This window comes from Limosilactobacillus ingluviei str. Autruche 4 (genome assembly GCF_000312405.1).
Taxonomy (GTDB): Bacteria; Bacillota; Bacilli; order Lactobacillales; family Lactobacillaceae; genus Limosilactobacillus; species Limosilactobacillus ingluviei.
This window is the reverse complement of sequence record NZ_HE997176.1, coordinates 26,548-69,132: the sequence shown is the minus strand read 5'-3', so window position 1 is coordinate 69,132 and position 42,585 is coordinate 26,548. Positions and strand designations below refer to the sequence as shown.

Below are 42,585 nucleotides of genomic sequence, written 5' to 3'. Positions count from 1 at the left end.
ACGGATGACCGGTTTAAAGCATTTCTATAAGCCTTAATTAATCAGCCACCGCAGTCCAATTGCTTTCGCGTGGCCGATTCCATAACAAAAGATTGGCCGCACGGTTGTAAACCTGTTTGTCTACAACCGTCCGGGCGTAGACACTATGGCCAATAATAACTAAATCGTTGATCTACCAATCTTTTCGTCATAAGGCTTGCTCCTTTGTATTTAGTAGCTCCTAATTCACAACATTAAATTTATCTCGTCAACCTCTAATTCAATTCTAATTAAATATCATAAATTATGCCAAAATCGTCTTTTTGGTTGCTTGCTATTTCAATTAAAAAGTGGCACAATGGCATACGACAAAATAAAGAAGGCCCGTGAGCCTTCATTTTGGAGGAATTAAATATGGAACAGACAAGCAACAAACTGTTGACGCAGGCAAATAACGAAAAGTGGGTCATGGCCTCTACGGCGGCCGGTTTCTCATTGGAAAACATGGACATTATGTTTTTATCGTTTACCCTGGCGCCGATCATCGCGGATCTGCACCTTTCTGGTACGGCGGCAGGTTGGATCGGCTCGATTACCAACTTAGGGATGCTCGCGGGCGGTGCGGTCTTTGGTCTGCTCGGTGATCGCATCGGTCGTGTTAAGACATTCTCTTACACGATCTTTATTTTTGCCTTCGCCACCGCCGCGATGTTCTTTGCCCACTCGCTGAGCGCCATTTATGTCCTGCGGTTTCTCGCTGGGATCGGAGCCGGTGGTGAATACGGGGTTGGGATGGCCCTAATTGCCGAAAACTTTGCCGCCAACCGGATTGGCCGCTTAACGTCAGTTGCCGCCATCGGGGGCCAAATCGGGGCGATTTTCGCTGCTTTGGCCGCGGCCGTAATCATCCCCCACTTTGGTTGGAACGCCCTGTTCTTGTTGGGCATCATCCCGGTAGTCTTAACCTACTTTATTCGGCAACACGTCAGTGAAAGTTCCGAATTCATTACGGCTCACGCGCAAGCGCAAGCCAAGCACGAAAAAATCGCCGTCAGTCGCCTCTTTGCAACCCCTCGCTTAGCGGTGCAAACCCTGGGCTTAATGGTAATGGCCATTGTTCAAATTGCTGGTTACTTCGGCTTGATGAACTGGTTGCCATCAATTGCTCAAAAGCAACAAGGCTTGTCGGTTTCCGGTTCCTCCCTCTGGATGATCGCTACCATCATTGGGATGAGCCTGGGGATGGTCGTCTTTGGGACCATCATGGATCAAAAGGGCCCGCGGTGGGCTTTTGGGATTTTTCTCCCTGGATCGGCCCTGGTGATGTTTGCGATCTTAATGGCGCACACCTCACTGCAATTAATCTTGGCTGGCGCACTGATCGGTTTCTTCTCAAACGGGATGTTCGGCGGTTACGGTGCCGTCATCAGTCGCCTCTACCCTACGGAAATCCGGTCAACGGCCAATAGCATGATCATGAACACCGGGCGGGCCATCGGGGGCTTCTCCTCGGTCGTGATCGGCTTTTTGATGGATCACGCCACCCTCTTGACTACGATGGGCTGCTTAGCTGTGCTCTACTTGCTTAGCTTTGCCATCATGCTGAGCTTACCGGGCATCCGCCACTTACAAGCCAACTAAACTTCAAGCAAAAATAAAAAATGAGCACCTCCGCGCTGGGAAGTGCTCATTTTTTTATTCCGCCGCATTTACCACGTAGCGTGGCGCCTTACCGGCTAAAACCGCTAACGCATTGTTCGTCACGATTTTGGCCATATCATCCCGGGCTTCAACCGTCGCATTCCCCACGTGTGGCGTCAAAATCACGTTGGTCAATTGCTTAAAGCCCTCTGCTACCAAGGGTTCTTTTTCGTAGACATCCAACGCTGCCCCGGCCAATTCGCCGGTTTGTAACGCCGTCAAGAGGGCGGCTTCGTCAAGCACTGGTCCCCGGGCACAGTTGATCAACAAGGCTGACTTTTTCATCCGTTTAAACGCTGCCGCTCCCAGCAGATGGTGTGTGGCGGGCGTCAGCGGGCAGTGCAAACTAACTACATCGCTGACTTGTAAAAGTTCTTCTAGTGAAACGTATTGGGCATGATAGTGGGCTTCGGTGGCCGGGTCAACTCGATGCCGCTGAGTATAGACAATCTTCATGTCAAACGCCTGCATCCGCTGGGCCACATTCTTTCCAATGTCCCCCAAGCCGACGATCCCCAAGGTCTTGCCCGCTAACTGGTGCCCCAAGAAGAAGAGCGGGGCCCAACCGTCAAAACCCTGGGTCCGCATTAATTGATCCCCTTCAACCATCCGGTGCGCCAAGGCGACCATCAACCCACAGGCTACTTCGGCCGTCGAAACCGATGAAACAAACGGGGTGTTGGTCACATCGATCCCCCGGGCCCGCGCGGCTTGGACATCAATGTTATTGAATCCCGCCCCAAAGTTGGCAATCAACTTTAGTTTCGGGGCCGCCGCAATCACTTCTTCATCAACCTGGGTCGACAGCGGCGTAATCAACACCTCAATTTCCGCTACGTGTGCCAGCAATTCGGCTTTCGTAATCAATCCCGGCCCCGCAAAGCTTTCATAAGTGATGCCCGCTTGTTCTAACAATTCCGTCGCTACAGCTGGTAACGGCGCCGTAAGGTATACCTGCGTCATAATGCTCGCTTCCTTTTCTTTTTCATCAACAACTAGCGTTACTTTTATTATATTGGAAACGGTTTCGCTTGTTAATGGTTAAATTAACTGGCAACAAAAAAGACCGGGAAAACCTCCCCGGTCGCAGCCCTGGTTGCTAGGGTTTCCGCAATTTCGCCGTCAGCAGCTGACCAAATTCCGTCATCATCGAGGTCGTCAAGGCCGGGCGCCAAGCTAAGACATAGCGTTGCGTCAACGCCACCGTTTCGGACCCCTGCAAGGCGACCCGAGCAATTTGAGGGGCGGCCGGCCGCCAGGTCCCCACTTGGTCGACTAACAAATAGCCTTGGTTGGCCGCCACCAAAATCTGCGCCTCCGTGAGGCTGTTGACAAAGCGAAATTCACTCAACACGCCGATTTGTTCCCGGTAGTAACGGGCTTCTTCAACCGCCCGCTGCTCGGTCGCAATCACGATACAGGGCAGCTGCGAAAGGTGCGCCAAGCTCACGGTTGGTAATTGGGCCAGCGGGCTGATTTGGGCCACCTCAACAAAACGCCGGGCCGCCAAAACCGGCTGCACCTGAAAGTCAGTCGGTACATCGCCGCGCTCGCCCACCAGGGCCAAATCTAACGTTTCGTTCGCTAAATTTTGCAATAAGTCCGCGTGACTTTGCGCCCGCACCGTCAGTTGCAACTGTGGATACAACTGACTAAAGGCACTCACCACGGCGCTTAACTCTACCCCATCATAATTTTGGGGATAGCCTAACGCCAGCTCACTGACCTCTTCTTTGCCAACGTTGATCGTTGCTTGCTGAAGCTCATCGGCAGCTGCTAACAGCCCCGGCCCGTGCCGATACAGATAATTACCAGCACTGGTCAGCGAGAAGCTGCGGTTATGGCGCCGCAACAATTTAACCCCCAACTCTTGTTCCAACGCCCGAATCTGTTGGGAAACGGCCGATTGAGAAATGAAGGCTGCATCCGCGGCTTTAGTAAAGCTCTTATTATCAACAACTTTTATAAAATAATCTAGCTGTCGCAACAACATCTCCGACTCCTCCATTTCTCATCCATTACATCCTTTGCCCATAGTATAGCTGATTTAGCGGAAAAAGCATAATTTTACGGTGAGTTCTTATACAAAAATCGTTTTTCTGTGATAAAAATTAAGAATAATAAACACAATCGATTATTTTGTTGGCGGTTTCACAGTTTTTTTAGGCAGCGCCAGTTTGCCCGGCACAAAATAAAAAAGACTGGTCCCCGGGGTTCACCAGTCCCTTTGCCGTCATTAATCATCCAAGCGCCGCATCGCTTGCCGAGTCACTTGGGCCAGTTGCTCAACTAATTGTTTGCCGCTGGCCATGCTAGGATTATGATCCGTATAAATGGCAATCGTGTAGTCATTTGCGCCTGGGCCATCGATATAGCCAATACTGTTGATAATCCACTGGTCCTTGCCATAGGGCAGCCACCCGTTCTTTAACGCAAACGAGTCGCTGCCCGCCGAAATACCCCACTGCTGATCGGTAGCCACATGGGCCATTAAATACCGCAAGTAGGCCCGGGATTGATCGTTCAATTGATCCGAACTAAAGTAAATCTGATTCAATAAGCGGACTTGGTCAGCCGGAGTCGTCGTTGAGAGCCCCCACGCCTTATGAGCCGTCGAATGGGTCATCCCAAAGGCCGCAAAAGTGGCTTGCAAGCCCGCCTGGCCGCCTAAATAATCTTCAAACAGCAAATTGGTAGCGGCATTATCCGAATTTTCAATCATCCGGGTGGCCAAGGCCTTTTCTTGCGCCGTTAAGTGCCCCTTTTCCTGGCGCAAAATGCCAGCTAAAATCGCTACCTTGACGGTACTGGCCATGTGAAATTGGTGGTGGGCGGCGTTGGTGCGACTATAGAGCTGGCCCGTTTGCGCTGAATACAGCGCAATACTTACCCGTTCACTGCGCCCCGCCAGTTGGGTTCGCCAAGCTGTTTGCAAGCCATAATGCACCCGGGGGCCGATAAATAAATTTTCCATGGCCTCCAGCGGATTAGAAGTGGTGGGGGCGGACCGTTGCGTGGTGATGCCCCCAATCAATAACAACGCAGTCAGCAAAAAGCCACCGCTCAGTCCCCACCGCCAGCGACGTTGGCGGCGGCGCTGCGCTTGGCGTTGGCGTCGTTGCATCGGTTTGTCCCCCTTTTAAATCTGAATTGATTTATCTTAACACATTTTCTGAGTAAAATAATTTTTCCGTGCTTGGTGCCGTTTTCAAGACGTTCTATAATAGAAGTTAAAAAGGAGGAGATAACCATGGCTAAGTGGCAGCAACTTTGGCAAACATTCAAAGCCGGCTGTAAAGAAAATTTCTTTGCCTACCTGGCCTTCTTCGCTCAAGAAGATGAATTTATCCATGCTCACCAACGGCCCAAATCAAAGCAGCAACCGCGCGATTAATTCCCGCGGCGTCATCGTCCGGGGATTTTGATCCCAAGCAGCTTCAGCAGGGTGGTAGTGATCAGCAAAGTCAAAGTACCCGTCCAACAAGGCGCGGCCGCTTGAGGTTAATAACACCCGCTGATCCTTATAGCTGACCAAACACAAATGGGCGGCCAATAGTGGAGCTAATTGCGCGGCCACGGGCTGTGCTACGGCTTGCCCCTGATAAAAAAAGTAGTCTGCCAACCAGTGCAGTTCACCGCCAGTCTGGTTGGCTTTTTCCACGAACGCCAGCGCCACAAAGGTCGCATATTCCACCGCTAACCCTTGGGCCGGTTGGGCCATGCGAGCTTGAATCGCACGCACCAAGGCCCTGCGCCCCGGATAACGACGTAAATTAAACGACCAGGGATCGGCCGCCGTTTGATCATGAAAGGCCAGCCGCACCACGTAAAGACGCGCTTGCTTCACGAGGGCCAAATACGTACTCTCGCTTTGCTTGGAATGGTGCTCGTGGATCAGCCAGACATCGGCTGGGGCGATTAAGTGCGCCCGCACGGCCGCGACTTCTTTTTGCCAATCACCTACCGTTACCGTCATTGCTTACCTTCTCCTTAATTTTTGTTCCGTCAGGGGGGTGCCCTGACGGATGGTTGTTTCCAGTTTACGCGGAAAATGGGGGGATTACCATGGATTTAAAACAATTTCGTAATACCAACGCTGACTTTCAAATTGCAACAGCCCCGACCAGTTTTGACACTGGCCTGGATCAAGCCGGGACCAAGGCTGAACTAGCCAAAACGATGGCCAAGATCAAACAAGAACAACGCAAACTCTTTGCTGATCGCCGTTACGGTATCATTGTCGTCTTGCAAGCGATGGACGCGGCTGGGAAGGACAGTTTGATCAGCCATGTCTTTTCACAAGTCAATCCCGGCGGGCTGCGGGTAGCCAACTTCAAACGCCCTTCGTCAACCGACTTGGCCCACGATTTTTTGTGGCGCATCAACGCCCAATTGCCGGAACGCGGTGAGATCGGGATCTTAAACCGGTCTCACTACGAAGACGTTTTGGTCTCCCAAGTGCACCCCGAATTGATCGTCAATGCCCACTTACCAGGAATCTACGATCTAGCAGACGTGACCCCGGCCTTCTTTGCCCAGCGGCGTGATGACATCAACCACTACGAAAGTTACCTGACCCACAGCGGCTTTGTGATTTTAAAGTTCTTCCTCCACGTTTCCAAGGCCGAACAAAAGAACCGCTTCTTAGCCCGGATCGAACGCCCCGAAAAGAACTGGAAGTTTGAACGTGCCGATATTGCCGAACGCCGCTTTTGGGATGCTTACCAACAAGCCTACCAAGACACCATCCAGGCTACGTCCAGCAAGGAAAATCCATGGTACATCATCCCGGCTGATGATAAATGGACCAGTCGCTTATTAGTCGCCAAAATCATGGTCAAGCGCCTCAAGCAACTCAACTTGCAATTCCCGGTTACCCCCGCGGACCAAGAACAATTGATGCAAGATGCCCTAAAAATTTTAGCTAAAGAATAGCGCCAGCGACCAGGAAGAACCCGCTTTTTTCCTGGTCGCTTGTTTTTTTCCGCTGGGGCGGGTAAAATCAAGCCATTGATTTTCATCAAATTTTAATTTAAAGGAGATTCGCGATGCCGCGCTCAGCTTTTAACGTTGCTTGGCATGCCTCCCTCCCCGTTTTGTTTGGCTACTTAATCTTAGGACTAGGCTATGGCTTATATATGCATAACCTGGGCTTTGCCTGGTGGTACCCGCCCTTAATGGCTGCTACCATTTACGGGGGATCCGTGGAATTTGTGATTGCCACCATGCTGACGCAACACTTCAACCCCCTCACCGTCTTATTAATCACCTTTGTCGTTGGTTTTCGCCAGTTTTTCTACGCGGTCAGTATGTTGAACCGTTACGACAGCGGTGACTGGCGACAATGGCTGCGCATTTATGGTCTTTCTGATGAAACCTTCGCGGTCAACTACACCCTGCACGTCCCAACTGGGGTCAACCGGCAAACCGTCTATACGTGGGTGACGGTGCTTGACTATGGTTATTGGATCAGTGGCGCCTTATTCGGCGGGTGCTTGGGCCAAGCCCTCGCCTTGCAAATTCCCGGGCTTGAATTTGTTATGACCGCCCTGTTTATCGTCCTGTGCTTGGACCAGTGGCAACGGGAAAGCGATCACCTCAGTACCTTAAGCGGGCTGGTCTTAACCGCTTTGACCCTGTGGTTGGTCGGGAAAACCTACTTTTTGCTGGTCACCTTGTTATTATTAGTTCTTGAATATAGTTGGTTAGATTGGAGGCGTCGGCAGTCATGATCCTTTGGCAACGTTTAGCGACCATCGGCCTTGCCGCCATGGCCAATTTTTTAACCCGGGTGTTGCCCTTTTGGCTGTTCAAACGGCCCGGCAGCCAAACGCCCCCGTTTATTCAGGGCCTCGGGGATTTTTTGCCCGGGGCGATTATGGCAATGTTGGTGATCTACTGCTTGCGTGACGTTAATTGGACCGGGCCCAGTCACGGCCTGCCGGAACTAGCGGCCGCTTTCATTACTGCCGGGGTCCATTTAAAGTGGCACCAAACCTTCCTGTCATTACTTTTGGGTACTGGTAGTTATATGCTCTTCATAAACTGGCCGTTTTAATTTTTTAACGCTAAAAGGGCGCCCAATCACCTTCGATCGGGCGCCCTTTTAGCTGGGGTCGACTGCTGATTAAAGTCTTAGCTGAAACGGCTGCGAATACCGTGGGAGAATGAAACAATAATCAGTGCGACTAACCCCAAAATTGCAATTACATTACTCATCGTTGACATCATATTGAACACTCCTTTTTTTCTTTTAATCGTCGGGCGCTAGGCCCCGTTCTTGTTTACAAGCTTATCGTAACAGCCTTTTGCGGCTTTGACCACTAATAATCTGCTGATGTTTTGATGAGGAAAATCCCCGCTCCGCCCGGGATTTTTAAGGCAATTCTGAGCAATTGTCCTGGTTTTAAAGTCTAGCTCTACTCGTCAACGTTAAACCCGCAGTCTAATCCCCTTTGCCTCCCCCGCGAAATTAATTATCTTTCGTCAGATTGGTCGAACCATTCAAATTTCTAAGAATCACGGCCATAATCTTCTTAGAATCGCAAGTTGAAGCGTCAAAAATTTTTTACCCGGACCCTTGGCAAAAATAAAAAAGCCGGGGAAATTTCCCTCGGCTGCTAAGTGATTAAAACTGCCACCAATGGTGCTTGGCAACGCTGGTCGTGGCCCAAGCGGGCAAAGTAAAGTCGGGCATCCCCGCCAACTGCAAGGTAATCGTCCCCACCCGTTGGCCGGCCTTGACGGGAGCCCGAACCTGGCGGTGCGCAATCGTATCTTGATCACTGCGCACCTTCAGCTTAGCTGGCCAATGCTTGGCAGTGGCCAGTTGCTTGGGCACCCATACCACCGTTGATTTAATTTTAACCCCCGTCTGGTGCCGGTGGTGACCATGCGCCACTTTTACCGTTTGGACTTGGGCACTCAATTGTTGGACCTTGGTTAAGGTCACCGGAGTCGCGCGGTTCATTACAATATCCAGCATTTTTTGGGTTTGGGTAAACTGGTTGTTAAACTCACCGGGGGCATGCAAAACAACGGTAATGATTCGCCGGTTGGCAAAGGTTCCCGACCCGACAAAACAGTTACCGGCCTTATCGGTTAAGCCGGTCTTGAGCCCGTCGATTTCGCCGCCCTTCGCCGCCACACCATTTTCTGGCAGCATAGCGTTAATATTGATCATTTGCTCCTCTTGGCCGTCGGTGACCCGGAAGTTGACAAATTTTTGACTGGTCAGTTTAGTAACGTCGGGGTAGTGATTTAACAAGTAAGCCGCAATTTTCGCCATATCTTGCGCCGAAAAAAGGTTTTCGGCATCCTTGTCGACCCCTTTTAGACCGTAGCGGCCCAGCTCGCCGTTCGACAGGCCAATCATATTGTAAATTTTAGCGTCCGTCACCCCCGCGCGGTGAGCCATCTTTTGCATCTTCTGATTAAAAGCCTGGGTGCTCCCCGCCGAGGCTAAGGCCAAGGCTTCGGCACTCCCATCGGCCGAAACAATCATCATTGATTCCACTAAGGCCTTAACGGTGTAACTTTCCCCTTCGTTTAATTGGACGTTGGAAAAACGCCAGTCATTGGCCAACTTCGCCACCGCGTGGTCAATTTTGATTTTTTGCTCCCAATCCAAGCGGTGGTGGGCAATATCATCTTCAATTACTAATAAGGTTAAAATCTTGGTCACCGAAGCCACTGGATAACGCTTAGTGGCATTTTGGGCGTACAAGACCTGCCCGGTTTGCTGATCAATCATAACCGCCGCGCGGGCATCCACCCGCGTCGCCGCTGCCCCTTGCACCGGAGCGCTCACGAAGCTGCCTAACAAGACCGCCAGCATCACCACGCCTGACCAGTGGTGCCGGAGCCAATTAACACTTTGTTTCCACATAAAAATCCCCATTCATGGTTTGCATTTTTGTCACAATAGGTAACATTGTACAAGATTTCGCCATGCCCGGGGGATTTTTTAACAAATTGTAGGAATTTAGTAACCAGGCCTTAATTATTGCCCGGGAAAAGGTTGGGCCGTCGTATGCGGTACCGTCGTCGTCGGGGCCTGGTGCTGGGCTTTAAAGGTCGCAATTGAATCATCGCGAACTTGCAGCGCCCGTTGCTTTAGCTCGCTGTCACTGCCGGGGGCATAGATTGAAAATTCCCCCGTCAAACGCATTTCCGTCAGCTCCAGTTCTCCCGGAATGATAAACTCGCTCTTCAGTAGGCTGACCAAGTACTTGGCGGAGTCGCTCAAGTCTTCGAGTTTCCCAAAGCTGTCACGAAAATGCTTCATCTTGGCCGCTTTTTCCGCGTGCCATTGGAAATACTCGTTGAATTGTTCAACGACGTGCATCAGCTTGCGCCGGTATTCACGCCGAAACTCCGGGATCCCCCGCAGGTCTTCGGCCACGTATTTTTTCAAAGCCACGAATTCCAAATTAAAGCCACTGTTGGGCGCCATTTGAATCCCGTTGGCCGCTTGGTCCGCTAATTGGGGGGTGATATGAAATTGAATCAATTGTGCATCCATTATTTTTCCGCCTTTTCTGTCTTTTCTTCAGCCTATCATTTTTTTGCGCTGCCGACCAGTCAAAACCAACCCAGTAATTGAATCAGCCACTTCAACCAGCTGAGCCAACTGAGCGCTAAGAGGACTGCCCCGACAACATCACTGGGGTAGTGGGCCCGTAAGGTCAAACGGGAATATGCCACCAGCCCCCACCATAGCAATAAGCTGCCGGCCAACCACCACGCTGGCCCATATAATTGCCAGAGCATTACCGTCATGACCGTTGTTCCCAGCACATGGCCAGAGGGAAAACTATAGCCATCATCATGGGCCAAATGTTGTACCGGACGTGGGCGCTTCAGGGTATGCTTAATGATAATTCCAATCACATTGGCTCCGCCCAGGCCGGCTAACACGCCCAACGCCCCCAGCCACCCACGGGTGGACCACTGGACCACCGCCAGTAAGAAGCACCAGCCCACCATCAACTTAGGCTGGGTTACCCAGGCGACACCCCGCCAAAACCAGCCCTGGTTGGCGGTAACGAAGTAGGCATGCCAACGTTCATCCCAGACTTGCACCTTGGTCACGCGACGCAATAAAAAGATCAGCCCCGCTAACGCCCCACTGCTGAGGAGGGCCACAATCAGTTGGTTAAGCATCTTCTTCCCCCGTTAATAAGCGCAAGAGTTGGTCATCCAGTGGTGTATCCAGGGCCAAATTGACCGCCAAACGCGTCAAATCCCCGTCGACCACCTTCGTCAAACTATCAGCTTGGTAATGACAAGTCCCAAGGTAATAGTAGCTCTGTTGATCGAGGGCATTGGAACGTTGGACAAACAAGTGGAGGCGGTCTTGGCCGCTAAGCAACCGTTGGACGTTTTTCGCGGTCGGTTTGATGTCCTTGCCATTCAAAAAGAAGCGTAACGCCCCGTGACCAATAAACTCATTTTGATAAGCCAATGCCTTTTTGATTCCCTGTCGCTTCTGATAGGAGACAAAGAAGATCCCCTCATGCAACTGTGACTCGGCATTGGTAAAGTAATAGCCGCTCACAATCTGGGCATTTAAATTCTTCGGGTTGTTAATTAAACGCACCGCATCCTTGCGGGTATACTTTTGCCCCCGGGTAAATAACTGGTCCGGGCGGTAGGCCTGGGCCAAGGCCAACCCCGTTTTCACCGTGTCGGCCACTAGCGCGCGAAACTGGGGCGTAGTCTGTAAAGCCGCCCGCATTTGGGGTCCCCACTGGTAGTGATTTCCCACGAACTCCACCACTGGTTGACTGCCGTAATCGGCCTGGGTCGGTCGCGCTCGCTTAGCAAAATACGACAAGTCCAAGACCTTGTGAACCGAGCGCAAGGTCAGCGGATCACTCACGCACCCGTGGGCTTGCAGCTGGGCTTGAAAGGCTTGGGCGGTGACCACCGGCTGATTAAGCAACTGGGCTAATAACAACAACTCGTGGCGCCGCTTGCCATTCAGCAATTCCGCGCTGCAAAAATTCAAGACCCGGTGTTGGTAATCAGTTAATGTCACGGGTTCACCCATTTTGGCCAAGAATTGGGCATAGTTGCGCACCGGACCGGTACTGGTCACGACCAAGGGATCGGCCACCCCATAACGCTGAAAGTCACTTAAGGCTGGGCGCCGCCCCAAACGTGCCTTTAAATCCATGTACAGGGGCCGTAACCGGCTCAGCGCCGTTAAATGGGCTTGACTCAGGGTTGCCAGCACCCGCTCCTGGGCGACCGGTTCAAATTCAATCGTCGACTGCCCCACCAACGTTTGCCCCTGGACAGTGGCCCGGGCAGCATCCGCCGAAGCCGTCGCCGCCCCGGTCAAGGCTAGGGGCAACAGGTAATTGTGCTTAAAATTCCCGATAAAATCAATCACCACCAGGTAATCTTTCCCCGGTGACTTGCGCAACCCCCGCCCCAACTGCTGTTGGTAAACGATTGGTGACGCGGTGTTGCGCAAGAAGACAACCTGATTAACGCACGGAATGTCGATTCCTTCATTAAAGATATCGACGGTAACCAAGTATTCTAACTGCCCCGCGGTGAGTTGCGCCACTAATTGTTCGCGGCGCGCAATTCCGTCGGTCCCACTTAGCGCCGCGGCCGGGTGCCCATGCCGGCATAAAGCGGCTGCCAGTTCCGTTGCTTCCAAGACACTGGCACAAAAAATCAAGCCGTGCACCTGGTCACCACTGTAACCATAATAAGCCGTTTGGGCCAATAAATAGGCCACTCGTTCATCTGACGTCAACAACGCGACCGCTTTGGCATCCGCCCGGTGCGCTGAACCCGTCGCAAACTGCGCTTGGTACTTCGTCACCCGTTGGTTGTCCGCCGCGAGCGTAAATTGGTAATCAGCAATCCCCACGTAGTGAAAGGGCACCAGCATTTCAGCCGCTAAGGCCTCCGGCAGGCGAATTTCATAAGCGACTTGATGATCAAACAGGTCAAAGACGCTCACTTCGTCCGTCCGTTCCGGGGTCGCCGTCAACCCCAGACAAAAGGTGGGGTGAAAGTAATCCAGCAAGGCTTGGTACGTCGCTGCCCCGGCGTGGTGAACCTCATCGATGATCAGATAATCAAATTCTGCCGGTTCAAACGCGGCCAAATTTTTTTGCAGGGTTTGGACGGTCGCAAACAGGTACTTGGCGCCCCAGTCGTGCCGATTGCCAGTCAGCAAACCATAATCGCGTTCGGCACCCACCAGAACCTTTTGAAAACTGCGCCGCGCCTTTTGCAAAATCTGCTCCCGGTGAGCCACAAACAACAACCGTTGGGGCCGCGCCGCTTGCACCGCAAAGGCCGCCAGATACGTCTTGCCCGTCCCGGTGGCAGAAATGACTAAGCCACGCCGGGCCCCGGTGCCACGCAGTTGCTCAATTGCCGCCAACGCCGCTGCTTGCATCCGGTTTGGCCGAATCACCGGCGTCGGGGCGGCCGCCAGTGGCTGAGCTTGCGGCGCCTGATAGTTAGCCTGATACGCGGCCAGCCACGCCGCAGTTAATGGTTGCGCTTGGGCCCATTGGCGCGCAAAGAGCTGCTGAAATTGCCCAGTAAAGGCCCCAGCGGCCCGGGAATCCAACTGCAACATCCACTCTTGGTTGCGCCCCAACATCGCCCCGGCCGTTAAATTCGCACTGCCCACCAAAAACGTTGCGTAAGCCCCGTGATCAAACCAGTAACCCTTCTGGTGAAAGCCCGCCCCGGCGGCGACTCTGACCTCAAGGTTAGGCAATTTCAATAGTTCCGCAAAGACTTTCGGGGTGTTGAAATTTAGGTACGTCGCCGTTAACAACTGGCCCTTCACTCCCTTGGCTGCCAATTGCCGCAACAGTGGTTTCAAATTTGATACCATCGCGTCACTGATAAAGGCGACACTAAAACAAAAGCGTCGGCAGGTCAATAAGTGGTGGCGCAGGGTCAGCCAAGTCGGTGTGCCTTGATTGTCCAATAGACGCGGGCCAAAGTTGACACTGGCCTGGCCATGACTTTGGTCCACCAGACTATTTACTAATGCCGCTTGTAGCTCCGTTGTTTGCCAATCCGTCATCCTGATTCCCCCTGAATTCAATTCACTTTTCCCATTATACCGAAAAGGCAGGACCCCCGCCGGAGATCCTGCCTGTGATTTAAAATTGTTTTCGTTCGCCGGGTCCACTGGCGAAGGGCCCCAGGCTGGGAGGAAGCCTGGGGTCCGAAGGAAGGCGGTCTAATTATAGCAAGTGAATGCCGACCTTATCGCATTCTTCCCGCATGCTTTCTGGCCACAGGCTGGCTTGCACTTCACCAACGTGGGCCTTGCCTAACAGCAACATGCACAGCCGGGATTGCCCAATCCCCCCACCGATCGTGTATGGCAGTTCCCCCGCCAACAGGGCGCGGTGGAATGGCAATTTCGCCCGCTCTTCAGCGCCGGCTTTCTTTAATTGTTCCGCCAGCGATTTTTCGGATACCCGGATCCCCATACTGGAAACTTCCAACTTGCAGCCCAGGGGTTCATACCAGAAAATAATGTCACCGTTCAACGCCCAATCATCGTAGTCGGGGGCGCGCCCGTCGTGACGTTCACCGGAACGTTGCAACTTGTCACCGATCTTCATAACAAAGACACAGCCCAATTCCTTAGCGATCTTGTCTTCCCGTTCCATTGGCGTCAATTCTGGCCAGCGGTCTTCTAGTTCTTGGGTCGTCACAAAGTGAATTTCATCTGGCAAGTGGTGCACAGCTTGCGGGTACTTGTACCACACCTCGTGTTCCATGTGCTTGATGACCTTGAAGATTTGCTTAACAGTAGCCTTTAAGGTCGCTTCCGTCCGTTCTTCTTTGGCGATCACCTTTTCCCAGTCCCACTGGTCAACGTAGATCGAGTGGAAGTTGTCCATGTCTTCGTCCTTGCGAATGGCGTTCATGTTTGTGTACAGCCCTTCGTGCATCCCGAAGCCATACTTTTTCAAAGCCAGGCGCTTCCACTTGGCCAGGGAGTGGACGATCTCGATCCGTTCATCGCCTAAGTCTTTGGCGGTAAAGTGGACTGGCGTTTCAACCCCGTTTAAATCGTCGTTGAGCCCGCTGGAGTGGCGCACAAACATCGGGGCTGACATCCGTTGCAAGTTTAATTCCGCCGATAATTCATCTTGGAACGTTTCCCGGATGTAGCGGATGGCTTCTTCGGTTTCGCGAATCGTCAGCTTTGAGTCATAATCTTTTGGTAAAATCAACGTCATAAGAAGGTCCTCCTTAATTAACTCACGTGCAACTTGGTTTTAAGAAATGAAAAGAAGCCCTTCATCCCCTGAATTCCAAGGGACGAAAGGCTTCTTTCCGCGGTACCACCCTAGTTGCTTGGGGGTCTGACCCAAGCCACCTCAAATAAGAGTACTAACATACTCTGCCGGGGGTAACGTTCCGGTAACGGCTGCGCCTACTTCGCTTTGCGTTTGGGGCAGCAACATCCGAAAGGGTTTTTCACCAGTCCAGGGTCGCTTGGGTTCCCACTAACCCCAAGTCACTGCACGAATGCGGCTGGCTACTCGTCTTTCTCATTGTTTTTTAAATTTGTTGATTATATTCTAACCAACTTTTGGGGAATTGCAAGCCCCGGTCCCGAAAAAATTTGAACTTTTTCTGCGCACCAGCTAACAAATTGGTTACGATTGGCGAAAAAACTACCATTTCGCAAGGGCTTCTTTTAAGATCAAAGGGAACGAAAGAAAGGATTTTATCATGCAGAAAAAAACACTGGTAGCCATCTTGATTGGCGGCTTAGCCCTCATCGCTTTAGCCGGCCTGACCGTCTTTTTAGTCAACCGGCCCAGCCAAACGCCGACGCGGGAAAGTCACCCGGCCGATATGACGGTCAAGCAATTCATCAAGCAAATCGCTCCGGCGGCCCAAGCAGAACAAAAAAAATACCACATTCCTGCCAGCATCGTGATTGCTCAAGCTGGCCTGGAATCGGATTGGGGCCGGGCTAAGTTGGCCTATAAATACAATAACCTCTTTGGGATGAAGGCTTCCGGCCACCAGGCCAAGGTCCGGTTAGCGACCAAAGAAACGCTCAACGGGCATACTAAGACCGTCAAACAGGATTTTGCCGTTTATGATTCCTGGGCAGACTCGATTCAAGCCCACGCCAAACTGATTTTAAACGGCACGGTTGATAACCACGACCGCTTCAAAGGCGTCACCACCGCCAAGGATTACCAAACGGCTGCCTGGGAGTTACAAAAAAACGGCTACGCGACCGACCCCGCCTACGCCAATAAGCTCATTTATGCCATCCAAAAGTTCAAGCTTGATCGCTACGACCATTTTGCTAACTAATTTTTCAATCGTCACCCAGCGTAATTGGTGCTATCCTAGAAGCAGCAAAATTATCACGGAGGCAGTTTAAATGGCAATTCCAATCTTAGTTCCCGCCAGCACGGCCGATCTCCCCGCCATTATGACGATTATTGACCAGGCGAAAGCCGCTTTAAGGGCCGCCGGATCCCCGCAGTGGCAAACCGGCTACCCGAATCAAGCCACGATTGAAACCGACCTAGCGGCAGAACAGGGGTGGGTCTTACGGCTGGAGCAAACTGTGGTCGGGTACCTGGCCCTCGTGGTCGGCGACGAACCAACTTACCAGCACATCGATGGCGCTTGGGCGGATACGACCGCACCATATGCGACCTTGCACCGGGTCGCCTTGAGCGACCAATACCGGGGCCAAGGACTGGGCAAATTCATGCTCAGTACCGCTATCTCAGTTGGCGCGGCGCAAGGAATTCGGAATTTCCGCATTGATACCTACCAACTCAACCAGCCGGTCCAGACCCTCGTCAAGGCAGCGGGCTTTAGCCACCGCGGCACGATTTACGTTAATGAACCCAACCATCCGGAACGTTTGGCCTTCGAATTAAATCTTTAATAAAAAATCACGCTAGCCACCTGGGCAAAGCGTGATTTTTCGTTTAGCTTTGGTTACGCCACTTGGCCGCCAACATAATCAAAACCGTGGCCAACGCCCCGTAGAGCGCCGCAATGTAGCCGACTTTCGTCAGATCCAAGAACCGAACCGTTTCCGCAGCCGTCAACGATCCCAGTGAAATCCCGATGTTAGCAAAGATCGAGTTTAACGACGAAGCCAGATCCAAGGCTTGCGGGTACTCTTTTTCGGCGATGTTTAAAAACATCAGCTGGGTCGAGGCCCCATACCCCGCCAAAGCCACGCAAACCAAAGCGATGATGGCAACCGTCGCCCACGGCCAAGCAAACGACGGGGCCATTAAGGCTAAGAGGATCGTCATCGCCACGTACATCCCCGGCAGCCGCTTAACACCACCGTTGTCAGCCAAAAAGCCCCCAAACTTGTTACCGATAATAAAGAAGATCCCCATCATCAATAAGAGCCAGTTTAACCAGGTATCATTGAAGCCCAAGACGGTGGTCAATAACGGCCGAATGTAAGTATAGAAGGTGTAGTCGGCTGCACAGACTGCCACGATAAAGGTAATCCCCACCAAAATCCGGCGATCAGCAAACAGGGCAAACTGATCTTTCAAATGTCCCTTAACCTGAGGGGTGTCTTTGGGTACCAACCAGACCAACAGGCCCATTACGATCACCGTCAACCAGGTAATCATCCAAAAGCTGTCATGCCAAGTGAGATGCTGACTGACCAAGGTCCCAATCGGCACCCCAATCACGGAAGCAATACTAAAACCGGCAAAGATCCACGAGACCAACCCCGCCCGCTTCGCTGGGGGCGCGACAAAGGCTGCAATCACCAATACCAAGGAGATAATTGCGCCGGCCACCGTCGCCGTCAACATCCGCGATAAAATCAAAGCCCAATACCCCTTGGCCAGGGCCGTCCAGGTATTGCCGATTAAAAAGACGACCATCAACGCCAGCAGCACCTTATGCCGGGGCCACCGCCCCGCCACCGACGTAATAATTGGCGTACTTAAGGCGTAGACAAAAGCAAAAATCGTCACCACGTAACCCAGCGAGGCCAACGAGACATGGTATTCGTGGGCCACATCGGGCAAAACCCCGACAATCACGTACTCATTACAGCCCAACATAAAGGCGACTAAGACAAAAACAATCGCACGCAATTGCTCTTTTCGCATTGTACGTTCCTCCGTTTCTTTATGGTCCCGCGGCCAAATTAAAAACCAGGCGCCAACCTGGTTTGCTCCGCCGCCACGGGCGCGTTAAATTCTATCCAATCTACTCTACCGGGTTCTGAAGTGACATGCAAGCCTTTAAACTTGACAATTTTCTTTGCAATCGCAATCATAACCATAAAATACGCTAACTGGAGGAAACGAAAATGCAAAAATTTTGGTGGCGTTGGTTGCTCGTGCTGGTGGCCCTGGCCGGGGCCGTAGTGGCAGCGAACCACAATCGCACGCAACAAGGAACGCAAGCCGCCCACTTTGTTAATTCCACCACCCCAACCCTCTTTTTTCATGGCTGGGGCTCGTCATACCACGCCGAACAGCAAATGGCCAATTACGCCCTCAGCCGTGGGGTCACCACGACGATCGTCCGCGCCGATGTCGCCAAGGATGGCCAAGTCACCTGGTACGGTCGCTTAACCCCTGGCGCGCGCAATCCAATCATCGAAGTTAACCTGCAAAATAACAAAAGCGTCAAATCAGGCGCCGGTTCGCTCGTGGACGCCTACGCCAACAGTAGCCAGTACGTTCTGGCCGTGATGCGGGCGGTCAAAGCCAAGTATGGCTTTACCAAAGTGAACGTGGTTGCCCACTCGATGGGGAACCTCCAAGTGTACTATTATTTGAAGGCCCACGGACAAGATCGCTCCCTGCCCCAAATCCAAAAGCTTGTTGACCTAGCCGGGCATTGGAACGGCCTGGTAATGGAGCCGGGGGCAACCACGGTAACCTTAGCGGGCAATGGGCGGCCCTCCATAATGTTGCCACAATACCAGGGCTTGCTGAGCTTACGGCAAACCTTTCCCCGTCAAATTGACGTGCTCAACGTTTATGGCAATTCAAAGAATAACACCGATGGGACCGTACCGAACGTTTCCTCGCGTTCTTTACGCTGGTTAGTAGCCGGCCGCGCCCATTCCTACCAGGAAGAAGTCATCAAGGGCCCCGGCGGCCAACACAGCCAACTGCACGAAAACAAGGCCGTCGACCGGCTCCTGGTCCGTTTTTTATGGCAAAAATAACCTTCTTGATGGTTTTTGAATATTACACAGATCACGTGGGAAATAACCGCAAGCCTAGTGGATAAGTACGAACGAAGAACGACGCGTACCGCGCCAACCTTCGTCCTAGCTTATCCATCCGGCTTGCCGAGCAGGTTATTTCCCACTCTCATTTTATTTCCCAGGAAATTATTTTTCTTCTGCCAACGCCGCGATTAGTTTCGTTGCCACCGCTTGGGCCGAAAACGGATTTTGTCCGGTAATCAAGCGACCGTCTTGCACAGCAAAGGTCGCATACGGCCGCCGTTTGACGAAGTGGCCACCTCGCCGGGTTACTTCAACTTGGTTTAAAAACGGCACCTGCCAACGCTTACCGGCCAGCACTTCTTCACCGGTGGTGAACCCGGTGACCTGGCGATTGACCAGCAAATACTCCCCATTTGGCCGCCGCAAATTCAAGAGTCCGGCAATTCCGTGGCAAACTGCGGTGACATAGCCGCCCTGCTGGTAAATCACTTCCGCCAACTGTCGCAGCCCCGCATCCGCCGGAAAGTCCCACATCACCCCGTGCCCACCGGCATAGTAAATCGCGATGTAATCCTGCGGTCGCACTGCCGCTGGTGGCAGGGTTTGGGCTAAGGCCGCCCGCTGAAAGGCTGGTTGGCGATACAGGGCCAAGCTGGCCGCATCGGCATACTTCATGCTTCGGGGATCCAGGGGGACATAACCACCCTTCGGGCTAACGTAATCAACTTGATACCCCACCGCTTGGACTGCTAACACAAATTCTGTGGTTTCTCCCAGCCACAGCCCAGTCGCTTCTGCCCGCTGGCCATAGCTGGTTTGATTGGTTTCCACAACTAAGATCTTTTTCATTTATCACCTCCACGGTATTAACGCCTTCAATCCTTGTTCACGTAAAGCATAGCCTAAAATCGGCCAAGCCGTCTGCGGCCGCGTAATGGCTTGCCCCGCTGCCAAACTGGCCATTTGTTGTTCATAGTAAGCCAAACCAATTAATGACCCTACCTTGCGATCTAATCGGTGCCACCCCGTCGAAAAATGGGAAACCTGCACTGGCCGAAGAGTACCGGCTTGGAGCTGGTGTGGCAAATCTGGCACTAATACCAACGGGCGAGCAAGCCCGACCAAATCAGTATCCCCGCTGGCCACTGCTTCTTCAATCCCTTCCCGGGTCCGAAAGCCCCCGTAACCATAATTGGCACGTCGACGGCGGCCTTTGCCTGGCGCGCGTAGTCAATAAAAGTGGCGCCCTGGCCATCCTCCATCATCTTGGGATGCTCGTATAAGCCACCTGAAATTTCAATTAAATCGATCCCACGATTGGCCAGTTCCTTCATCACCGCCAACGAATCCGCCGCCGTCTTAGCCGTCGCCATCAAGTCGAAGAAAAAGGATCGCAAGTCCTTAGGGATTGCCGCGGCCATCTACGGGATCAACCTGCGCTTCCGCAAGGTCTTTATCTCCGGGTTGGCTGGCTCAGCCGTCGGTGGTCTGATCACCGGGTTAATGCACGGCTCGATGTACGGCTTTACCGGGTCGCTGATCGGTTTCTCTTCCTTCTTTAATCCGGCGTACCCAACCGACTTAAATTCCTTCTACGCTTTCCTCTTCTCCAGTCTGGCGGCGATCATTGTCTCCTTTATCGTCGCTTGGGTCTGGGGCTATAACGATCAAATGGAAATGGGCAAGAAGGTCACCAAGAAACAAACGCCTAAATAACTTTCAGTTCAATTACCACTTAACCGCTGCTCAGCACGCCTCTCCCCGCTGCTGGGCGGCGGTTTTTGCTATCCCAGCTATAAAACGATAAAATGAGAGGCTTTTAATCCCACCGATGGAAGCCCTCCCACATGAATTGACGAATTTCTTTTGTTGACGCGGATCCGCGGACTTGCTAAACTAGATTAAGAATTTATGAGAGAGTTTTAACCCTACATAGCATTTATTTTGGTTTAGTTCAAAAGGAGGAGATACTTATGAGTTTTTGGCAAACCATTACCCGTAAGGAAGACCCGAATGTATACCAGGACAAGGACAGTCACCTGATCCGCACGCTGCGGGTCCGCGACTTCCTGGCCCTGGGGGTCGGGACAATTGTTTCAACGTCGATTTTTACCCTGCCGGGGGAAGTGGCCGCGATGCACACTGGGCCAGCGGTGGCGATTTCGTTCCTGCTCGCGGCGATCGTGGCCGGGCTGGTCGCCTTTGCTTACGCGGAAATGTCGGCCGCCATGCCGTTTGCTGGATCAGCATACTCATGGATTAACGTCGTCTTCGGTGAATTCTTCGGCTGGATCGCCGGTTGGGCCCTCTTGGCTGAGTACTTCATCGCCCTGGCCTTCGTGGGTTCCGGACTGTCAGCCAACCTGCGAGCCTTGCTGGCCCCAATGGGCTTGAAACTGCCGGCTTCGCTTTCTAACGCCTTTGGCACCGACGGTGGGATCATCGACTTGATTTCCTTAGTTGTTATCGGCCTAGTAGCCTTCTTGGTCGCCAAGGGGGTTTCGCAAGCCGCCCGGGTGGAAAACATCCTCGTTATCCTCAAAGTCGGTGCGATCCTGCTATTTATCTTCGTAGGGTTAACCGCCATTAAAGCGGCCAACTTCACCCCCTTTATTCCGAAGTACCACCCAACGGCCAACGGGCCATTTGGGGGCTGGCAAGGGATTTACGCCGGGGTTTCGATGATCTTCCTGTCTTACATCGGTTTTGACTCGATTGCCGCGAACTCCGCGGAAGCCAAGGACCCGCAAAAGACGATGCCCCGCGGGATCTTGGGATCGCTGCTGATCGCCGTGGTCCTCTTTGTGGCCGTCGCCCTGGTCTTAATTGGGATGGTCCCGTACATGAAGTACGCTAACTCCGCCGAACCAGTTGGGCTGGCCTTACGGAGTGCCGGTCACCCCGTGGTCGCTTCGGTCGTTCAAACGATTGCTGTCTTCGGGATGTTTACCGCTTTGATTGGGATGACGATGGCTGGCTCCCGGCTGATCTACTCCTTCGGGCGGGATGGGATGCTACCTAAGTTCTTGGGTGGATTGGACAAGGAAAACCGGCCCAACCGGGCTTTGTGGACACTGGCGATCATCGCGATCTTAATCGGGGCCCTCTTCCCATTTGCCTTCTTGTCCCAACTGATCTCAGCCGGGACTTTGATTGCCTTCATGTTTGTCTCCCTCGGGATTTACGCCTTGCGTAAGCGTGAAGGTAAGGACATTCCAGAACCAGCCTTTAAAATGCCATTCTATCCGGTCCTGCCCGCGTTGGGCTTTGTAGCTTCTCTGATCGTTTTCTGGGGATTAGACATCCAAGCTAAGCTTTACGCCGGTGGTTGGTTCGTCCTCGGGGTTATTATCTACTTTGCTTACGGAATTCGTCACTCTTACTTAGCCAAGAAGGGGGCTGACGTAAATGGAGACAACCAATAAACAACTGCTCGCCGCTGAAGATACGGCCCTGGCCACTAGTGCCCGGATCAAGTACTACGATATTGTGATTGACCACGGTCATGGCGCCGTTTTGACCGACGTCGAGGGCCACCAATACCTTGATTTACTGGCCAGCGCCAGCTCAACCAACACCGGCCATACCCACCCCAAAATCGTGCAGGCCATTCAGCACCAAGCGGCCAAATTGATTCAATACACGCCCGCTTACTTTGCCAACACCAGCGCCGCGAAGCTTGCGCCCAAATTGGCCAGTTTGGCGCCGATCAGCGGCCCAGTGGAAATTTCATGGGGTAATTCCGGTTCGGATGCCAATGATGCGATCATTAAGTTTGCCCGCGCGGCGACCGGCCGGCAGTACGTGGTTTCCTTTACCGGGGCCTACCACGGCTCGACGTATGGCTCCATGAGTGCTTCGGCCGTCAGTTTGAATATGACCCGCAAAATGGGGCCGCTTTTGCCCGGGATGGTCAAGGTCCCCTTCCCCTCCCCGTGGCTGAAAGAAGCCGGCGAAAGTGAGGAGCACTTCGTTGACCGCTTCTTTGCCGCCTTCAAACTCCCCTTTGAAACTTACTTGCCGGCCGATGAAGTCGCCGTGATCCTAGTTGAACCAATCCAAGGGGACGGCGGGATCGCGATGATGCCCCCGGCCTTCATGACCAAAATTTATCAGTTTGCCAAGGCCCACGGGATCCTATTTGCCATTGACGAAATCAACCAAGGTTTGGGGCGGACCGGCAAATGGTGGTCAATCCAACACTTCCCCGGCATTGAACCGGACTTAATGTCCGTCGGTAAATCCTTGGCTTCGGGCTTGCCGCTCAGTGCCGTTATTGGGCGCCGCGCGGTCATGGAAGCCCTCGGGGCGCCGGCCCACCTCTTTACGACCGCTGGCAACCCGGTCACGACCGCGGCGGCCTTGGCTACACTAAACGTGATTGAAGAAGAAGACCTGGTCGCTCGTTCCGCCCGGTTGGGGGAAGAGGCGCGCCAATTCTTTACTGCCGCCCAAGCCAAGTATGACTTTATTGGTGACGTGCGCATGTATGGCCTGAACGGTGGGATTGACATTGTTGATCCCCAAACCGGTCAACCAGACCCTACCGCCACCACCAAACTGATCTACCGGGTCTTTGAACTTGGCGCGCTGATTATCAGCCTGCGGGGTAATATTCTCCGCTTCCAGCCTCCGTTAGTCATTACTGAGGATCAACTGGCGCAAGCGTTTGCGATCTTTACGCAAGCCTTTGATGAATTAGCCGCCAACAAACTGGCCTTACCGGCCGGCGCTGATCAAATTGGTTGGCAAGCGAAAAATTAACTAACGAAAAATCCCTCAGCAAGCCCGTCAAGCTTGCTGAGGGATTTTTATAGTGTACCAAGTGGTGCTTGCGGGGCGCTGTACCAGTAGCCCTGCCGATAAGGAATTTGAAGGCGTTGGGCTAAGGTATCCTGCGTTCCGTCTTGAACCTTTGCCAAGACTAAAGTCACCCCCAAACGCTTAGCATGACGCTGCCAGTCACCCAAAGTTAAATCAAGCCAATGATCTGCTGACTTTTTAAATGCTCCCGCCGCAAACTTTAAGTAGTCCACCTCAGTCAGCAGTGGCCGGAGGCTTTGATAGGTCCGCTTGGTCGCATCAATATCTTCGATGCTAATGGCCACGCCGCTCATTTTTAACCGTTGCAACTGCCGCTTAAAGCGCCACTTTTGCCAAGGCGTCAGCACATGAATCGCTACGGCATCAATTTCTAACACCAACTGGCGCTGAGGTCCAATGATACTTTGGGACCACTGGACAAATTGAAGGGCGCGAAAATCAGCGACTTGAGCAACTGTCAAATTCAGAGCAATGATCTTGACTGTTGGCTTCAAACAAGCTTGCAGGCGTTGCAATTGAGCTACCATTTGGGTTAATGGAAAGGTCGCCACGCGCTGGGGCAACTGCCAACGCTGACTCGACTGATCAAAGCTTCGCAATAATAATTCATAGCCTACCATCGTCTGCGCCTGGTCATAAATCGCTTGAACATGATAACGATACTGGACATTATGATCATCACCAATATCAATGCCTTGGCGTTGGCGATAGTACCACCAGCCCACCCCACAACAACTTAGGGCTAACAAGGTCAACAGCAGCCAAATTTTAAAGAGCTCCCACGCTAATTCAGTCATCATTAACCACCTTTCGGGTCGGACTGACCCAAGTTCCCTTCCCATAACCCGCGATTGTTTTCACCGCCCGGGGAAAGGTCGTCACAATTGTCAAGGGATTTACCAGCCAGGTAAAAAGCAAGTACCACGGCGCAAAAAACAAATAACGACGTTTGGCGCCGTGTAAATCTAAGATCAGGGCGGCCAAAACTTGCAACAAGCCCGCCGCTAACTGACACGTCACAAAGATCAAGCTCATCACAATCCCGTGCCAGACCCGTTCATAATTACCATTCCAAGCAAAGGACAGCATCGTCAGTCCAAACCACAAACTGGTTAACCAAAAGAAAAAGGCCCAAACAATCGAAAAAGTGGTGTCCCACATGATCGACCAAACGTGACGATACCGCCACGGATGGGCCAATAAGCGTGGCAGATTGGTCAGCCAGACTTCCGTCCCACCTTGCGCCCAACGTTTTCGTTGCCGATATAGATCACGAAAACTTTCCGGGACGTTCATATGAAAGACGATATCGGGCGCAAATTTAGGCGTCAGATTCAAAAAGGTCTGATCCCAAGCGATACTGATGTCTTCAGTCGCCCGATCCTGCCGAAAGCCCCCAGCCGCCAAAAGAAAGTCGCGCCGTTACATGGTATTAGCCCCACTGTAAGCGTACATCGTATTGTTGATCGCCGTTTGACTGCGCTTGATAATCCCTACAATACTAGCGAATTCCACTGTTTGCGACTTCCCCCACAAAGTTGTCCGGTTATAAACGTCCATGTTGGCGGTAATTGCCGCATAATTCAAACCGGCGGGACTGGTGAAGTACTGCATATATTTAGTCAAAGCATCGGGTTCCGGCAGAGTATCAGCATCGTTGCTCAAAATATATTCCCCACGGGCAAAAAAGGTCCCAATATTAAAAGCATGGGCTTTCCCTTGATTGGCCGTAATGGTAATCACCCGTAATTGGGCAAACTGAGCTTGCAACCGGGCCAATAGTTGGGGCGTCTGATCGGTACTGCCGTCATCTAAGACCAGCACCTCGTAATTGGGATAATCCAACTCCGTAAGCAAATACCTCAGGGTCCTTTCAATTACCACTTCTTCGTTATGAGCTGGCACCATGATCGTCACCATTGGTGTTTTTACTAGCGACTGACCAGGTCTTAACTCATCTTTTTGGCGAAACCAGCGGTAGGCCACAGCGCCCCAGAACCAATACATCGCTCCTAGAATGGGATAAAGGCATAGAATTAAACTGCAGAGCGCCACCAAACGGCTCCAACCTGGCGACACACCCAGAATTTCATTCATGAATTGTGAAGTCATTTTCCACCTCTCTAAGCCAATCGGCAAGCTGTTGATTCGTCAAATTTTGGTTTGGTTGGACCCGATAAACCCGCGCCCGGTGCCTTTGCGTTGCCGGACCAAAACGCAAGGCCATCTTGGCTTCCAAGTAGTGCTGCTGGCGTTGCCGTTTTAATGGGTTAAGCATCGGCCATTTTTCAACCAACCCTTGGCGCCGCCGGTTTTGCAGGTACGCACTGCTAAGGCAAAATACCGCCATCACCCCAAACATGAAGGGCAAAAAGACCACCAAAAATTTCAATTCAACAAAACCCTCGTGGTAGTGCCAAAAGTAATGCCCCCACCGGCCCTTGGTAAGCGCGGCTAGTGCCGTCGCACCGGTAATGACCCCGGGGACTAAAAATAACAGCCAGGCCAACAAGGTCCAAACCGTTTGCCAAATGGTGCGTCCCCAGTGGCCCCGGGCAAAATAATCATCTACGTAGTGTTGTTCCGGTCGCATTCATAAACTCCCTTTCCTTACACCTCAATTGACATTTGAGTGAACGAAAAAAACAATGCCACCGGCGAAGGAAACATTGGTTTTCAAGAATTAATTTGTAGTGTAACATACGAAATTCACCAGTGCGAATCGTAATAAGGAGATCAGCAATTTTGGAGAAAACGATTCCCTGTGATTACTTTTCTAATGATATCCCATTAAATCCGCCTATTTTTTAATAAAAATCAGGTTTGTAGGCGTTGACAAAGCTGGTTGATAACAAAAGCCAGCCACCGCAAATTTTTTTACCCCGGCGAGCGTAGTCACCTGATGTTCAGCTAAATAACGCACCATGTTGCCCCGGGCTTGTTTGGCCTGGGTCGCCTTTTGCTTGAATTTGCCGGCGTGCACTTCCCCGAACAGACAAGTAACCAATTGCCGCGCTGGCGTCAGGTAGGGCGTAATCGCCTTGGCATACTCGACTGAAGCCAGGTTTAAGACCAGGTCACTTTCCCGGTAGACTTCCGCAGCCAGCCGCTCGCCCCAGTACTGGTATAGATTGGCCGTCCCGGCCACCTGAGCGGCATCGCTGAGCCCCAGCCGGTATGGCACAATCCCATCCAAGGGCTTTAAGACCCCGTAAAAACCCGACAGAATCCGCAGGTGCTGCTGGACATAATTCCAGGCGGCATCATCGAAGACCCCCGGTCCCATCGCTTGGTATTGCAGCCCCGTAAAGGCCAGCAGGGCCGGGGTGAGGTCCTTTTTCAAGTCCATCGTCGCCAAGCGCGTCACATTTTGTTGAACCAGCCGGTCGCTGCACTGCCAGATTGCTTTTAATTCCGCCACGGACCGTTGCTTCAAATCCGCCAGGATCGTTTCCGCCTGGGGCAAAAAGACTGGTAAAGCTTGGTAAGGCAAAGCATCCGGGTCGCTTCGCATTTGGCGGGCCGGTGAAATGATAATTTGCATAGCACTTTCTCCCAACGTTTTCTCTAGCCTACCACATTCAAACCGCAGCGCAAAGCATCCCCGCTTCAGCCAAAGGGAGCGAGAAAATTAGGCGCGGGTTTGCGGCCGGTGGGCCTGAAAATGATAGTTCACTAAGGCCGCTACCAAGACCACCAGGGCAAAGCCCAAGGTCAGCAGAAAATCAACTCGGCCCCCTGCGTAGGTCCGGGCCGCCATCGTGCCCGTCCCCTGGTTTTCAAACAACGCCATCAATGACGCCAAGAAGACGACCCCGGTCGCCCCAGCTAGTTGTTGGAGCATGTTAAACAAAGAACTGACGTCCGCGGTATTTTGCAGTGCAACATGGGTGGATGCATTCGAAATCGTATTGGCAAAGGCCATGTTAAAACCGGCCCGCAACACGACAAACAGCAAGGTCATCTTTAGCACCGTCAATTGGGCTTGACCAAAGAAAAAGCCGGCGGCTCCCAAAGTAAGCAAGCAACTGCCCCCGATGACCGGAACCGCAAAGCCCACCCGGTCGGCTAAGGCCCCCGCTAACGGTGACATCACTGCCCCCACCAGGGTCCCAGGCAAGAGAATCGCCCCAGAGATAAAGGCCGAAGCGTGCAAGGTGTACTGGGCGTAGATCGGAATCACCAGCGACAACCCAATATTGATAAATTGCAAGCAGAAGTAGGTCAGCCCATCCAGACTAACGGCCAAGTGTTGGAAAATCCGTAAATCAACCAGCGGCGTCGCGCCCCGAAAGTTCAGGTAAATAAAGAAGCCGTAGAGGGCTAACGCCAGGACCAGCAACCAATAAAAGAGCCCGGTGAAACCAAAGCGGCCAATCATCGACAAGGCGTAGATCCAAGTAAACATGGCCAACGCCAGCGCCAAGAAGCTGGCTAAGTTAAAGTGCGCGGGCTGCTTTGCCGGGGTCGCAGTAATAAAGCGCTGGCCCAACCAGAGGCTGATTAGAGCCACGGGCAGCACAAACCAAAAGATCGCCCGCCAGGACCACACCGTTGCCAACCAGCCCCCGTAGGTTGGTCCCAAGGCCGGCGCAAAGGAGATCACCATCCCGGCGACCCCGGTCATCGCGCCCAGCTTTTCCCGCGGCACCAAGGTGAAGATCAAGTGGAAAAACATCGGGGTACTCAAACCGGTCGCCATCGCTTGCAACAAGCGACTGACCATCAAGACCGGAAAATTCATAGCCAGAGCAGACCCGACGTCGCCCACGATAAAGAGCAGGGCCGCCACTAACTGCAGGCGCTTGGCGGGGAAGCGTTTCAACAAATAGGCCGTCGTCCCCATCATAATCGTTACCATCAAGAGGTACCCGGCCGTCAGCCACTGGGTGATATCCAATGAAATTTGAAAGACCTGCGCCAATTCCGGGTAGGTCACGTTTAAGGCGGTTTCCGCTAGGATCCCAATTAAGGTCAGCAGGGCGACCGCAAGGAGGGCCAGGTAGTCGCCTCCACGCATTCTTGCTTTGCTCATCGTTTCTCTTCCTTTCCATGCTCTGTATGTAAAAAAGGCCCTGGCGTGCGCCACAGCCTTACAAAAACCTTATCTACTTTACTCGTTTCTCACCCTAAAAACAAGTCCCTTTTCATTACTGATCCGACGGCGGGCTCGGCTGCGGATCGTGCGTGGCGTGCCAGCGCTGAATGGCCTGCAACCGTTGCTTAACCTGCGCTTCCATCCCCATCGTAGTGGGGTAGTAGTAGCGGTGGCCCACCAATTGGTCTGGCATCGTCTGCATGCTCGTCAACCTATCTTTGGCCTCGTGGGCGTACTGGTAGCCAGCCCCGTAGTGCAAATCCTTCATTAATTTGGTCGGGGCGTTGCGGATCACCAACGGGACCGGTTGATTTTGCGTGGCTTTAATATCCTTGGCAACCTTGAGCGTCGCTTGGTACACCGCGTTAGACTTGGGAGCCAAGCTCAAATAGATTGCCGCTTCCGTCAGGTGAACATTGCACTCCGGCATCCCCAAAAATTGGCAGGCCTGGTAAACGTTGATCGCCAAATTCAAGGCATTCGGATCGGCTAGACCGATATCTTCACTGGCAAAGCGGACCAACCGCCGGGCCAAGTAAAGCGGATCCTCACCCCCCGCCAACATGCGGTTGACCCAGTAAACCGCCGCATCCGCATCCGAATTGCGCATCGCCTTGTGGACGGCCGAAATTAAATTGTAGTGTTCATCACCGGTTTTATCGTAACGCAGCGGTTTGCCGGCTAAGAGCTGATCGAGCAAGCCGGCGTCAACGGTCACCTGGCCGTTGTCCTGGCGGTCACTATTTTCCACCAGCATTTCCAAGGTGTTTAAAGCAATCCGGGCATCCCCGTTGGCAAAGGCGGCAATTTGCTTCAGGAGGGCCGGCGCGATTTCGACCGGAAAGCTAAAGCCCCGCTTCAGGGCCTGGGTCAGCAAAGTTTCAATGTCCAATGCCGTCAACTCTTTGAGGACAAAGACCCGGCAGCGCGACAGCAGGGCCGCATTAATTTCAAAGGACGGGTTCTCCGTGGTCGCCCCAATCAAAATAATGGCGCCGTTTTCCACAAAGGGCAAAAAAGCATCCTGCTGGGCCTTATTGAAACGGTGAAATTCGTCCACGAAGACGACCGTGCGCTGGCCAAAATCCCGGTTGGCCTGTGCCTGTTGCATCAACGCCTTGATGTCTTTAATAGAGGACGTCACCGCACTGTAAGTAACAAATTCCGCCTGGGTCCGCTGGGCAATGATCTTGGCCAGGGTGGTTTTGCCGACCCCCGGCGGCCCCCAAAAGATCATTGAAGACAGTTGGTCTTTATCAATTAATTCGCGCAAAATCTTGCCGGGGCCGACTAGGTGTTGTTGCCCGACAAATTCGCTCAAGTTGCGCGGCCGCACCCGATCAGCCAGCGGTGTTTGCCCTGGATTGGCAAAGAGTGATTCTTGTTGCATACCGTTCCCCCCTTTATCTTTCATTTTACCACCCCCTATGAAATTTACGTTAATCTGGCCCGGACCATGCGGCATTTTGACAGATCAATGTTGTAATCTTCCTGTTGCTGTTATCTAAATCTGAACTCATGATCTGAAAGCTGTTAAACCAGGATTAAGAATTAACCAAAATCTTTTACCAACTGTCAAAAAAGCCACCGATCCGTTCGATCGATGACTTAATATTTTTAAGACTGTTTCCACCGCGTTCTGCTTACCCCGAAGCAGATACTAAGCAAGGCCAAACCAATTTCCAAAAGAATTGATTCACTCGCCGTCCCAGTTTGTGGCAACTGAGCTTGATTCGTATCACGAACCGGTGTCTGGTCGGTTATCGTGATTGAGGTTGCGTGCGGAGTAGAATTTGGTTGATTCATTGTGATTACAGTTGCTGGAGCCAGCGGAAGCCATTTTGTTGGTTGTTCAGCTGGCAAAGCTGGCTTAACCGTCTTCGCTACATTGTTACTGTAGTCCGTCCACGGAATCACCGTCTTTGCTACATTGTTACTGTAATCCGTCCACGGGATCACTGTCTTTGCCGGATTGTTACTGTAGTCCGTCCACGGGATCACCGTCTTTGCCGGATTGTTACTGTAGTCCGTCCACGGGATCACCGTCTTTGCCGGATTGTTACTGTAGTCCGTCCACGGAATTACTGTCTTTGCCGGGTTGTTACTGTAGTCCGTCCACGGGATCACCGTCTTTGCCGGATTGTTACTGTAGTCCGTCCACGGGATCACCGTCTTTGCCGGATTGTTACTGTAGTCCGTCCACGGGATCACCGTCTTTGCCGGGTTGTTGCTGTAGTCCGTCCACGGGATCACCGTCTTTGCCGGATTGTTACTGTAGTCCGTCCACGGAATTGACGTCCGCTTTTTCTCGTTCTTGATCATCAGGGTTTGACCGGGTTGGTCTTCTAAGACCTCAACGGTCCAAACCTGCCCTTGAACCTTAGCAAAATCAATCCAATCCGGTGCGCTGATTTCACGCACTTCATATTTTCCTGGCAACATTCGTTGACGAGTAATAATCCCGTTTTGCTCAGTTGTTGCCTCAAACGTTTCGCCGGTCGCAACATTCTTAATCCTAAAGGTTACTCCCGCTAGCGCTTGTGGTCCCTTATCAGTTGGGTAGTACTTAAAAATCTTCAGTTCCCCCGGGAGCATCCCCGTAATGTCAGCTCCAAAACTGATATTTTGAACCGTTTTTTGGTACGTAAAGTTTTGAACTTCTTGCCCTTGCAACTGGTACGCCCCCGCTAAAGAATTAGTAAAGTTTAGGGCGTTTAAATCCTGAATTTCTGTCTTGTAACGGAACGTTATCCGACGACCAGAAAATTCATCTTGACTAAAGACGGCCGTAATCGTATTTCCGTTCAGTTGGATTGATGAGTGCGGGTAGCGTGCTTGGAAAGCTGCCAAATTAATTGGCTCATCATTATCAATCCAAAACGTCAATCGCTCCGGATCCAACCGCAAGCCGGCTGGAATCACGTCATGCAGTTTAATCGGTGCGGCCAAGTAGGCCCGGTACTCGTTTAAACGAACATCCCAGTCAACCCAGTTTTTACCGTTCCAAGGAACTGCGCGACCATTTTTATTACCATACCACGTTTGGTCGTGCGTAAGCGCGCCGGGATTATCCGATGATTGCGGTACCCCTTTGACTGCTAAGAATTCAACATAGGGACCGACTACTAATTTAGCCATCCCGTCTTGCTGACTCCGGGTGTAGAGCTTGGCATTAAAGAAAAAAGTTCCCTGGACCCCACTCATGAATTGCTCAACGTTATCGTTAAAGGTCAATTGGCCGCCCGTTTCCGTTACCGTAAAGTCCCCGATGTGCACACCGTGATGAGTTAACGCAGTCTGCCCAGAAAAGGCCACTAAGTACGGAGTTACTTCGTTATCCGTTGACCAGGCCAGATCAATGTGATCGCCACTGTGAATGGGCCCTTTGGCATCATTGAATGATCCTTCAATCTTCACTTCTGCCCCTTGGCTATACATGCCATTAGCATCCTTATTTCCTTGGACTGTCAGGCTCGCAATGTGACCACTGATCTCACGTTCCGATGCTGGGGAAGCTGCCGGCGGATGGGTTACCTCATTTGTCGGCGCGGTTGAGTCTGCAGTTGTTGAGGCAACGGTGTGATTCGTTGATGTACTCAGCATTGAAGTTGGGCCCATTGAATCAACCACGTCAGCCTGAACCCGTTGGCCGCCCCACAGGGTCAGGGTTACCATTACGGCCCCTAACCACAGCAGCAGCCCCCGGACTGTTCCTAGGCCTTGGTGTTTCAAACTTCAAATCCTCCTTTAATATTCAATTGTCAAAATTCCTTGTGCGCTCTTTTACAAGCACGACCACAACTATAGTTGAAATAAGATTACTGATCAATGAGTAAGTAAAATGCTTTATCAAAAATATGTTGTCAATCGATTTTTATTTTACTATTCAAATAAAAATCTATTTTTAGCAATCATTTCTTAAGTATGTTGTTTTAGTGAACTATTTACGAATAATAAGTTAACATTCATCAAAAAGCACGCGCCTGGATCAAGGGCGCGTGCTTAAAAGGAGGGTGTAGATTTTTCTAATTTGGAAAGAGAGATTTTAGTGTGATTAAGGTTAGTCTACTGGCACGACCCAACCGTGCTTGTCTTCGGCATCGCCGACTTGAACGGCGAAGAGGGCGTTGTAGAGCTTGGTCGTCACAGGGCCGACTTCGGTTTCAGAGTAGAAGACGTGCTTCTTGCCGTCCCAATCAGTTAAGGAACCGACTGGGGAGATCACGGCCGCCGTCCCCATTGCCCCGGCTTCGGCCAGGTCATCAAGATCCGCTAAGGTCAACCGCTTTTCAACCGGGTTCAAGCCTAAGTCTTCGGCAACTTGCAGCAGGGAACGCTTGGTGATGGAAGGCAGGATTGAGTCCGACTTTGGCGTTACGAATTGTCCATCCTTGGTAACCCCAAAGAAGTTGGCACCAGAGAATTCGTCAACATACTTGTGTTCCTTCGGGTCTAAGTAAAGAGCGTCAGCATAGCCGGCCTTCTTCGCTTCCATTTCTGGTAACAGACTGGCCGCGTAGTTGCCGGAGGTCTTCGCCCGACCCGTCCCAGCTGGGGCGGCCCGGTCATACTTGGACAGGACATACGGCATTGGCGTCAAGCCCTTGACGTAAGCGCCAACTGGGGTGGCATAGATCCGGAAGACAAAGTGTTCCGATGGCGTCACCCCAACTAATGGCTGGGTCCCGATCATGTACGGCCGCAAGTACAGGGTCCCACCGGTCCCGTACGGTGGTACGAAATCTTCGTTAGCCTTAACAACCGCCTTAACTGCGGCTAAGAACTTGTCGACTGGATAGTGGGGCATCATTAGCCGGTCGGCCGAGTCGTTCAGCCGCTTGGCGTTTTCTTCTGGCCGGAACAACTGCACTTTGCCGTCCTTGGTCCGGTAAGCCTTTAACCCTTCAAAAACTTCTTGGCCGTAGTGCAGCACTTGGGCCGCTTCATTTAAGACCAGGTTGGATTCAGACGTCAAACCGCCACCGAGCCATTCCCCATCATAATATTCTTCTTGCCAGGAATAGGGCAGGTCTCGATAACCAAAGCCCAACTTGTTCCAATCTAATTCAGATGCTTTTGCCTTTGCCATAGTGCTCATCCTTTCTAAAAAAACATTTCCTATGTATTTTCAATCCTTCATTAAACAAAAAGTCGCCCTGTCATTAGGACGACTTTCACCGTGGTACCACCTAGCTTCACCCCATTCCTGGAGCCTCTAAGCCCGGTAAGGGTGGATAACCCCGGTTCACTCAAGACTGATCTTCACGCCCCTAACCTCCACCCGTCACATTCCCCCGGGCTTTTCTGAGCAGGTTTCGGGACGCTACTCGTTCTCTCATCGTGCCGATCACTGTTTAACTTCGATTGATTGTCACTATCATAATGAGAAAACTCTCATTTGTCAACCACCAAAATTAAAGTTTTGCCAGCTTTTCTCATCTAAATTAATTTTGACTTTTTCATGCAGATGCATGTAAAATGGCAAGCGGAATTTAAATGCATCTGCATGGAATGGAGGAAATTTTTTGTATCAATTAAAACCTCGCCAACGGACCGTTATTGCGGCCATTATGTTGGTAGCGTCCTTTATCAGTTTAATGAGCCAGACGATGGTGGTCACTGCCCTGCCGGTGGTTGAAGCTCAGCTCCACCAGCCCCTGGCCGTCGTTCAGTGGCTGACGACGGGCTACACCTTAGTGATTGGGATCATCACCCCCTTATCAGCTAATCTGTACGAAAAATACAACAACCGCCAGTTCTTCCTGGCAATCATCGCCCTCTTTTTAGGGGGAACAATGGTTGGCTGTCTGGCCACTAACTTCTGGACCCTGCTAGGTGCCCGCTTGATTCAGGCCGCAGCGGGGGGCCTGTTGGTTTCCTTACAAATGACGACGTTGGTCACGATTTTCCCACCGGAAAAACGGGGCACGATCATGGGCTTATCATCGTTGGTGGTTTCCTTTGGGCCAGCGATCGGGCCGACCCTGGCTGGGGTGATCTTAAACCTCTGGGGCTGGCGGTCGATTTTTTGGGTCGTCTTGCCCTTCATGGCGCTCATCTGGCTGATTGGCTTCTTTGCCCTGCCGGCTTATACGACCCCGCAGGCCGTCAAAATTGATGCTTGGTCGATCCCCTTGCTCTTGATCGGGCCCGGCTTGACCTTAGCCAGCTTTACCGTATTGACGACCCAAATTCTGATCGGCAGTCTGATGTTGATTGCTGGGCTGGTGGTATCATTGCTCTTTTACCGGCGGCAACAAGTACTCACCCGCCCCCTGCTCGACTTTCACGTTTTTAATTACCGCCCCTTTACGATGACGCTAGCGATTGCTTCCTTGCTGTTTATGATCCTGCTAAGTACCGAGCAGATGGTTTCGGTCTTTGCCCAAAATTCACTCCACCAATCGAGCGCGCTGACCGGGTTGATCCTCTTACCCGGCGCGGTAGTCAATACCTTAGTTGGCGCTGTGGTGGGCCGCTTGTATGACCGCCACGGTATCAAAGCGTTGGTCTGGACGGGCTTGAGCCTATGTTTAATCACCACCATCCCCACCCTCTGCTTTACCGCCCACACCCCGCTGTGGTGGCTAACGGTCCTGTACGCCGGCCGGATGATGGCGATCGGGATCGCCTTTTCCCCGCTGATGTCCGAATCATATCTTGGAATGGCCGCCAAGGACATCAGTCAAGCGACCGCCATGAACAACGCGCTCCGGCAAATGACCGGAGCGCTGGCGGTCACCCTGGTGGTCGTCGTCAGCAGTCTGCCGGCCAGCTCGGTCACCGGGATGCGTTGGGCGATGGGCGTTACTTTCCTCTTTAATCTTGTGGCAATCGGGCTGTTTGCCCAGTACTTGAAGGGGGGCCATCCGCATGACAAATGATCTGATCCGGGCTACGGCGATCATCAATACCACAATCCGCCACCAACTTGACGCCGCCCTACGCCCGCTGGGGCTCTCCGAGGTCAACTACTACTATTTATTAGTGGTTGCCGAACAACCAGGGATTAACCAAGCTGATCTGACGGCCCGCATCGTCCGCGACCAATCGACCGTCACCCGGCAAGTCGACCGCTTGGTCAAGCAAGGCTGGCTCACCAAGCGCCAGGCTCCCACGGATGCGCGCCAGTCAGCCCTCTTTTTAACTCCTCAAGCCCAAGCGATCCTCCCGCAGCTCTGGGCGATCAATCAGACCGTCAACGAAACGGCGCTGGCCAGCTTAACGCCGGCCGAACAAACCACCCTCTTGAACCTGCTGAGCAAGACCTTCGACGGCCTCAGCCAGGATTACCACTGATAATTAAAAGGCTCCCGGGCAATTGCCCAGGGGCCTTTTAGTGTGTTGAAGTTAATTAATCATTAACGCTGGCGCTGGCCGTGGTATCAATTTCGGGCAGCGGCGCATCATCATCAACGGACGCCGAGGCGCCGGCATCCACGCTTGGCGTGGCACTTGGCGCGGGAGTCGACGGAGCGGGTTGTTCATCCGCACTGACCGAAGCTGACGCCCCCGTATCAGCAGCCGAAACGCTTGGGGCCGGACTTGGCGTAGCATCTGCTTTGACCGATGCGGAGGCCCCGGTATCGACTTGGTTAGCCGGATCGTCGACCAGCTTTTGGCCGGTCATCGCCAGGTACTTTTCGACAATTGGCCAGAAGTCGAGCACAATTTCGTTGACCCCGCGGAAGTTGCCGGCTTCATCGTGCATCGCTTGGTAGTTGTTGACCACCCACTTGACGTTCTTCTTATCCACCGGTTCCGCCAGTTGGAAGAGGTCCTGCTTGCCGGTCCGCAGGGTGTGAATGACTTGCTTGACGTGGTCGTGGACGTTGCGGATGTCGGGGTGAACTTCACTGAGCGGCAAGCCGGTTTGGTCCGGCCGGCGCTTAGCCCACATCTTAGTCGCCGGGTTCTTATGGTTATAGTAGATAAACTGGTTGTTCTCATCGACGTAGGTTAATTCAGCCGGGATTGATTTGAGTAGCCAGTTGATTTGGTCGACCGTCAGCACCCCAGAGTCGAGTTGGACGTAGTCACTGCCGACAGCGGCATGGGTCTTGGCTGCCGCTTTTTGGACCCACTTCGGATCATCCATCTCGACCCCTTCGATCGTCGTATCGGTCTTGCCGCTGGCGGTCAGGTCCTCATTTTTCCACGCGTCGGGTGCTTCGGGGCCCTTTAAGGCCTTCAGGACGGTCACCCACTTGGTGAATTGAACCAGCAGGTCGTTGAGCCGCTTGACGGTCGCTTGATCCTTGAGGTTGTCTTGCTCATCAAAGGCTTCCCGCACGTTGCCGAGCAAGAATTCATTTCCTGGCATCACCAAAGCGTTGACCCCCGGGGCCTCTAAGATTTCACGCAGGTCTAACTGGGCCCGTGATGACCCTTGGGTAAAGTAGGACGCCCCGATTACCAAGACCGGCTTATCGGCCAAGGGGTGGATCTTGTAGGAAAGCCATTCGATCGTGCTCTTTAAGGCCGCCGTCGTGGTATGGTTGTGTTCCGGCGTCGCCATGATGACCCCGTCGGCATTTTCAATCCGGTGCTTTAAGTATTGGACCGCCATACTGTTGGTTTGGTCATCGTCTTCATTAAACATCGGTACGTCCTTGATGCTTAAGACTTCAATGTCGGCCACGTTGTTAAAGCGGTTGGCCATGTACAGCATTAATTTGCGGTTGTATGAATCTGCGGCGATTGAGCCGACAATTCCAACTAACTTCATCTGCTTATTCCCCCTGGGTTGCCATATTCTTTAAATCCAGTTTGCGAATATCGTTCATCGCGTGTTCTCGGTTGTAAACGAGGTTCTTGTTGACGTCAACGAAGGTTTCAAAATCATTAAACAAGCCGTCGAGTCGGTCGACCAGCTCTTCTTCCTTCAAATTGCCATCCTCATCAAAGGCCTGCAAGGAGTGCCCCACCATGTATTCCGAGCTCGGCATGATCCGAGCGCTTAATTCAGGGGAGTCGAGCATTTGCCGCAACATCATTTGAGCCCGCGACGTCCCCAACATTCCGTACGAGGCCCCGGTGATCATCACCGGCTTGTCAGCCAGCGGATGGACCCCGTAGGACAGCCAGCTCAGCGCATTCATCAAAACGGCGGGCACCCCGTGGTCGTATTCTGGCGTTGAAATAATCACCCCGTCAGCCGCGGCCAACTTAGCCACCATCTGTTCCACCCCGGCGGGCAAACTCCGGTCGGGCGTCTTATAAAAGACCGGCAGGCCGCCAATCTCCATAATTTCAATCGCGGCTTGATCCGCAAAGTGGTGTTGGATAAACTGCAAGAGCCGCCGGTTGGTCGAGCCCGCCCGGTTGGTCCCCGGAATGGCAATGTACTTTTTCATGTGGCACATCCTTTCAAAAAACACTTCTGGTTGGCTCTATTTTGCAATATTGTGAAGCGGTTTGCAAGACTTTTATTTAATTTTGGAATATTTATACCGAGATTAAATTTATTTATATCCGCACCGCTACCGTTGTCCCACCTTGCTTTAAGCCTTGTTACGGCTGAAAATTAAGGGCCCGCTCCAGCGTCATTGTTAAAGTTTAATAGGCAAAACCTGATTTATTGTTCACAATCTTAAACAAGCAAAACCGCTGGCGCCCACCACCAGCGGTTTAATCCCATTATTTCGTCAGGTAGGACAAGGGTTTGTCAACTTCCACCTTGGTCCCTTGGTACTGGTCGGCAATCCACTTTTGGATCTTTGGCTCATGGTAGAGTTTGACCAGCTTGCGGTATGCGGCCTTATGGGCGTTGGCCTTCGCCGTTGCTAAGACGTTAACGTTGTCCTTGGTACTTTGATCGACCTTTTCGTGGTAGATCGAATCCTTCAAGACGTTCAAATGCCCTTCTAAGGCAATCGTGTTCCCGATCAAGACGGCGTCCACCGAGTTGAGCACCCGCGGTCCAGTCGTGTCATCAATTTCTTCGAACTTAAAGTGGTGCGGATTCGTCGCGATTTCATTGGTCCCGCTGGTCGGGCCAAAGCTCTTTTTCAGGGTAAGCAAGCCAGCACTGGCCAGCAGCTTCAACCCCCGTGCCGTGTTGGCCGGGTTGTTGGCCAAGGCAATCGTCGCTCCATCCGGTAGGTCCTTTACGCGGTGGTATTTCTTAGAGTAAATTCCCATTGGTTCCAGGTAGGTCGTCCCTAAGGCCGCCAGCTTTTGCTTGCTTTCGTGATTGAAGTTTTGCAGGTAGGCCCAGGATTGAAAGGCGTTAACGTCAATTTCGCCGCTAGCCGTCCCGCGGTTGAGTTGGACCGGATCGGTAAAGGACTTGACCTTAATCTTGAGGCCGGCCTCCTTGGCAGCTGGACTGGCCGCGATGTGTTGCCAGGCCTTAACGTCCGCCCCAAGTGAACCAATCGTAATTGTCTCTTCATCATGATTTTGCCCATTGGTGACCCAATGCAAGCCCAGGCCGACGGCGACAATCGCCGCGAGCCCCAGTAAAAACCACCATTTGCCTTGTTTGTGTTTTGCCATATGTCTTCCCTCCGTTTGCTGGTGCGCCGAGCCCTGAAAAAAGAAAACGTCCCACTTTCATTGCACTTGCAATAAAAGCGGGACGCCGCAGCGTGGTACCACCCGAATTTAGCCCCCAAGGACCCTTAGTAGTGACTGATCATCACCCGGTCCGTTATCGAAGACCACCCGTGCCCAGCTTGTCGCCTTGCTGGCATCACGCTCCCAGACCATCTTCAGTTCCTTCTCGCCGCCAGCTTCCACCACCCCTGGCTCGCTTAATGCTTTCCGGAACTTACTCATCTTTTCTCAGCGTTTTCTCATTGAATTGTCATAATCATATCGAACCCCCGCCCGCTTGTCAATCCCTTTGAGCTTACTTTTTCTCAGTCTTGACCCCAGCCGGAAAAGCCCTATAATTTAAGGGAAAATCTGAATAAAGCAGGTGGAAAACTGTGACCCAACCAAAACTGCTGCTCCTTTCGACGGGGGGCACGATTGCCTCTGTTGCTTCGCAAACCGGGTTGACGCCCGGGGAATCCGGGGAAGATTTGCTGCAAACCCTGCAAAACCTCCCCTACCAGATTGACGTAGCCGACATTTTGGCCCTTGATTCGTCCAACATTCAGCCCGAAGAATGGCGCTTGATGGCCGAAAAAGTCTACCAAGCCCGCCAAACTTACGCGGGAATCGTGATTTCCCACGGGACCGACACCATGGCCTACACGGCGTCGATGCTGACCTTCATGTTGCCCAACCTGGACATTCCGGTCGTCTTAACCGGGAGTCAGGTCCCGATGAACGTCCTTTTGAGCGACGCCCCCCGCAATCTAACCTTGGCCTTTACGGCTGCGGCCAGTTGTGCCCCGGGAGTCTACTTGGCCTTTGACGGCAAGGTAATGCGGGGCTGCCGGACCGTCAAGGTCAAAACGACCGCCTTTGATGCCTTTGAAAGCGTCAATTTCCCGCCGATCGCCGAGGTTACCTCCGATGGCCTGGTATTCCGGGCGACCCAGCCCGCCCCGGAGGCGCCGTGCACCTTAAATACCAAGCTCGACTTGAACGTGTCGTTGATTAAACTCTTTCCCGGCTTTGATCCGCAAATCCTGCTGGCGATGGCCCAAAGCGGTTGTCACGGTTTTGTGATCGAGGGCTACGGGCTGGGCGGGATGACCTTTATCCGGCGCAACGTGGCCGCCGTGATTGGCCAGCTCAGCCGGCAAAACATTCCGGTCGTGGCCGCCAGTCAGTGCCTCTATGAACGCAGTGATTTGACCAAGTACGAAGTCGGGCGCCAGGCCCTGTTGGAAGGGGCAATCAGTGCCCACGATATGACTTCGGAAAGTGCGATCACCAAGTTGATGTGGGCCCTGGGCCAGGGGATGAACCTGGCTGCCGTAAAAACCTTTTTTGAGACCGATGTCGCGGGAGAAGTGACCTTGGCCTAATTAAAGCCCCGCGCTAAGCACCACGATGAGGTAGCCTTAGCGCGGGGTAATTAATTTAATTACCAAAAAATTAACTTTTTTCCAAAAAAGGGGTGACAAGCGCCAAAAATATGGTATTATATAAAAGTTGATTGATTTAATCACTTGCGGGTATAGTTCAGTGGTAAAACATAACCTTCCCAAGGTTAAGTCGCGAGTTCGATTCTCGTTACCCGCTTCAGGTAGCATCGCTTCGGCGGTGCTTTTTTTGTTGTTTTCGTTCCGAAAAAGGGGCCCGCCCATCACCTTCCGGACTGCCCCATGGTAAAATTAAGCGCAAAAAAGAAAGGAACACCCGCCCATGCGTACCCCCTGGATTAGATTGGCCGCCGGGTTCATCCTCGGGCTTGCTTTGCTCGGCGTGATAGCTTTGCACTACTGCCCGGCCTTGGCCACGTGGCTGCACCACTGGACTGGCTGGTATTAAAAAATGGCTGCCCCAAAATCGGGCAGCCACTTTTTACTTTTCCTTCGTTTCCGCTTGGTGGTCCGCTAAGCTGCAGCCCGCTGGGCCACACACCGTGGCGGGCGCGGCCCCGAGGTCGGTCAACTTTAAGCTGGGTTGCTTTTCTTCACTCATTTTGCTTCCTCCTCTGCTTGCACTTTCTTTAAGGCCGCCACAAAGGCTTCATACGGCTGGGCCCCTGAGATGGCGTACTTTTGGTTGATCACAAAGAACGGCACCCCCCGAATCCCTAAGTTCGCAGCAGCGTGAATGTCGGCTTGTACTTCGTCGGCATACTGGTCGCTGTCCAATACGGCCGCCACGGCTTCAGCCTCTAACCCCACGGCCGCGGCAATTGCTTGTAAGACGGCGTGGTCCGCCACCGACTTGCCTTCGCTAAAGTAAGCTTGGTACAGCCGTTGAATCAAATCATCTACCTGCGCGGGGGTTGCTGCCGCCTTGGCGTACTTGATCAAGCGGTGCGCCGTCATGGTGTTGACCGGGATCGCGTTGGCATAATCCAGGTCCAAGCCGTCGGGTGCCGCCGCCAGTTCAATCTGCGCCAAGCGTTGGCTGGCCTGTTCGGCCGTCATCCCGTGCGCTTGGGCAAAGTGGGCCGCCATCTTGACGTCACTGGTGGCTTTTAAAGTCGGATCCAGCTGGTAGGTCTTAAAGTCCAACGGCGTCGTATCCGCCAAACCAAGTTGGGTCAACGCCCGCTTGAGACGGGTCGCCCCAATGTAGCAAAACGGACAGGCAATGTCCGACCAGTACATAATTTCCATTAATTTTTCCTCCATTTGTAACCGAAACGTTACGCTTACAATTAATTAGTACAGCGTTAGGATACCATTAATGGCGTTGATTAACACTTAATCTGCTCAGGCCGAACGCTTGCGTTGCCACCAGTGCCGTCGGGCTTTGGCCACCGTTGCCGGGGGCGTTGAGGCTGGATGATGAACCAGGGCGTGGGGCGCCGCCGGCGTCGTTTCCAGATCGGCATCCGGCCACGCTAGCCAGTTGGCTTCGGCTTGGACTTCTTGGTGCGTCTGGTCAAAAAATGGTTGGCTCATTATTATTTCCTCCGTTTTTTAGTCTGTCCCAGATGATACGCCCGCTCGTCAACGAATTTAGCTTACTTTTTATCAGTAACTAAAATTGACCAGCCCGGCCCTTTCCCGTAAACTAACAACCGTAACTTAAATGAGAGAGAGAATTAATGATGAAGCCAAAATCCGCTGGCCAGGGTACTGTACCCTGTCAAGTTGACAGTCTGAAAAAATGAAAAATTGCTAGTCTTAAATGGCCTGCTGTTCGTAGTATTCTGCGACAGTCAGGTCATTTGGCTTAA

General features: G+C 52.5%; 37 protein-coding genes, 1 tRNA gene, 2 pseudogenes and 1 other annotated feature. Of the genes and pseudogenes, 15 read left to right on the top strand and 25 right to left on the bottom strand.

All coding sequences use genetic code 11. The features are described 5' to 3' along the window. Window positions 1-393: 393 nt before the first annotated feature. Window positions 394-1,620, top strand: a complete 1,227-nt coding sequence (locus tag BN54_RS08410; protein ID WP_019206756.1) for an MFS transporter — start codon at window positions 394-396, stop codon at window positions 1,618-1,620. Window positions 1,621-1,674: 54 nt separating this feature from the next. Here BN54_RS08410 and BN54_RS08405 read toward each other — a convergent pair whose 3' ends face one another. The 3 genes from BN54_RS08405 to BN54_RS08395 all read right to left on the bottom strand — a co-directional run bounded on the left by BN54_RS08405 (window position 1,675) and on the right by BN54_RS08395 (window position 4,804). Next, window positions 1,675-2,643: a 2-hydroxyacid dehydrogenase family protein gene (locus tag BN54_RS08405; protein WP_019206755.1), complete on the bottom strand. Its 969-nt coding sequence runs from the start codon at window positions 2,641-2,643 to the stop codon at window positions 1,675-1,677. A gap of 136 nt (window positions 2,644-2,779) precedes the next feature. Next, entirely contained in the window at window positions 2,780-3,673 is an 894-nt protein-coding gene (locus BN54_RS08400) for a LysR family transcriptional regulator (protein WP_019206754.1), read from the bottom strand. A gap of 243 nt (window positions 3,674-3,916) precedes the next feature. After that, window positions 3,917-4,804, bottom strand: a complete 888-nt coding sequence (locus BN54_RS08395; RefSeq protein WP_019206753.1) for a serine hydrolase — start codon at window positions 4,802-4,804, stop codon at window positions 3,917-3,919. Window positions 4,805-4,930: 126 nt separating this feature from the next. Between BN54_RS08395 and BN54_RS10260 the strand changes: the two genes are divergently transcribed. Beyond that, a complete protein-coding gene (locus BN54_RS10260) occupies window positions 4,931-5,074 on the top strand; it encodes a hypothetical protein (RefSeq protein ID WP_019206752.1) in 144 nt (47 codons plus the stop codon). Here the strand turns inward: BN54_RS10260 and BN54_RS08390 are convergent. After that, a complete protein-coding gene (locus BN54_RS08390) occupies window positions 5,051-5,656 on the bottom strand; it encodes a hypothetical protein (RefSeq protein WP_019206751.1) in 606 nt (201 codons plus the stop codon). The genes BN54_RS10260 and BN54_RS08390 overlap by 24 nt on opposite strands. An 89-nt stretch (window positions 5,657-5,745) precedes the next feature. Between BN54_RS08390 and BN54_RS08385 the strand changes: the two genes are divergently transcribed. The 3 genes from BN54_RS08385 (at window position 5,746) to BN54_RS08375 (ending at window position 7,738) form a co-directional block, all read left to right on the top strand. Beyond that, window positions 5,746-6,615, top strand: coding sequence for a PPK2 family polyphosphate kinase (locus tag BN54_RS08385; protein ID WP_040470152.1), 870 nt, complete (start codon window positions 5,746-5,748; stop codon window positions 6,613-6,615). A 113-nt stretch (window positions 6,616-6,728) separates the two neighbouring features. Then, window positions 6,729-7,412, top strand: coding sequence for an AzlC family ABC transporter permease (locus BN54_RS08380; protein ID WP_019206749.1), 684 nt, complete (start codon window positions 6,729-6,731; stop codon window positions 7,410-7,412). Further along, window positions 7,409-7,738, top strand: coding sequence for a branched-chain amino acid transporter permease (locus BN54_RS08375; protein ID WP_019206748.1), 330 nt, complete (start codon window positions 7,409-7,411; stop codon window positions 7,736-7,738). The genes BN54_RS08380 and BN54_RS08375 overlap by 4 nt, the downstream gene beginning before the upstream one ends. A 570-nt stretch (window positions 7,739-8,308) precedes the next feature. Here the strand turns inward: BN54_RS08375 and BN54_RS08370 are convergent. The 5 genes from BN54_RS08370 to asnA all read right to left on the bottom strand — a co-directional run bounded on the left by BN54_RS08370 (window position 8,309) and on the right by asnA (window position 14,927). After that, a complete protein-coding gene (locus BN54_RS08370) occupies window positions 8,309-9,568 on the bottom strand; it encodes a D-alanyl-D-alanine carboxypeptidase family protein (RefSeq protein ID WP_019206747.1) in 1,260 nt (419 codons plus the stop codon). A gap of 114 nt (window positions 9,569-9,682) precedes the next feature. Beyond that, window positions 9,683-10,204: a hypothetical protein gene (locus tag BN54_RS08365; RefSeq protein ID WP_019206746.1), complete on the bottom strand. Its 522-nt coding sequence runs from the start codon at window positions 10,202-10,204 to the stop codon at window positions 9,683-9,685. 59 nt (window positions 10,205-10,263) lie between these two features. Continuing rightward, the gene (locus tag BN54_RS08360; RefSeq protein ID WP_019206745.1) at window positions 10,264-10,845 is read right to left on the bottom strand and encodes a phosphatase PAP2 family protein; all 582 of its coding nucleotides are present in this window, start codon (window positions 10,843-10,845) and stop codon (window positions 10,264-10,266) included. Next, a complete protein-coding gene (locus BN54_RS08355; protein WP_019206744.1) occupies window positions 10,838-13,753 on the bottom strand; it encodes a DUF3427 domain-containing protein in 2,916 nt (971 codons plus the stop codon). Before BN54_RS08355 ends, BN54_RS08360 begins: the two co-directional genes overlap by 8 nt. Before the next feature lie 163 nt (window positions 13,754-13,916). After that, window positions 13,917-14,927, bottom strand: coding sequence for an aspartate--ammonia ligase (asnA, locus tag BN54_RS08350; protein ID WP_019206743.1), 1,011 nt, complete (start codon window positions 14,925-14,927; stop codon window positions 13,917-13,919). Between the two features lie 75 nt (window positions 14,928-15,002). Continuing rightward, window positions 15,003-15,255 (bottom strand) — a binding site (T-box leader). A gap of 171 nt (window positions 15,256-15,426) precedes the next feature. Here asnA and BN54_RS08345 point away from each other — a divergent pair. Together BN54_RS08345 and BN54_RS08340 are read left to right on the top strand one after the other, a co-directional pair. Then, a complete protein-coding gene (locus BN54_RS08345) occupies window positions 15,427-16,026 on the top strand; it encodes a glycoside hydrolase family 73 protein (RefSeq protein ID WP_019206741.1) in 600 nt (199 codons plus the stop codon). A gap of 70 nt (window positions 16,027-16,096) precedes the next feature. Continuing rightward, window positions 16,097-16,615, top strand: a complete 519-nt coding sequence (locus BN54_RS08340; protein WP_019206740.1) for a GNAT family N-acetyltransferase — start codon at window positions 16,097-16,099, stop codon at window positions 16,613-16,615. Between the two features lie 43 nt (window positions 16,616-16,658). On the opposite strand, the gene BN54_RS08335 is transcribed toward BN54_RS08340, so the two are convergent. Then, a complete protein-coding gene (locus BN54_RS08335) occupies window positions 16,659-17,822 on the bottom strand; it encodes an MFS transporter (protein ID WP_019206739.1) in 1,164 nt (387 codons plus the stop codon). A 203-nt stretch (window positions 17,823-18,025) separates the two neighbouring features. On the opposite strand from BN54_RS08335, the gene BN54_RS08330 reads away from it, so the two are divergent. After that, entirely contained in the window at window positions 18,026-18,895 is an 870-nt protein-coding gene (locus tag BN54_RS08330) for an alpha/beta hydrolase (RefSeq protein WP_019206738.1), read from the top strand. A gap of 168 nt (window positions 18,896-19,063) precedes the next feature. On the opposite strand, the gene BN54_RS08325 is transcribed toward BN54_RS08330, so the two are convergent. Continuing rightward, window positions 19,064-19,750 carry a type 1 glutamine amidotransferase domain-containing protein gene (locus BN54_RS08325; RefSeq protein ID WP_019206737.1) on the bottom strand — a complete coding sequence of 229 codons (687 nt, stop codon included), beginning with the start codon at window positions 19,748-19,750 and terminating at the stop codon, window positions 19,064-19,066. 3 nt (window positions 19,751-19,753) lie between these two features. After that, on the bottom strand, window positions 19,754-20,047 hold the full coding sequence (locus tag BN54_RS09915) for a hypothetical protein (RefSeq protein WP_155818361.1): 294 nt from the start codon (window positions 20,045-20,047) through the stop codon (window positions 19,754-19,756). 201 nt (window positions 20,048-20,248) lie between these two features. On the opposite strand from BN54_RS09915, the pseudogene BN54_RS08315 reads away from it, so the two are divergent. The 3 genes and pseudogenes from BN54_RS08315 to BN54_RS08305 form a co-directional block, all read left to right on the top strand. Next, window positions 20,249-20,617 (top strand): annotated as a pseudogene (locus BN54_RS08315) (PTS beta-glucoside transporter subunit EIIBCA); the annotation flags it as partial. Window positions 20,618-20,874: 257 nt separating this feature from the next. Next, a complete protein-coding gene (locus BN54_RS08310) occupies window positions 20,875-22,326 on the top strand; it encodes an APC family permease (RefSeq protein ID WP_019206734.1) in 1,452 nt (483 codons plus the stop codon). Then, window positions 22,310-23,665 carry an aspartate aminotransferase family protein gene (locus BN54_RS08305; RefSeq protein ID WP_019206733.1) on the top strand — a complete coding sequence of 452 codons (1,356 nt, stop codon included), beginning with the start codon at window positions 22,310-22,312 and terminating at the stop codon, window positions 23,663-23,665. The genes BN54_RS08310 and BN54_RS08305 overlap by 17 nt, the downstream gene beginning before the upstream one ends. 47 nt (window positions 23,666-23,712) lie before the next feature. On the opposite strand, the gene BN54_RS08300 is transcribed toward BN54_RS08305, so the two are convergent. From BN54_RS08300 to BN54_RS08265, 8 genes and pseudogenes are all read right to left on the bottom strand, one after another. Further along, window positions 23,713-24,522, bottom strand: coding sequence for an EAL domain-containing protein (locus tag BN54_RS08300; protein ID WP_019206732.1), 810 nt, complete (start codon window positions 24,520-24,522; stop codon window positions 23,713-23,715). Then, window positions 24,515-25,837, bottom strand: a pseudogene (locus BN54_RS08295) (glycosyltransferase family 2 protein). The gene BN54_RS08300 and the pseudogene BN54_RS08295 overlap by 8 nt, the downstream one beginning before the upstream one ends. Further along, a complete protein-coding gene (locus BN54_RS08290) occupies window positions 25,815-26,318 on the bottom strand; it encodes a hypothetical protein (protein WP_019206729.1) in 504 nt (167 codons plus the stop codon). The pseudogene BN54_RS08295 and the gene BN54_RS08290 overlap by 23 nt, the downstream one beginning before the upstream one ends. A 207-nt stretch (window positions 26,319-26,525) precedes the next feature. After that, window positions 26,526-27,269: a peroxide stress protein YaaA gene (gene yaaA / locus BN54_RS08285; protein ID WP_019206728.1), complete on the bottom strand. Its 744-nt coding sequence runs from the start codon at window positions 27,267-27,269 to the stop codon at window positions 26,526-26,528. 87 nt (window positions 27,270-27,356) lie between these two features. Further along, a complete protein-coding gene (locus tag BN54_RS08280; RefSeq protein WP_019206727.1) occupies window positions 27,357-28,760 on the bottom strand; it encodes an MFS transporter in 1,404 nt (467 codons plus the stop codon). 115 nt (window positions 28,761-28,875) lie between these two features. After that, entirely contained in the window at window positions 28,876-30,213 is a 1,338-nt protein-coding gene (locus BN54_RS08275) for a replication-associated recombination protein A (RefSeq protein ID WP_019206726.1), read from the bottom strand. Window positions 30,214-30,440: 227 nt separating this feature from the next. Then, window positions 30,441-32,555 carry an MSCRAMM family protein gene (locus BN54_RS08270; protein WP_019206725.1) on the bottom strand — a complete coding sequence of 705 codons (2,115 nt, stop codon included), beginning with the start codon at window positions 32,553-32,555 and terminating at the stop codon, window positions 30,441-30,443. Window positions 32,556-32,883: 328 nt separating this feature from the next. Then, window positions 32,884-33,912, bottom strand: coding sequence for a branched-chain amino acid aminotransferase (locus tag BN54_RS08265; RefSeq protein WP_019206724.1), 1,029 nt, complete (start codon window positions 33,910-33,912; stop codon window positions 32,884-32,886). A gap of 436 nt (window positions 33,913-34,348) precedes the next feature. On the opposite strand from BN54_RS08265, the gene BN54_RS08260 reads away from it, so the two are divergent. Then, the gene (locus BN54_RS08260; protein ID WP_019206723.1) at window positions 34,349-35,707 is read left to right on the top strand and encodes an MFS transporter; all 1,359 of its coding nucleotides are present in this window, start codon (window positions 34,349-34,351) and stop codon (window positions 35,705-35,707) included. After that, window positions 35,697-36,122 carry a MarR family winged helix-turn-helix transcriptional regulator gene (locus tag BN54_RS08255; RefSeq protein ID WP_019206722.1) on the top strand — a complete coding sequence of 142 codons (426 nt, stop codon included), beginning with the start codon at window positions 35,697-35,699 and terminating at the stop codon, window positions 36,120-36,122. The genes BN54_RS08260 and BN54_RS08255 overlap by 11 nt, the downstream gene beginning before the upstream one ends. A 55-nt stretch (window positions 36,123-36,177) precedes the next feature. Here the strand turns inward: BN54_RS08255 and BN54_RS08250 are convergent, their stop codons facing one another. The 3 genes from BN54_RS08250 to BN54_RS08240 form a co-directional block, all read right to left on the bottom strand. Then, the gene (locus tag BN54_RS08250) at window positions 36,178-37,551 is read right to left on the bottom strand and encodes an NAD(P)H-dependent oxidoreductase (protein ID WP_019206721.1); all 1,374 of its coding nucleotides are present in this window, start codon (window positions 37,549-37,551) and stop codon (window positions 36,178-36,180) included. Between the two features lie 4 nt (window positions 37,552-37,555). Next, on the bottom strand, window positions 37,556-38,179 hold the full coding sequence (locus BN54_RS08245) for an NADPH-dependent FMN reductase (protein WP_019206720.1): 624 nt from the start codon (window positions 38,177-38,179) through the stop codon (window positions 37,556-37,558). Between the two features lie 283 nt (window positions 38,180-38,462). Further along, entirely contained in the window at window positions 38,463-39,323 is an 861-nt protein-coding gene (locus BN54_RS08240; RefSeq protein ID WP_019206719.1) for a MetQ/NlpA family ABC transporter substrate-binding protein, read from the bottom strand. A 434-nt stretch (window positions 39,324-39,757) separates the two neighbouring features. On the opposite strand from BN54_RS08240, the gene BN54_RS08235 reads away from it, so the two are divergent. Further along, complete coding sequence (locus BN54_RS08235; protein WP_019206717.1) at window positions 39,758-40,750, top strand: asparaginase; 993 nt, start codon at window positions 39,758-39,760, stop codon at window positions 40,748-40,750. A gap of 146 nt (window positions 40,751-40,896) precedes the next feature. Further along, window positions 40,897-40,967: transfer RNA gene (locus tag BN54_RS08230), tRNA-Gly, on the top strand. Between the two features lie 398 nt (window positions 40,968-41,365). On the opposite strand, the gene BN54_RS08220 is transcribed toward BN54_RS08230, so the two are convergent. Both BN54_RS08220 and BN54_RS08215 read right to left on the bottom strand, forming a co-directional pair. Beyond that, entirely contained in the window at window positions 41,366-42,019 is a 654-nt protein-coding gene (locus tag BN54_RS08220) for a DsbA family oxidoreductase (RefSeq protein ID WP_019206715.1), read from the bottom strand. 96 nt (window positions 42,020-42,115) lie between these two features. Continuing rightward, entirely contained in the window at window positions 42,116-42,307 is a 192-nt protein-coding gene (locus BN54_RS08215; protein WP_019206714.1) for a hypothetical protein, read from the bottom strand. Between the last annotated feature and the right edge of the window lie 278 nt (window positions 42,308-42,585).

What these genes read in the sequence shown, in the direction of transcription:
- BN54_RS08355 (WP_019206744.1), bottom strand. Translation starts at nt 13,753, where the DNA reads ATGACGGATTGGCAAACAACGGAGCTACAAGCGGCATTAGTAAATAGT.
- BN54_RS08265 (WP_019206724.1), bottom strand. Translation starts at nt 33,912, where the DNA reads ATGGCAAAGGCAAAAGCATCTGAATTAGATTGGAACAAGTTGGGCTTT.
- BN54_RS08280 (WP_019206727.1), bottom strand. Translation starts at nt 28,760, where the DNA reads ATGAGCAAAGCAAGAATGCGTGGAGGCGACTACCTGGCCCTCCTTGCG.
- BN54_RS08305 (WP_019206733.1), top strand. Translation starts at nt 22,310, where the DNA reads ATGGAGACAACCAATAAACAACTGCTCGCCGCTGAAGATACGGCCCTG.
- BN54_RS08275 (WP_019206726.1), bottom strand. Translation starts at nt 30,213, where the DNA reads ATGCAACAAGAATCACTCTTTGCCAATCCAGGGCAAACACCGCTGGCT.
- BN54_RS08245 (WP_019206720.1), bottom strand. Translation starts at nt 38,179, where the DNA reads ATGAAAAAGTACATTGCCATTCCGGGGACCAACCGGGCGGGCTCGACC.
- BN54_RS08335 (WP_019206739.1), bottom strand. Translation starts at nt 17,822, where the DNA reads ATGCGAAAAGAGCAATTGCGTGCGATTGTTTTTGTCTTAGTCGCCTTT.
- BN54_RS08300 (WP_019206732.1), bottom strand. Translation starts at nt 24,522, where the DNA reads ATGACTGAATTAGCGTGGGAGCTCTTTAAAATTTGGCTGCTGTTGACC.
- BN54_RS08400 (WP_019206754.1), bottom strand. Translation starts at nt 3,673, where the DNA reads ATGTTGTTGCGACAGCTAGATTATTTTATAAAAGTTGTTGATAATAAG.
- BN54_RS08220 (WP_019206715.1), bottom strand. Translation starts at nt 42,019, where the DNA reads ATGGAAATTATGTACTGGTCGGACATTGCCTGTCCGTTTTGCTACATT.
- BN54_RS08390 (WP_019206751.1), bottom strand. Translation starts at nt 5,656, where the DNA reads ATGACGGTAACGGTAGGTGATTGGCAAAAAGAAGTCGCGGCCGTGCGG.
- BN54_RS08310 (WP_019206734.1), top strand. Translation starts at nt 20,875, where the DNA reads ATGAGTTTTTGGCAAACCATTACCCGTAAGGAAGACCCGAATGTATAC.
- BN54_RS08290 (WP_019206729.1), bottom strand. Translation starts at nt 26,318, where the DNA reads ATGCGACCGGAACAACACTACGTAGATGATTATTTTGCCCGGGGCCAC.
- BN54_RS08255 (WP_019206722.1), top strand. Translation starts at nt 35,697, where the DNA reads ATGACAAATGATCTGATCCGGGCTACGGCGATCATCAATACCACAATC.
- BN54_RS08370 (WP_019206747.1), bottom strand. Translation starts at nt 9,568, where the DNA reads ATGTGGAAACAAAGTGTTAATTGGCTCCGGCACCACTGGTCAGGCGTG.
- BN54_RS08345 (WP_019206741.1), top strand. Translation starts at nt 15,427, where the DNA reads ATGCAGAAAAAAACACTGGTAGCCATCTTGATTGGCGGCTTAGCCCTC.
- BN54_RS08250 (WP_019206721.1), bottom strand. Translation starts at nt 37,551, where the DNA reads ATGAAGTTAGTTGGAATTGTCGGCTCAATCGCCGCAGATTCATACAAC.
- BN54_RS08405 (WP_019206755.1), bottom strand. Translation starts at nt 2,643, where the DNA reads ATGACGCAGGTATACCTTACGGCGCCGTTACCAGCTGTAGCGACGGAA.
- BN54_RS08385 (WP_040470152.1), top strand. Translation starts at nt 5,746, where the DNA reads ATGGATTTAAAACAATTTCGTAATACCAACGCTGACTTTCAAATTGCA.
- BN54_RS08325 (WP_019206737.1), bottom strand. Translation starts at nt 19,750, where the DNA reads ATGAAAAAGATCTTAGTTGTGGAAACCAATCAAACCAGCTATGGCCAG.
- BN54_RS08410 (WP_019206756.1), top strand. Translation starts at nt 394, where the DNA reads ATGGAACAGACAAGCAACAAACTGTTGACGCAGGCAAATAACGAAAAG.
- BN54_RS08365 (WP_019206746.1), bottom strand. Translation starts at nt 10,204, where the DNA reads ATGGATGCACAATTGATTCAATTTCATATCACCCCCCAATTAGCGGAC.
- BN54_RS08395 (WP_019206753.1), bottom strand. Translation starts at nt 4,804, where the DNA reads ATGCAACGACGCCAACGCCAAGCGCAGCGCCGCCGCCAACGTCGCTGG.
- BN54_RS08380 (WP_019206749.1), top strand. Translation starts at nt 6,729, where the DNA reads ATGCCGCGCTCAGCTTTTAACGTTGCTTGGCATGCCTCCCTCCCCGTT.
- asnA (WP_019206743.1), bottom strand. Translation starts at nt 14,927, where the DNA reads ATGACGTTGATTTTACCAAAAGATTATGACTCAAAGCTGACGATTCGC.
- BN54_RS08240 (WP_019206719.1), bottom strand. Translation starts at nt 39,323, where the DNA reads ATGGCAAAACACAAACAAGGCAAATGGTGGTTTTTACTGGGGCTCGCG.
- BN54_RS08330 (WP_019206738.1), top strand. Translation starts at nt 18,026, where the DNA reads ATGCAAAAATTTTGGTGGCGTTGGTTGCTCGTGCTGGTGGCCCTGGCC.
- BN54_RS08215 (WP_019206714.1), bottom strand. Translation starts at nt 42,307, where the DNA reads ATGAGCCAACCATTTTTTGACCAGACGCACCAAGAAGTCCAAGCCGAA.
- BN54_RS08360 (WP_019206745.1), bottom strand. Translation starts at nt 10,845, where the DNA reads ATGCTTAACCAACTGATTGTGGCCCTCCTCAGCAGTGGGGCGTTAGCG.
- BN54_RS08375 (WP_019206748.1), top strand. Translation starts at nt 7,409, where the DNA reads ATGATCCTTTGGCAACGTTTAGCGACCATCGGCCTTGCCGCCATGGCC.
- yaaA (WP_019206728.1), bottom strand. Translation starts at nt 27,269, where the DNA reads ATGCAAATTATCATTTCACCGGCCCGCCAAATGCGAAGCGACCCGGAT.
- BN54_RS08340 (WP_019206740.1), top strand. Translation starts at nt 16,097, where the DNA reads ATGGCAATTCCAATCTTAGTTCCCGCCAGCACGGCCGATCTCCCCGCC.
- BN54_RS10260 (WP_019206752.1), top strand. Translation starts at nt 4,931, where the DNA reads ATGGCTAAGTGGCAGCAACTTTGGCAAACATTCAAAGCCGGCTGTAAA.